We start from the raw sequence: 57,671 nt of genomic DNA, 5'->3' as shown, positions 1-57,671 counted from the left end.
TCAGCTGCGAACTTCTTCTCGAAGAGTTCGTAAGCCAAGCGAGCGTTAGCAACAGCAGCCTTGCCTTCAAGAGCCTTAGCTTCTTCAGAACCATTAGCTTCGAGGAGCTTGTCAACAGCGGTATCAACGCGGGAGACGAAGAAGGAAGCTACGGAGCCGATGTGCTTCAAGTCGTGGCCGTTAGCTGCAGCCTGAGCGATACCTTCGATGAAGGCGTCGATAACCTGCTCGTAGCGCTCGAGGGAGAAGATCAAGGTTACGTTCACGGAAATACCCTTAGCAAGGGTAGCGGTGATAGCTGGAAGACCTTCCAAAGTTGCTGGAATCTTGATCATAACGTTTGGACGATCAACCTTTGCCCAAAGCTCTTCAGCCTGCTTCTCAGTGTTAGCAGTATCGTGAGCCAAACGTGGGTCAACTTCGATGGAAACGCGACCGTCAACGAAATCGGTCTTTTCAGCAATCTCGCGGAAGATATCAGTTGCGTTACGAACATCGGTGGTGGTCAACTCGCGGATAGCGGTTTCAACGTCAACCTTGCCGAGTTCCTTAAGCTGTGCGTCGTATGGACCAACCTGGCTCAAAGCCTTCTGGAAGATAGATGGGTTGGTAGTAACACCAACAACATTCTTGTTAGCAATCAAATCCTGCAAAGAACCAGACTCAATGCGGGTACGGGACAAATCGTCCAACCAAATAGAAACGCCGGAATCGCTAGTGCGCTGCGTTGCTTCAGTCATGTTATCTCCTTAACACTGTGCTCCACCAGTTGGAACACGTTGGTAGTGTTGGCGTTTTTACAGGAAACAGCGGTTGATGCTAAACCAGCTGTAGCTTAACATCAACACGCCTTTGCTGTTTCCAGTGAAGTTGCTAAATTAGCACTTCGAGTTTTGTGATGAATCAATTTTATTTTGATACATCAAGTTTTTATTTTGCTTAATTTCTATCTTAAGCGCGAGCTTCTTCGATAGAAGCCTTAGCAGCTTCTACTACATGCTCAGCAGTAATACCCAAGTCGATCATGTTCTGACCGCCGTCACCCTGCAAGCCGTACTGTTCGATAGAAACAGCCTTGCCGCAATCGCCAAGATACTTATACCAAGGCAATGCCAAGCCAGCTTCGATGGAAACGCGAGCCTTGACGGACTTTGGCAAGATTGCTTCCTTGTACTCTTCGTCTTGCTCTTCGAACCACTCGAGAGATGGCATAGAAAGAACGCGAGCCTTAATGCCTTCAGCTGCCAAAGTCTTGGCGCCAGCAACAGCCCACTGAACTTCAGAGCCAGTAGCCATGATGATTACGTCTGGAGTGCCTTCGCAGTCAACCAACACATAACCGCCGTGCTTTACGCCTTCGCGAGCCTTCTCAGCAGTTTCTGCGAGGGTCGGCACGCCCTGACGGGTCAAAATCATAGCGGTTGGGTAGTTGTTCTTCTTCTCGAAGAAGTAGCGGTAAGCTTCAGCAGTCTCATACTCATCTGCAGGGCGTACAACCTCAAGCTGAGGAATAGCGCGGAATGCAGCCAAGTGTTCGATTGGCTGGTGAGTTGGACCATCTTCGCCCAAGGCTACGGAGTCGTGAGTCCAAACGTAGAGGTTTGGAATCTCCATCAAAGCAGCCAAGCGAACTGCCGGGCGCTCGTAGTCAGAGAACTGGAAGAATGTGCCGTTGAATGGGCGAGTGTCAGAACCAAGCAAAATGCCGTTTGTAATAGCACCCATTGCGAACTCGCGCACACCAAAGTGAAGCTGGCGACCGTACTCGGAAACGTTTGGCCAAGTGCGGGTTGCGTCTTCGGATGGACCGAAGGAGTCAGCGCCCTTAATGTTGGTGTTATTGGAGCCGCCCAAATCAGCGGAACCGCCCCAAAGTTCTGGCATAACAGCAGCGATTGCGTTAAGAACTGCGCCAGAAGCCTTACGGGTAGCGACCTTGGAACCGACTTCGAAGCCAGCGACCAAGTCGTCAATAGCCTTGTCGAATTCTTCAGGAAGCTTGCCAGACTTAAGACGCTCGTAAAGAGCAGCCTTATCTGGGTTTGCAGCAGCCCACTTTGCAAGAGCTTCATCCCAAGCCTTGTGAGCAGCCAAGCCGCGCTCTGCAACCTTGCGAGCATGAGCCAAAGCTTCTTCGTCGATTGGGAACGAAACTTCTGGATCGAAACCGCAAAGTTCCTTCAAGCCCTTAACAGCTTCTTCACCAAGCTTAGAGCCGTGGGAAGCTTCATTGTTGGTCTTGCCTGGGGTTGGCCAAGCAATCAAAGTGTTAACCTTAATGAAGTGAGGCTTATCGGTAACTTCCTGAGCCTTTTCAATAGCTGCAGCCAAAGCCTGAACGTCTTCCTTGTAGGAGCCGTCTGGCTGAATGAAGCTAACTTCATCGGTGTACCAACCGTATGCACGGTAACGAGCAAGAATATCCTCGGAGAAGGTGAGCTTAGTATCGCCTTCAATCTGAATGTGGTTTGCATCGAAGATTACGGTCAAATTGCCAAGCTTCTGGTTTCCAGCCAAGGAAGCAGCTTCAGAAGAAACGCCTTCCTCAACATCGCCTTCGCCGCAGATAACCCAAACCTTGTGATCGAATGGGGAAGTGCCAGCTGGAGCTTCTGGATCAAGAAGACCACGCTCAAAACGCTGGCCATAAGCGAAACCAACAGCAGAAGCAAGACCCTGTCCAAGAGGACCAGTGGTCATTTCAATGCCTGGAGTCAAGCCATATTCTGGGTGACCTGGAGTACGCGTGTCCGCGCCGCCACGGAAATACTTGAGATCATCAAGAGTCAAGCCGTATCCAGAGAAGAACAGCTGCACATATTGCGTAAGCGAAGCGTGACCGCCAGAAAGAATAAAACGATCGCGACCGGCCCACTTTGGGTCAGCTGGATCGTGCTTAATGAAGTGCTGGTACAAGGTGTACGCAATCGGTGCCAATGAAACAGGGGAGCCAGGATGTCCGTGTCCTGCTCGCTCAACAGCATCAGCCGAGAGAACCTTCGCCATCTTTACGGCGCGCTCGTCTAATGCAGACCAGTTGAATTCGGTCATGTGATCTACTTTCCTTCCAATAATTCGGGTTTTTTGCGCACAGCTTACGCTGGCCATCACCCTCACATTGCCATTTAATCCTATCTTTTATATCAGACGAATTTCTAACAAAGTGTGTCAAAACTTAACAAAAGTTTATATTTATAGTTAGTTGTTAAGATAACAAAAAATAGTTAATCACATATTATTCTGGAATATATAATAGTTGACAGTAAAAGTTACATTACCTAAATAAAAGGAGGATCAATGCAGTCACGTCGCATGATGATACTCCGTGCGGTTGTTGAAGATTATATTCGTTCACACGAGCCAGTTGGGTCAGCGTCTTTGGCTAAAAATCACAAATTAGGTGTTAGCTCTGCAACAATTCGCAACGATATGTCAATACTAGAAGAAGAAGGTTATTTAATTCAGCCACATACATCTGCTGGTCGAATTCCTACGGAAAAAGGATACAGATATTTCGTTGATGGATTGGCAGCGCTAATACCACTTTCTAATGCACAAAGAAGAGGAATACGCAGTTTTTTAAGTGGATCTGTAAGTTTGCAAGACACACTTCAACGTTCAGCTCGTCTTCTTGCAAGTATAACTGGGCAGGTTGCTCTTGTTGCGTCACCTGCATTATCTAGATCAAAAGTAAAGAGAATTGAGATTGTTCAAGTATCGTCATCAACTCTTCTTGTTGTAGTAATTACAGACGCTGGAGGGGTAGCGCAACATATGATCCAGGCTTCTAATGTGAATTCAGATGATTTGTTGCATTTAACAAATATGATTAATGAAGATTGCATTGGATTGTCGCTTTTGAATGCATCTAAAAAAGTGTGTGCATTGTCGGAACGTAAAGATTTAGTTTCTTCGTTACAAATAATTAAACAATTGTCTAATGCTATTGAAGATATGTACGATGGCGATCGAGCACACGAATTATACATGGCTGGAACCTCCCAGCTTGCTCATAGACAAAATATTGGTGATTTTGCTGCTCTTTTTGATGCTTTAGAAGAGCAAGCTGTTATTATGCGTTTGATGACTTCGCTAAGTGAGGAGGCAAGTGATTGTGCAAGTGGAGTCAGTGTTGCAATAGGTTCGGAAACTCACACGCCTGGTCTTTTGAATGCTTCTGTTGTGACGAGTGCTTACGGATATAATTCCGATCCTGATTCCGCATTCATTGGTTCAATCGGACCTACGCATATGGATTATGCTGCAACAATGACTGCGGTTAAAGCAGTGGCTAAGTATCTTAATGCGTTTATATCCGAAAATTCATAAAAATATAACTGGCTGTGCCTTATGCAAGAATTATTCTATTAAGGTAAAAGGGGAGTTAAGTGACTGACTATTACAAGATTTTAGGTGTTGATTCTAACGCTAGCGATGATGAGATTCGTAAAGCATATAGAAAATTAAGTCGAAAGTACCATCCAGATATCGCAGGTCCTGAGTTTGAAGACAAATTCAAGGAAGTTAATGCTGCATACGACGTTTTGTCTAATCCAGAAAAACGCAAAATGGTAGATATGGGTGTTGACCCAAACAATCTATCGGCATCGGGTGCTGGCGCTGGCGGATATGCCAATATGAATATGGATATGGGAGATATTTTAAATCAGTTCTTCTCTGGATCATTTGGAACAAGTACGGGTTCTCCTATTCCGCGTGTGAATCGTGGTGAAGATTCACTCACAGAAGTTAAAGTTGATCTTAAAACAGTAGTATTTGGTGGAAATGCTAAGGTTCATGTAGTGACTTTTGGCTTGTGTCAAGATTGTGCCGGAAAAGGCTCTGCAGATAAATCAGACCCTATAACTTGCCCGCAATGCAAGGGCGCTGGTTTTGTACAAAGGGTTACTCGAACAATGTTTGGTCAAATGATGTCATCTGAGCCATGTAGAGAATGCGAAGGTCACGGAACAATCATTAAGAATGTTTGCCCAAATTGTCATGGACATGGTCGAATTCGTACATCAAGAGAAATTGGGATTACTATTCCTGCTGGTATAAAAGACAATTCTCGATTGCGACTTGCTTCGCAAGGAGCAGTAGGAGAATGTGGTGGTCCTGCTGGTGACTTGTATGTTGATGTACATATTCGAGAAGATAAACAGTTTACTAGGAATCTAAACGATTTACATTGTTGGATTGACGTTCCAATGACTTGGGCTGTTTTGGGACATAAAGTTGATATAGATACTTTTGACGGCAAAAAGAGCGTGGAAATCCCTTCTGGTTCTCAAAGTGAAAATACTATTTCTGTACCTAATTTAGGTGTAACGGTTCTAGGCTCTAAAGAACGCGGAAATCTTGTTGTTCATATTCTTGTTAATATTCCAACAAAGCTGAGCGATGAAGAGCGTAAACTTATTGAAGAGTTTGAAAAATTGCATGATGGAAAAGATAGTGTTATTGTTCAACGTGCTATCCCAGATTCAACTACAAATCACAAAGGATTCTTTAGCAAGTTAAAGGATGCTTTCTGCTAATTCGCTAATTCTTAGTATTTTCATGACTATTCTCGTTACTGTTCGATTGTTGAGAGTATATGATTTTTGAAGATGCTAGGAATAATGAAGATATTTTTTAAGGGGGTTTACGTATGGTGCTACCTATTTTATTTGCTGGAACACCAGAGGTTTCTGTTGCGCCATTGCGTGCTTTAGCTCAAGATAAAGAGCATTTTGATGTTCGTGCTGTTCTTACGAGACCTGATGCTCCGACAGGCAGAGGTAGGAAAATTGTTCCTAGCGCTGTTAAAAAAGCTGCGATTGAACTTGGAATTCCTGTTTTAGAGGTTAATCCTAGTGATGAACAGGAGTGCATAAGAGCTTTAAAGGCAACTGGCGCTAAACTTGCTGCCGTGGTTGCTTATGGAAAGATTCTTAGACAATCTGTTTTGGACGCTCTTCCTCTAGGATGGTACAACTTGCATTTCTCGCTTCTTCCACAGTGGCGAGGGGCAGCTCCTGTTCAGCGTGCAATTTGGGCTGGAGATGATATTACCGGTGCCACTGTTTTTAAGATTACGCGTGGAATGGATGAAGGACCTATTCTTGCACAAATGACTACCGAGATTGGTGCTCATGAAACAGCTGGCGACTTGCTTATGAGACTAAGCAATGATGGTGCAGATCTTCTTTGCTCTGCTCTTGTTGGGATGGAATCTGGTCAAATTATTCCTGTTGAGCAAGATTCTACACCTTGCCAAATCGCGCAAAAAATCACTGTTGAGGATGCTCATATTCGTTTTGATATTCCAGCATTTGCAATCGATAGGCAGATTCGTGCTTGCACGCCAAATCCTGGAGCTTGGTGTAATCTTCACGCTTATTGCGAAGATTCACAAATCATTAGTTTGCATGTTCTTTCTTGTGCATTGGCAAAAGATGAGGATATTTCAATACATAATCTAAGCGAACTTAAGCCTGGGCAGATTTTTGCAGGTAAGCGAAATGTCTGGGTTGGTTCTTCAAGTGGTGTTCTTGAGCTTTTAGAAGTTAAAGCGCAAGGTAAAAAGGCTATGAAGGCTGCAGATTGGGCAAGAGGAGCGCATTTAAGTCAAGAGTCCTATTTGGATTGAAGCGATAAGTGTAATCTTGAAAAACGCAAAGTAAAATTTGTATAAATTCTAGTTAGTTAAGTTTAGTTTAGTAAATCTAAAACTAGGCTTAGGTCACGCGTATCTATGCTTGCTTTAGCTTGACTTTTTAATAACTGCTTTGCGCAAAATGCGACGCCTAATCCTGCTGTTTTAATCATATCGATATCGTTAGCACCGTCTCCAATAGCAACGCTTTGAGCAATATCAATATTGTTCTTGCGCACCCAATTAATCAATGCTTTTGCTTTATATTGGCGATTTAATATAGGCTCAATAACTTTCCCACTTAGCTTAGAATCTACTACTTCTAGATTGTTTGCTACCCAAAAATCTATGTTTAGATTTGGCAGAAAATCATCTAAAACATTATTGAATCCTCCAGAAACTGCTCCTATTTTCCATCCAAAGGAATGTAATGTGTCTATAAGTTTTTTGGCTCCACTGGTTACGTGGATACTTTCAATAGCTTTTTTAAAACAAGTGCATTCGAGTCCTTTTAACATTGAAACCCTTAGCTTTAAAGATGTGTCAAAGTCAATTTCTCCTTTCATTGCTTTAGAAGTTATATATGCTAAATTTGACCCGACCCCAGCAATATCTCCTAGTAAGTCAATCACTTCTTCTTCAATAAGAGTGGCGTCAACATCTAAAACAAGAAGTCCTGGTTTTTTCAATGAAGGAACATTAATTAATTTTTGGTTTTTTAACTCTAGTATTTTAGTCATGTTATAATCTTTTGAAAGAGATGTTAGGTTATGAATTAATTTTAAGGCTGGTTTAAGAAATTTAAGGATTTGTTTTTCTATGCGTTTTGCATTGTAAAACTTTTCTATAAAACTTATATCAAATGTGAAAGTTTATTGATTTTATTGGAATATTGCGTGTGGAAGTTTGGTTTAATTTAATTAGTTGAGTAGAATAGTTGCAGATTTTATGAGAACAAGATTAAAGAATTTGAAAACAATTGTATTAGACAGAGGGGTGAGAAGAATATGGCAGGTATGAATTTAAGGGATGTAGCTCTTGAAGTTGCTAGAATATTAGAAGATGTTGGTAAACATGCATATCAGGATCAGCTTAATCCTAGAGATATGGCAAGTATGATGGTTCTAGGTGATCCTAATCAATCCGATTCAGCTTTTGGAGATAAGCTAGTACGTTTTATTGAAAATCGTCTTACTTATATAAATACTTTCCAAGGATTCTGGAGAAATAGACCAGATGATTGCAAAACAGGTGATCGTTTTTGGTGTGTAGGCAATATTGACGGTGCTATTAACTTTAACCGCGATATGGCTGAATGGACTTTAACTATTTCGCTTTTCGAGTTTAATGATCAAGGCTCTGCTAGACCTGTTCTTGGTGTTGTTCATGCCCCAGCTTTAGGGCTTACATATTTGGCTGCTAAGGGTCAGGGTGCTATTCGTATTCGTAAAACTCCTAATGGGGAGAAGCGAGAGAAAATCACGCCTTCTACAACATCAACATTGCATGGCTCTGTTGTTTGCTATGGAATGTCTTATATTCCAGGTGAATCTAAAAGAGCTTTAGACGTTGTTTCTTCGCTTGAGGAAGAATGCCCAGCAGATATTAAGCGTATTGGTCCTGCTTCGCTTGACTTGTGCAAAGTAGCAGATGGTACTTACGACGCATATTTTGAGCCACATCTTCATAGGTGGGATATTCCAGGTGTTTCAGCTGGCGCCGTTGTTGTTAAAGAAGCACAGGGGCATGTTCGACAATGGAATGGTGACTCAATTCATTGGAGACGTGAAAATGACGTTATTGCTTCAAATGGTTTAATAAACAAAGAGCTTCAAAACTATTTGCGATAAATTAGAGTTAAAATCTTAGCAATTGTTTGCATGATTTTTAATATTAAAGCTTTAATTTTGAGAAAAACATTTATGCAATCGTTATCATTAAATAGACAATTATATAAGCGTGTCGCTTTAGCAATATTGTAGAATGAACATGATATCCCATTGTCCGACATTCAGAGGGGAGTGTTAACGATGATTGACACTGCACAAGCATTTGGCGTAGATATTGGTGGCTCTGGTATTAAGGCTGCACCAGTTAATTTGGAAAAAGGCGAGTTTGCAGAACCGCGATATAAGATTCTCACTCCAGCGGTTTCCACACCTCAAGCTGTTGCAGATATTGTTCGTCAGCAACTTGAGCATTTTGATGTTCCTGCAGATGTTCCTGTTGGAATCGCTTTTCCAGCTCCTATTAAGCCTGGAAAGAAGCTTGAGTTTATGGCGAATCTCGATCAATCTTGGATTGGTGTGGATGTTACAGAAGTGTTCAGCGAAGCTTGCGGTCGTCCTGTTACTGTAGTGAATGATGCTGATGCTGCTGGTCTTGCTGAGCAACACTTTGGTGCTGCAAAAGATAAAGATGGCTTGGTTATTGCTACTACGCTAGGCACTGGAATTGGCACAGCATTGATTTATAACGGTACTCTTATTCCTAATACAGAGCTCGGTCATATTCAGCTTGAAAAGGGTAAGGGAGATGCGGAAAAGTATGCTGCTTCTTCTGTTCGCGAAAAGTTAGACATGGGTTATAAAAAGTGGGCTAAGCGTCTTACTAAGTATTATGGTTTGATGGAAAAGTACTTTAACCCAGACCTGTTTGTTGTTGGCGGCGGTGTTAGCCGTGTTAGCGAGAAGTTCTTGCCTCATATCGACATTAAGACACCTATTGTAGTTGCGTCTTTGCATAATGAAGCTGGCATTATCGGTGCGGCATATTATGCAATGCAGCAAAGAAACAATTAAGGATTTTTGATATTTTATTTGCGCTGGATGCTTTTGCGTTCAGCGCATTTTTGTATTGCATATTTTTGTATTTTTATATATTTGGTTTATACAATGCGCTAGTGTAGTCGAGTGCGATTTTCTTCTAGAGTTGATGTGAGTGAGCCAAATCCAATTATTCTGGCTCAACGTGTTGCTATATCTAAAGGTATTAAACTTACAAAACTTAACGATTCAAACCCAACAGTACATGGTCTTTCTCCAGAGTGCTTAAATGCAAAATATACTGCGGATCCTAGAGGACCTGTCGAAGTTAGGCGCATTCTTGCTAACTTTATAAATCATAGAGATAATCGCGTAGATCAAAATATTGTAAATAAGAAGGGTAGTTCAGCTAAGGTTCTTAATCCAGATAATCTATACGTATTATCATCAACTTCTCAAGCATACGCATGGTTAATGATGCTAATGTGTGATTGCGGTGATTCTGTTTTAGCTCCGACTCCTGGATATCCTCTTATAGAATCGATTGCAAGACTCCAAGGCGTAAAATCTATACCTTATCCGCTTGTTTATGATGGTTCTTGGACTATTGATATTCCTAGGGTTAAAGAACTTTTAGAGAATACGGATAATCATATTCGTGCACTTGTTTTAATAAATCCAAATAATCCAACAGGATCTTATATAAAACCTCAAGAAAGAAACGCATTATTGCAACTATGCAATAAAAATAATGTGGCAATTATAGCTGATGAAGTTTTTTATGATTATTGTCTAGAACCTTTTGATGGAAACAGCAGGTTAGCAGGTGAAGAATCTACGCTAGTTTTTGCTTTAGATGGATTCTCAAAGATGCTTGCAGCTCCGCATGCAAAAGTTGGATGGATTGAGGTTTCGGGACCTAGTCAAGACGTGCAGGATGCTATGAAACGCCTTGATGTTATTGCTGATGATTTTCTTCCAATTGGTGCAACTGTATCAGAAAGAATTCCGGAATTATTGCAATGTGCTAAAGAACAAACCGATCTTGTTCAAAACAGAGTTAGGTCTAATCTTAAAACACTTAGAAAAATGCTTGCAAACTACCCAAATTGTTGCGTTAGTGCATTGCGTGCTGAAGGCGGATGGAATATTCTTATCCGTGTTCCATCGTGTTTAGATGATGATGATTTAGCTCTAAGACTTATGCAAGATTATCATCTTGTATCTCAGCCTGGCTATTACTTCGATATGCCAAATAATGGATATTTGGCATTATCTTTGTTGCCAGAAGAAAAACAATTTGTGTATGGTGTTAAAGCGTTGCTAGATACTGTTCATACAATGCTGGAAGAATTAAATTAATGAAAACAAATTAGATTAATGTGAACCAGCATCTCACAGTATGCCACATTTGAGGATTAAAACGTAGTATTGAGTCTTCTCTGCCTGGTACGAACCAGCTTAGAAAAGCTATTGCTATGGAGAAAAATAGAAGACCAAAAATAACGAATCGCAGTAAATAGCATAATGTTTTAGTTTTCCAAGTGTCACATACTGTAATATCAGCATATTTTTGTAGCAAAGAATTAATACCTATTATTGCGCTTAAAGCGAAAAGCCATGCAAAATCCGCAATATATCGCCATCCTATCCCAGCTTTTAAGCTGTCAAAAACAATAACGATTATGCCAGAAATTACAGATATTATAGCTAATCTTGTAGCGATTTTACTCATGTTTCTAGTCATTGTGAAAACGCATATAATTCCTAGTAATGCGAGTGGAGATAATGTAAACATTCCACCAATCATTGGCTCTGCATATTGCCATTTTTCAAAAGCAATAGGTTGAATTGCTATCCAAGGGAAAGTTGATATAAAACGTATTGGCAAAGCTATATAACTTAAAATGGATGGAATGATGTTCTGCGAAGGGAGACGCATTGTAGTCATATCTGTAATCGTAATCTGATATTCATTGCCAAAATTAAAAGGGGACCCAAATCTTAAAGCATTATATAATCCGATTGGTATTGCAACTATTATAAATGGAATAATTATGCAAAGAATTAGCTTTAATAAGTTTTTAAGATTTTCTATAGATTTTTTGTCACTGATAATAATATTTTTAATATATGAGTAAAAATGAGTATAAAATAGCGGAATTGCGAATAGAAAAGCGATTATAAAAGTTGGTCTACAACCAAGATTAAAAGCAATAAACAACGATCCTGCTGCAATATGCTTAAACGATATTATTGATGATGGTTTTAATTGTTCCACTATTTTGTGTGATTTTATAGTTTCCTCATCTTTAATAGATCCGAGATAAAACCATAATCCTAGTGAAGTGAAGAATAATGATGCAGCCATTGGAACTGAATAAAAGGATGTTCTAAACCACAAGTAAACGGTGTTTGAAGTAATAAAGAATAAGGTTAAACAAATTGATACACAAGCAAGAGTTGCCTGATGATTAACACGTTTAATTAGACGAATAACCAATAGTGAGCCAAAAATTAAAAATCCAATTAAGCATATGAAAGTGGCTATTGTTGTAGGGAGCATGGCTCCACCAGGAATCCACAAATTGGATATAATCTTATACGGGATAAAGAATAAAACAACTGGTATTACACCAAAATACGAATACCAATGACCCTTATAATACGCATGATCCCAATAAATATTGTGTACACAATCAGAAAGAAGATTATTTCTTGCAATTGGGTCATACGGATTAGATAATTTTTGCATTTGCGGCGGAACAGGTAAATCAAGATGAGTCTTACCTTTAAGTAGAGCGTCTGCTGTACGTGCGTATTGATCAAAATCGTAAGTGTAGTTTCCAGCAACATCAAAATGCATTGGAATACCGTTAAAAACATTCCAAAATATTGCAAAAATAGCAATCAAAAGGAAAGGTGTCCAAAATAAAGTAAGTAAAAGTCTTTGATTAATACTCTTTGTATTAAGTCTGATTTTCCAAAGCTTAGACCACGGATTCCATAATGCAATAAAAATTGAAATTATTATAAGAAGAAAAACGCGACCCCAATTCCAGCTAAAAGGTGCTCTAACATTTGCTTTAGCATCCTCAACGTCTACAACATCTCCTTTAGGATGTTGTATCCATAATCTAAGAGTGCTTTTAACTCCAATTGCTTGATCTGGAACTGGAAGCATAGCAAAACTAATGGCTCTAGGGTTGGTACTTAAAGGCTTTCCAGCGATTTTATTAACATCAATTCGTACATGCACATCCGTTTTAACAGGGCTTTTGCCAATTTTTTTCGGCGTAATTAGTGAAGGCTTAAGCTGAATATATGGTGAAGATCCGTCGGAATTAACTTCTAAATAAGATTCCGAAGGATCGGTAATTAAAAGTCCTCCAGAAGAAAGTCTTTCAATACCTGGACCAGTTGCATTGTGTGCAAACATGCTATCTGTGCTGCCAGTAACACTATTCCAAAATGGAATATTTCCAACAGTGCATTCAAACAATGCTATTAACAACAAGATTGCTAAAGGCTCGCGAAGAACATGGAAAATGTGTTTTAGCGTAAAATTAGCAAATCTAGCTGTTGTTTTCATAGCAATCCTAAAATCCTATTCTTCCGCAACCAAATCAAGATAGTCATCACTCCACAAATCTTCGTCACCGTCTGGCATAAGAAGAACTCGTTCAGGGTTTAACGCAAGAACTGCTCCTTCATCGTGAGTAACCAATACAATAGCGCCTTCGTATTTTGCAATGGCTTTAAGAATTTCATCTCTAGAAGCTGGATCTAAATTGTTAGTAGGCTCATCGAGCAAAAGCACGTTTGCTTTTGAAGTTACAAGAGTTGCCAAGGCTAGACGAGTTTTTTCGCCTCCCGAAAGCACTTTAGCTGGCTTCATTGCGTCATCTCCAGAAAATAGGAAGCTTCCTAGCATAGATCTTGCTTGAGTGTCATTTAAATCTGGAGCAACATGCTGAAGATTTTCTAATACTGTCGCATCTAAATCCAAAGTGTCGTGTTCCTGAGCAAAATAGCCAATCTTGCAGCCATGCCCATAGTTTACGCTGCCAGTATCTGCACTTTCTTCTCCAGCTAGAATACGTAAAGTGGTTGTTTTACCAGCACCGTTATATCCGAGAATAACAACTCTTGAACCTTTATCTATAGCCAAATTTATGCCAGCAAATACAATATTGGATCCATAAGCTTTTGAAATATCTTCAGCCATAATAGGTGTTCGTCCGCAAGGAGCAGGTTCTGGAAAACGAATATCTGCTACTTTCTCGCGACTTTGTGCTTCGCTTGTTTCACTTAACAGACGTTCAGCCCTACGCATCATGTTTTGAGCTGCTACTGCTTTTGTTGCTTTTGCATGTAAACGAATACCTTGTTTCATAAGGCGTTCAGCTTTTTTTTCAGCTACTTCTCGTTCTCTGCGCCTGCGTTCTTCGTCTACAACGCGTTGATGTAAGTATGCTTTCCAACCCATTGAATACATGTCTATTTGAGCCAATTGTGCATCTAAATGCCAGACTTTATTTACAACCTCATCTAGCAATTCTGTTGAATGGGATATTACTAAGAATCCACCAGAGAATTTTTTCAAATAGTTTCTCAGCCAAATTATAGAATCTGCATCTAAATGGTTGGTAGGCTCATCTAAGATCAGCGTGTCTGCATCGGAGAAAAGTATTCGTGCAAGTTCAATTCGTCTACGTTGACCGCCAGATAGAGTTCCAAGAGCTTGCTTCATAATTTCTTGTGGAAGCCCAAGGCTGTTTGCCATCGATATTGCTTCCGATTGAACAGCGTATCCACCAGCTTTTTCAAAGTCTTCAATGGCCTTATCGTAGCGATTCATGGCTTTCGTCATAATATCTGGATCTGGATTCGTCATCTCTTTTTCTGCTTTTCGTATACGAGATACGATTGATGAAATGTCGCGAGCGCTCATAATCCTATCTAACGCGCTTTGTTCTGGGTCTGCTGCATGAGTATCTTGTGGTAGATACCCCAATCCACCGCTTACTCGTACAGTTCCGTCAGCAGGGAGCATTTCTCCTGTTATTACTCGTGTAAGAGTTGTTTTTCCAGCTCCATTCCTTCCAACTAAGCCGATTTTGTCGCCTTTTGTTACATGAAAGTCGGTAGGGTTTAATAGCGTACGCGCACCAATTTGTATAGTTAATCCTTGTGCGTCAATAGCCATTTGCACCCACTCCTTAAAATAATGCTTTAATCTGAATATCTTCAAAATGTGTTAGCCAAACTCACGATTATACAGTTAGGCTTGCATAGTTTTTGCTAAAGGATTTTATCTTTTATTTTTCTATGTATTTCGACAACACGCAGAAAATTATCTACTTCGAACAAGTGTTCTATAATTAATTGTATTGTATAATTAGTGCTCAATCAATAGTGAGTTTGGTGCAAAGTCTTGATTCTTAAAATAGCTCTTAGGGAGGCAGAATGCAAAGCAAATCAGATTATTCGCAAAACATGCAATTACCTTTATCCCAAGATGCAATTTTAGATAACAAAAACCATGAATGCACTAAAAAAGCTGACATCTTGCAATCTATGCTCGACTCTGCTCAGCCTGTAAAAGATAATGATAATTTAGTATATGATTTGTCTTCTGTTCCTTCAGATTTAAAGATAACCATACAAGGAGCTAGAGAGCACAATTTAAAAAATGTTAGTTTACAATTGCCTAGAAATCGTATGATTGTTTTTACTGGATTGTCAGGATCTGGTAAATCTTCTCTTGCTTTCGATACTCTTTTTGCAGAAGGTCAAAGGCGTTATGTGGAATCCTTAAGCGCGTATGCCAGGCAATTCCTTGGAAGAATGGATAAACCAGATGTAGATTTTATTGAGGGATTAAGCCCAGCTGTATCTATTGACCAAAAAACTACTAATCGTAACCCTCGTTCTACTGTTGGAACAATCACAGAAGTTTATGATTATTTAAGGCTTCTTTTTGCTAGAGTTGGAATTCCTCATTGCCCTAAATGTGGTGAGCTTGTCAGTGCTCAAACACCACAACAAATGGCTAATTCTATACTTTCTTTACCAGAAAGAACAAGATTGCAGATATTAGCACCTGTTGTTAATGGCAGAAAAGGCGAATTCAAAGATACAATTACTCTTCTTAGATCAGATGGTTATTCGAGAGCACTTATAGATGGCCAGATGAAAGAACTTTCTGAAGATATTACTTTAGAAAAACAGAAGAAACATACAATCGAAGTTGTAATAGATAGATTAATTATAAAAGATGGCATACGTACTCGTTTGACTGATTCTATAGAAACGGCTCTGAAACTTTCTAAAGGAGTTGTTATAGCTGATTTTGTAGATGAATCTGTTGATTCTAAAAACAGGCGCCGAAGTTTTTCTGAGCACAGAGCTTGTCCTAACAATCACCAGCTTAATTTATCAGAAATAGAGCCTAGAACATTCTCATTCAACGCTCCTTATGGAGCGTGCCCTGATTGCTCAGGAATAGGATATAACTTAGAAATTGACCCTAATCTTGTTGTGCCGAATGTAGAAAAATCACTTAACGAAGGCGCGATAGAACCTTGGGCACTAAATAAAGCTGCAGGAGAATACTATAGGCATGTACTACAAGGGCTAAGCGTTGAACTTGGCTTTAGTATGGATACACCATGGTGTGAATTGTCGAAAGATACGCAAAATTCAATACTTTATGGGCATGATTTTGAAGTAAAAGTATCTTATAAAAATCGATGGGGAAGACAGAGGGAATATTCAACAGGATTCGAAGGCGTAGTGCGCACTCTTATGCGCAAGCATGATGAAACAGACTCAGATCAAATGCGCCAATACTACGAGTCGTACATGCGAGAAGTTCCATGCTTAACATGTAACAGTAAACGATTGCGTCCAGAAGTCTTAGCAGTAACAATAAACTCATACTCAATTGCAGACGTATGTGATATGCCAATAGAAAAAAGTCTTGAATGGATTAATTCTTTAAAACTAGAAGGATCAAGCAAGATAATTGCTAAAGAAATTGTAAAAGAAATCAAGGCAAGATTAGGATTCTTAAATGATGTTGGCTTAAATTATTTAACTCTTTCTAGAGCCGCAAAAACACTTTCAGGTGGAGAGGCACAAAGAATAAGACTGGCGACTCAAATTGGATCTGGACTAGTTGGAGTCATGTACGTTCTTGACGAGCCTTCAATAGGATTACATCAAAGAGACAATGAGAAACTCATATCAACATTGCACAATCTTCGCGACTTAGGTAACACACTTATAGTTGTTGAACATGATGAAGATACAATTCGACAATCCGACTGGTTAGTAGATATTGGACCCGAAGCTGGAGAAAACGGTGGAGAAGTAGTATATTGCGGACCAGCAAATCACATAAAAGATGCAAAACGTTCAATAACAGGAGACTATATTGCAAAAAGAAAATGCATAGAAATTCCTAAAAATCGTCGAAAAATAAATAAAAATCGTTTACTAACTATTGTTGGAGCAAAAGAACACAACCTTAAAAATATAGATGTACAAATACCTTTAGGCGTATTTACTTGCATAACAGGAGTATCTGGATCTGGAAAATCTAGTCTTATAAACTCGATACTCTACCCAGTTTTAGCAGATAAACTAAACGGCGCTCGCATTGTTCCAGGGCTTCATAAACGAGTTGATGGTATTGAAAATTGTGACAAGGTTGTTCACGTAGACCAAAATCCTATCGGTAGAACGCCAAGATCAAATCCTGCGACTTACACTGGTGTCTGGGACAAAATACGTACACTCTTTGCTCAAACACCAGAGGCAAAAGTTAGAGGTTATGGTCCTGGAAGATTCTCGTTTAATGTAAAAGGCGGAAGATGCGAAGCTTGCAGCGGAGACGGAACGCTGAAAATTGAAATGAATTTTTTGCCAGATGTATACGTACAATGTGAAGAATGTCATGGGAAAAGGTACAACAGAGATACTCTAGACGTAACGTATAACGGTAAAACCGTTTCAGACGTGCTGAATATGCCAATTTCTGAAGCTGCTGTATTCTTTAAAGCATATCCATCCATTTCAAGATATTTGGATACTCTTGTACAAGTTGGTCTTGGATATATTAAACTCGGACAAAGTGCTCCAACATTATCTGGTGGAGAATCACAAAGAGTAAAGCTTGCTACAGAGTTGCAAAAACGTTCAACTGGCAAAACTGTTTATATTCTTGATGAGCCTACAACTGGATTGCACTTTGAAGATGTTCGTAAACTTTTAAGCGTTCTTCAATCTTTGGTAGATAAAGGCAATACTGTAATAGTTATTGAACACAATCTTGATGTTGTAAAATGCTCGGATTGGATTATTGATTTAGGACCAGAGGGAGGAGACAAAGGCGGCGAAATAGTAATCACTGGCACTCCAGAAGAAGTTGCAAAATCGAAAGAAAGTTGGACGGGCAAATTCTTAAAGCCTATGCTCAAATCTTAAAGGAATATAGTTAAATAGTATTTCTATGAAAGGAGGTGAACAGAATGGAAATTGTGAATAATAACATAGATATCAAAGAAGATGTTATAAGCAGTCAAGGCAAATGGAAGAAAACTCACCTATATAATTGTGATATAAGTACTACTGACATTTTGAACAATTCAGTTAAAAATAATTTTGGAGCATCACTTTTAGGCGACACGAGAGACTTATTTAGACCAAAAACTTCCGATATTCCAAATCAACCGGGAGTATACAAGTGGAGAGATGAGAAGGGGAAAGTAATATACGTTGGAAAAGCAAAAAGTTTAAGAAATAGGTTGTCTAATTATTTTCAACCGTTAAATCAGCTTCATCCTAGAACTCAGTCGATGGTTTTAACAGCTCGAAGCTTAGAATGGACCGTCGTAAACACTGAGCTTGAAGCTTTAACACTAGAATACACGTGGATTAAGGAGTTTAATCCACGTTTTAATGTTGTCTTTAAAGATGATAAAACATATCCATATCTTGCCGTATCTGTGAATGATGATTTTCCAAGAGTCTGGATCACAAGAAATAGGAATTCTAAATCAACTATATACTTCGGTCCATATGCGAAAGTGTGGCAGCTAAGGCACAGCCTAGATTCTTTACTTAAGACTTTTCCTGTAAGAACGTGTAGACAATCCGTTTTTGTCAAAGCTCATAAAACTGGTAGACCTTGTCTTCTTGCAGCTATTGGAAAATGCTCTGCACCTTGCATTGCAAAAGTGGATCGTAAAACTCACAGACATAATGTTGAACAATTAGTAGGTGTACTAACTGGTTCTATAGGTGATTCTTACATTAACGATTTAACAAGAGAAATGAAAGAATCCAGCGATAATCTTGATTTTGAGAATGCTGCAAAAATAAGAGATAAAATAAACATTTTTAAAACCGTTATGCAACAAAATTCTGTTGTTTTTGACGAGAACGTTGAAGCAGATGTTTTTGGTTTTAGTGGAGATTCTCTAGAGGCATGCGTTCACGCATTCTTTGTTCGCGAAGGCTTATTGCGAGGAGAGAAAAATTGGCAGGTTGAAAGAAGCGAGGACATTAGCGATGCAGATATAATAGCGAATTTGCTTATGCGAGTTTATTCAGAATATGAATCAAATAATAATTTGCAATATGAAGACTCTTTGAAAATAGAGCAATCAAGAAATGCATTGCAGATTGACTTGGAGAATACCAAGAGTAAATATATTGACTCAGCGTATCGTGCAAAAACCACAAAAGAGCGTAAAAAAAGGCAGGAATCAACAGGAAGGGGAGATTTACTAGACCCAATTACCCCAATCCCTAGAGAAATAATCATTCCTTTTGAAATATCACAGAATCAATGTGAAAATTTGGAAAATTGGTTAAGCAAATTGCGTGGATCTAAAGTTAGCATTAAGGTTCCTGAACGTGGCGATAAACGAAATCTTATGAATCAAGCAAATGATAATGCTAAACAATCATTAATGAGACTGAAGTCCAGCAGAATCAGCAGTTTAGATGCAAGAAGTAGCGCCATGAACGAGGTTGCCGATGCTCTTGGAATGAGCGAATCTCCTTTGCGTATTGAATGTTATGATATTTCCAATACGGTAAATGGAGAATATCAGGTTGCATCAATGGTTGTATTTGAAGATGGTATTGCTAAACCTAGCGAGTACAGAAGATTCTCCATAAAAGGGTCTGATGGCAACGGAAAACTTGATGATTTGAGCGCATTGTATGAAACTATTTCTAGGCGTTTTAAGCACACAAGTAGTGGCGATGTAGATGATGATTACGGAGAAAATCTTGAAAAATCAAAATATAAAAAATTCGCTTATACGCCTAATCTTATAGTTGTTGACGGGGGTAGAGAACAAGCCAGAGCAGCACAAAAAGCTATGATAGATTGTGGAATAAAAAACATAGTCGTATGCGGTTTGGCTAAAAAGCTTGAAGAAGTTTGGCTTCCTAATAATGAATACCCAATTATTCTTAAACGAAGCTCCCAAGGATTATATTTGCTACAGAGAGCTAGAGATGAATCGCATCGTTTTGCTATAACTTATCATAGGCAGAAACGAAGAAGAGCCATGTTAAATTCGTCACTAGACTCGATTCCTGGTATTGGAGAGTTTTACAAAAAACGTCTTCTTTCCGTATTTGGTAGTGTTAAGAAATTAAAAGATGCGAGTGTTGACGATTTACAAAAGGTTTCTGGAATCGGTCAAGCTAAAGCTAAATCTATTTACGAATCATTGCATAAGTAACACTGATATTCAATAGAAATATCTTATAAATTAGTTAAATAATTTTCGGCATGTTGATTCGTCATGATAAGACACTAGCCTTGTAAGTATGTCTCAGGAAATTGAAATAGGATTGGGCAAAAAAGCCCGAGTTGCTTACTCACTTGACGATATTGCTATACTACCTTCTCGTCGTTCTCGCGACCCGCAGGCTGTTTCTACGTCCTGGCAAGTCGATGCTTATAGTTTTGACGTACCAGTGATTGCTGCGCCAATGGATTCTGTTACTAGCCCAGATACGGCTATTGCAATGGGTCAGATGGGCGCCTTGGGTGTACTTGATTTGGAAGGTTTATGGACTCGTTACGAGGATCCAGAACCACTTCTAAAGGAAATTTCGGAGCTTCCAAACGAAATTGCTACGAAGCGTATACAAGAAATTTATTCTGAACCAATTAAGCCTGAACTTATTGTTAAACGTTTGCGCACTATTCGTGATTCTGGAGTTACTGTTGCAGGTGCTCTTTCCCCTCAGCGCACTCAGGAATTCTACTCTACTGTGTTAGAAGCTGGAGTAGATCTTTTTGTTATCCGTGGAACAGCTGTTAGTGCAGAACATGTTTCTAAAGATCATGAACCACTTAATCTAAAGAAATTTATTTATGATCTTGATGTTCCAGTTATTGTTGGAGGCTGTGCTGATTACACTTCGGCTTTGCATTTAATGAGAACTGGTGCAGCTGGAATTCTCGTAGGTTTCGGTGGAGGTGCAGTTTCTGCAACTATGAATACTCTTGGTGTTCAAGCTCCTATGGCAACTGCAATCTCAGATGTTGCCGAAGCTCGTCGTGATTATATGGATGAATCTGGCGGAAGGTATGTTCAAATTATTGCAGATGGCGGAATGGGAACATCTGGCAACTTTATTAAGGCTTTGGCTATGGGGGCAGATGCAGTCATGCTTGGAACTCCTTTAGCACGAGCAACCGAGGCTCCAGGACGTGGAATGCATTGGGGAGCAGAAGCTCGCCATCCATCTTTGCCACGCGGAATGCGTACGAATGTTGGAACTGTTGCTCCGCTGGAGAATATCTTGTTTGGTCCAAGTCATATGGCAGACGGAAAAACAAATTATGTTGGTGCGTTAAGGCGCACAATGGCATCCACTGGGTATGTTGATGTTAAGAGTTTCCAGCGTTGTAGTGTTGTATTTAACCCATTCCATCAGGATGTTCGGTAATTTTTAATACTATTTGTTTACTTCCTTGTGAGCTTAAAACTAAAAATTTAAGTGCACAAGGAAGTAAAAACTATAATGTGCATAACTTAACACTAAATAATCCTTGATTTTTCAACAAAAATCGAGGATTTAATTTTATTTATGCACACTTAGAAATAATACTTTGAATTTTTGAAATAAGTTGTATGCTTTATTTAAACCTTTGCTAGACATTGGTTTTAAATTAAAAATACAAAAAATAAAATAAGGAATTTAAAAATAGAAAATGGGATAAGTAACAAATTTTAACGGGAAAGAGCAGGAAAATGAATAATACTCTTGGTACCATAGTCAGCGATAACTATGACGAAAATGATGCATTCTGGGAAGTTGTAAAAAACGACTTTGCTGCAAATGATGATCATCCTACGTTCAAGTGGAATGATCGCAAGCCATTGCCAGTATACGAAGGTTCATTCCCAGTGGGTTCTTCGCATTTTATGGCAACATATCATGTATCATCATGCTTTAATAATTCGGCAGATGAGGAATTGTACTTAGACCTCGCTTTAATAGCGTGCAAAGTAGCATGTATTGCTAGTGACATTTCTAGAGGAAGACCGATATCGTCACAAATGCGTAAGGTTCTTAGCGAAGAATGTATTTTTAAGCTTGAAAACATGTGGTATCTAATATCTCAATGTTTCTCAGACAAACACGATGAATATACAAGTTGGCAACTACGTTGCAAACCGACTATGCCAAGAATGATAAATGGAATGCTAATTAGTCCAACTCGTTTTGAGGCAGTTGTTTTATTTTCTATTGGAAGCTTAAATTATTGTGCGTCTTTGGCATTTAAATCTCAAAACGGGAGTTGGATATGTACATTAGTTGACTTGGGATGATTGGTAGGAAATATACTAGCCTTTAAATTCCATTGTCAATTAAATAATAGTTAAATACAAAAATATGACTCTTCTGGTTTAGGTAATCATTATTAATTTGCTTCTAATTATCTAACCAGAAGAGTTTATTTGTAAAAACCACCAATTTTAGGTTGACATTTTTGTACGACTTTCGTTTGTGTCGTGTTAGATATACCGTACAATTAAGACTATGCTGCGAGAATTTGCTGTAGAGGTCATTCACCCAACAAATGACGGTGACACAATTTATTCACTGCTTGCCAATAGGGCAATGCGAGATCCACAAGGCGTAATAGCCCAATGGCAAGACGATGATACTCGTCAATGGCATGATGTTACTGCATCTGAAATGCTATTAAAAGTTCGTGCAACAGCTAAGGGGTTGATTGCTCTTGGCGTTGAACGAGGAAGCAAAGTTGTTATTTATTCCCCAACCTGTTATGAGTGGGGCGTTGCGGATTTTGCTTGCGCTTGCATTGGTGCTGTAACCATTCCGATTTACGAAACAGATTCAGCAATTCAAGCTGCTGAAATTATTTCTGAAGTAAAACCTGTGATAGCTTTTGCAGGTGATGATGAACATGCACAGTGCTTAGAGCGAGTTCGCCAAGACAATAAGCGTATGTCTTTAAAGACTATTTTTAACTTTAAAGCTGCTGGAATAGACGCAGTGATTGATTTCGGAAAATCAATCAGCGACGACGAGCTTAATAAAAGCATATGTCAAGTAAAAGCTGATGATTTAGCGACTATTGTATACACCTCTGGTTCAACTGGAAAACCAAAGGGTGCAATGCTTTCTAATAGGAATTTTACGCATATTGTGTATGCAGCTTATGACGTTTTAAATGATATGCTTTATAAGCCAAGTAGACTATTGCTATTCCTTCCGTTAGCTCATTGCTTTGCCAGATACATACAGTATGTGGCAATAGGTTCTCACGGTGTTATTGGATATGTGCCAAGTGCAAAGCATTTATTAGCAGATTTGCGTAGTTTTAAACCTACATATTTGCTTGGAGTCCCAAGAGTGTTTGAAAAGGTTTATAATGCTGCGTCTCAAAAAGCTGGAGCAGGTATACGCGGTAGGATTTTTGCAAAGGCTGTACAACATTTTATTGAGTGGTCTAAAGATGAAGTTGAAGGTAGAACACACTCAATTTATGCAAAACTTCAGCATGACTTTTATATGAAAACTGTTGGATCTTCCATACGATCTGCTTTGGGACCTAATTTATCATGGCTAGCTTGCGGCGGAGCTCCAATAAACGCTGAGCTTGCTCATTTCTTTAACGGGTTGGATGGAATAACCTTTATTCAAGGTTATGGAATGACCGAAACAGCAGCTCCTTGTGTTGTTAATTTTGAGCATGCTAATCAAGTTGGTTCTGTGGGTCGCCCTGGTCCTGGAATTACTATCCGTATTGCAGATGATGGAGAAGTCCTTGTAAAAGGTCCTAACGTTTTTATCGGATATTATGATAAGCCAGATCTTACTTCGGATGTTATTGACGAAGATGGATGGCTCCATTCTGGAGATTTAGGCGAGATCGACGATGAAGGATTCTTGTCTATTACTGGTAGAAAGAAAGATATTATTATCACTGCTGGTGGAAAAAATATAAGTCCAGCGCCTTTGGAAAGTATTATCTCTAAGTGTCCTCTCGTATCTCACGCAGTAGTTGTAGGAGACGGTAAGCCATTTGTTTCCGCTTTGATTGAGGTTGAGCCAGATATGGTTCGTTCTTGGCTTAAGAGTCAAGGAATGGATGAAAATCTTTCTATGAGTGCTGTTGCGGAAAACGATGCTATTCGTTCTGTTGTACAACAGTTTATTGATCAGGCAAATAGCACTGTTTCTAGGGCTGAGTCTATTCGTAAATTTATTATTTTGGATGAAGAATTTTCACAAGAAACTGGCACTTTGACTCCAAGCATGAAAGTTGTGCGTCCTAAGGTTTTGAAGAGGTATTGTGATCTTATAGAGAATCAGCTTTATGCTCCAAAACCAAACAGTAGACCATTACCTGCTACAGTTAAGATTTTAGATAAGACAACTGAGACTGTTAAGCAAGCGCAAGAAACTGTTAAACAGGCTCAAGAAGCGGTTACTCCTAGAGTTAAGCAAGCAATCGATCAGGCTGCTACTCATCTGAAACGTTTTGGTGAGGATTTGCCTACACAGGTTAATGTAAAAGATCAGCATACTGAATATGCTGAGAAGAATAATAATTCTAACGACAAAGAATAGTTATTCGAAACTAAATTAGCTATAAAACTTTAAATAGGCTGATTAAAATTGCAATTTTAATTACACTAAGTCTTGTATAATTGCATTGCATTTTTAATTAGCCTTTTAGAATTTTTAAGGAAGTACTGTGACTATTAGACAGATTCGCATTGTTCCAGATCCTGTTCTTCGAACACCATGTGATCCAATTCGTGAGATTACTCCAGCAGTTAGAAATCTCGTAGAAGATTTATTAGAGACTGTAAACGATCCAGGAAGAGCAGGTCTTAGTGCAAATCAAATAGGTATTAGCCTTAGAGCGTTTTCATACAATATTGAAGGTCATATTGGCTATATTCTCAATCCTGTTATTGAAGAATTGAGTGGTGAACAATATGGGGATGAAGGTTGCTTGTCCGTTCCAAGATTATGGTATAAGACTCGCAGGGCAGATTATGCTAGGGCTAAAGGCATTGATTTAGACGGTAAAACTATTGTTCTAGAGGGCAAGGGTTTAATGGCTCGTATGATTCAGCATGAGTGTGATCATTTAGATGGACACGTTTATTTGGATCGTTTAGAGAAAGATGTTAGAAAACAAGCTTTGCGCCAACTTCGTAATGGATTATCTAAATAATATCTAAATGAGAACTAGCAACAACTATAGTATTAGTTTGTATTATTTATTTAGTATTAAGCGTCTGATATGATTATCTTTTGCGTGTCCATTGAGCATGAATGTTGTCGCGTTATATGATTGCTCGTTTTTTATTGTCTACTCGGATACGCGAATACGCGCCATGTACGCGTCCGTTCGTGTCGGTCGGCTTGGATTTAGACATATGTTATCCAAGTTGCATGCGAACAGGCATGGCCAGGCAAGAACCGACAAGAAAGGTATATAGATATGGCACAGATTACCATGAGTGAAATGCTGAAGGCAGGTTTGCACTTCGGACATCAGACTCGTCGCTGGAATCCAAAGATGAAGCAATTTATTCTAACCCAGCGCAATGGTATTCATATCATCAATTTGTTCAAGTCGCTCGACATGATCGACAAGGCTTATGACTTCATTAAGCAGACTGTTGCTCACAACGGTACTGTTTTGTTCGTGGGTACCAAGAAGCAGGCTCAAGAAGCTGTGCAAAATCAGGCTACTCGTGTGAACATGCCTTACGTGAGCGAGCGTTGGCTCGGCGGTATGCTGACGAACTTCCAGACTGTTTCCACTCGCGTAAAGCGTCTCAAGGAACTTGAGGAAATGGACTTCACTGATGTTCGTGGAGCTGGTTTGACTAAGAAGGAGCTTTTGCTTCTTGAACGCGAAAAGGACAAGCTTTCCAAGCAGCTCGGCGGTATTCGCAACATGAACCGTACTCCTTCGGCAATGTTTGTTGTTGATATTAACAAGGAAGCTTTGGCCGTTGAAGAAGCTCACAAGCTTGGTATTCCAGTTGTGGCAATCGTTGACACCAACACTGATCCAGACTCTGTTGAGTATCCTATTCCAGCAAATGATGATGCAATTCGTGGTGTCGAGCTTCTTACTAGCTTGATGGCTGACGCTGTTGCAGAAGGTTTGCTTGAACGTGCTGGAAAGGGCGCAAAGTCCGAAGGTTCTGACGCTCAGCCAATGGCAGCATGGGAAAAGGAACTACTCACTAAGGAAACTGAACAGTCTGAAGACGAAGCCAAGGCTGAATAAGTCTGTTGGCGGTTAATGAGGAGAACAAAATGGCAGCAATTACTGCAGCGTTGATTAAGCAGGTGCGCGAAGAAACTGGCGCTGGCATGATGGACGTTAAGAAGGCTCTTACCGAAGCCGAAGGCGATGTAGCTCGCGCTAAGGAAATTATCCGTGCTAAGGGCATTCAGGCCGCTGGCAAGCGTGAAGGTCGCAAGGCTCAGGAAGGAACCGTTGCTTCTAAGGTTGTTAAAACTGCAGAAGGTGAAACTGGCTATGCAGTTGAATTGAATTCCGAAACCGACTTTGTTGCTAAGACTCCAAAGTTCGTTGAATTCTCTGAAACCGTGTTAAGCAATGCTATTGAAGCTGACGCTTCTAGTGCAGAAGAGCTTCTTGCAGCTAAGGCTGGAGATGCTACGGTTAAGGAAGAAGTAGAAGAAGCAGCAGCTTTGTTTGGTGAGCACGTTAAGGTTGGGCAGATTGCCAAGATTAGCGGTCCTCACGTTGAGGTTTATGCTCACAAGAAGTCCGTTGAATTACCTCCAAGCATTGTTTCTATGATTGCTACCGACGAAGCGGGCGCTAAGGTTGCTCACGAAGCTGCTTTGCAGATTTCCGCTATGGGCGCTCAGTGGCTTCGCCGCGAAGATGTTCCAGCAGATGTGTTGGAGTCTGAGCGTCGCGTTGCTACAGAGAAGTCTTTAGCTGAAGGCAAGCCAGAGAAGATTGTTCCAAAGATTGTTGAAGGTCGTTTGAATGCCTTCTTCAAGGAAACCGTTCTTCTTGAACAAGCTTATGTTAAGGATCCTTCCAAGACTATTGGCGACTTGTTCAAGGAAGTTGGCGGCTCTGCTTTGGCTTTCGCTCGCGTTGAGGTTGGCAAAGGCTCTGCTGAATAATTTTTAAGCGAAAGCTTATTAAAAATTCATAAAACAAGAATGGGTTTGCGTGATAAGTCATGCAAACCCATTCTTTTAATTTATACATTATAAAATCGTGTTTTGCTGTGTCGTCATTGAAAGATATCATGGCAAAGATATGCTTGCGTTCGCCGTTATGACTGGAGGAAAGTTTTATGACTATCGCACAAGCGGGGGAAAGCAAGTCTCGTAGAGTTTTATTGAAGCTCTCGGGAGAAGCATTTGGCGGTGGAGCCGTTGGTATTGATACTCATGTTATTCGTAGAATTGCTGGAGAAATTGTAAAAGCAGTGCATGAAGGCGTGCAAGTTGCAATTGTTGTTGGCGGTGGAAACTTCTTCCGCGGAGCAGAACTTCAGCAGGCTGGAATTGATCGTAGCCGTGGTGACTATATGGGTATGCTCGGTACTGTTATGAATTGCTTGGCTTTGCAAGATTTTCTTGAACAAGCAGGGCAGGCAACGCGTGTGCAAACTGCTATAACAATGGGTCAAGTTGCAGAACCTTATATTCCACTTAAGGCAATTCGACACCTTGAAAAGGGTCGTGTAGTTATTTTTGGCGCTGGTGCTGGAATGCCATATTTTTCAACCGACACTGTATCAATTCAGCGATCTTTGGAAATACATTGCGATGAGGTTTTGATGGGCAAGAATGGTGTAGATGGCGTTTATAGCGCTGATCCACGGAAAGATAAGAACGCGAAGAAATTTGTAACGTTAAATTATCAACGTGCTCTTGTCGATGGTCTTGCTGTTATGGATGCTTCTGCACTATCTATGGCTAGAGATAACAAGCAGAAGATTCGCGTATTCGGATTAGAGGGTGAAGGAAACGTCACTAGAGCACTGGTTGGTGAGGAAATCGGAACTTTAGTTTCGGATGCTGAACCTACATTTGCTTAAATATGCGAATATTCATAATTTGAATATTTAAAATTTAATAAACATGAATAGATAGTTAAATAATAAATTTTAAAATTGGCACATACCGATAAAGGAGAATACATGCCAGCGATTATCGATCAGGCTCTTGAACAGATGAACAAGTCTGTGGAAGCTACTAAAGAGAACTTCATGGGTATTAGAACTGGACGTGCTAATCCTGCTCTTCTTAATGGCATTATGGTTGACTATTATGGTGCTCCAACATCTATTAAGGCTGTTGCTTCTATTGGTGTTCCAGAGCCTCGCACTCTTTCTGTAACTCCTTTTGATGCTTCGCAAGCTAATGCTGTAGAAAAGGCTATTCGCGATTCAGATTTAGGAGTAAGCCCTAATAGAGATGGAAATGTAATTCGTGTTACAATGCCAGAACTTACAGAAGACCGTCGTAAAGAATACGTAAAACTTGCTAAAACAAAAGCTGAAGAAGGTAAGGTTGCTGTTCGAAATATTCGCCGTAAAACCAAGGAGAATATTGATAAGTCTGTAAAAGATGGTGAAATCGGCGAAGATGAAGGAGAGCGCTTACAAAAAGAGCTTGATAAAGTTACGAAGCAAGTAACTGATTCCTTAGACGCTTTGCTTGATGGCAAGCAGAAGGAAATAATGGAGGTCTGATTCTTCAGAAACTTTTAGGTTGAATGGGTGTCGTATGAATCAAGAAAATCTTGGAGAATTGTCTAACAAAGCTGATTTGTTAACTAATAACAATTTAGTCGGTAATAATAAGTCGGCAAAATCTGATTCTTCACATGAAAAGACCATTAACGGCACCCATGATACTTTAGACGATATAAATCGTCGTACTGGCAGAAATATGCCTCAGGCTATAGCGACTGCGATTTTATTGGTTGCTGTGATTGTTGCTTGTCTTGTAATTAGCATCGATACTTTTGTTATTCTTTTAACCATTTTTATGGTTCTCGCGTTGTGGGAGTTGCATGTAGATTTTGCTACGGCAGGTTTCAGGATTCCATTTCTGTTATTGTCTGTTTGTTCTGTAATCACTATTCTTTCTGCTTTTTATGCAAGATGGCATACTGTTGCTATGGCTAGTGGCATAACAGCATCATTGCTTTTAACTGTTGTTTTTGCTACATTGAATAGCACTGTTTCGCAAAGGACTTTACGCGCTGTAGAAAAAAAGCTCCAGCATCCTACATCATCTAAAAGTGCAAAGGCAAATACTTTCACTAATACGGCAGTCTCATTGTTTGTTGTATTGTATATTCCTTTGCTTGCCTCATGCATTGTTTTGTCTTTAACAAATACTAAGTATGCTATAGCGCATGCGATGCTGCTTGTGTTTCTACCAGCTTTAAGTGACACTGGTGGTTTGTTTGCTGGTGCGTGGCTTGGTAAGCATAAGCTCTCTCCTCGTATTTCTCCTAAGAAATCAATAGAGGGTCTTTTAGGGTCAATGCTTTTTGCTTTGATAGGTGCTTACGCTATCATATCTGGCTTCTATGGATCTTCTTGGATAAAATTCTGGTGGATGCCAGCAATAATGGGTGTTGCATCAGGCATGGTTGGTACCTTTGGTGATTTATGTGCTTCAATGCTTAAAAGGGATATTGGTATTAAGGATATGGGGCATTTGCTTAAAGGTCACGGTGGCGTTTTAGATAGAGTGGATTCTATTCTGCTTTGTGCGCCTGTTCTTATGGCATTGATTAAGGTTGTAGCGTTCTAATTTATAGGTAATATTTTAGATATTAATCGTTTGTTTTGTCATAAAAACATTACAAGTAACCGTCATGGTTTTCTACTAACATGAGGATTTATGACGATTTGTTCTATTCCTAGTCCTAGTATTTCTCAGATTACATTAGGACCTATAACGTTAAGATTTTATGCTTTATCAATTCTTGCTGGTGCACTTGTTGCAATGTGGATTACCACTCGTAGATGGAAACGAGAAGGCGGAGATTTTAATCAGATATTAGATGTTGCACTGGTTAGTCTTCCGTCAGGAATAGTTGGAGCACGTCTTTATCATGTTATTACCACTCCCGAAAAGTTCTTTGGACCTAAGGGAGATTTGTTGGAGATATTTAGAATTTGGAATGGTGGCTTAGGAATCTGGGGAGGAGTAATCCTAGGATCTATTGCTGCAAGCGCACTGTGTACCTATAAAAAATATCCAATAAGCTTGCTTGCAGATGCAGCTGCACCTAGCTTGCTTATTGCACAAGGTATAGGGCGGTTAGGTAATTGGTTTAACCAAGAACTTTATGGTGCTCCAACTACTTTGCCATGGGGCCTAAAACTTAATTATTCTGCTGCAAATGCTATAGGACACAGTGAAAGTTGCTACGATGGTCTCACATGCCCAGAGGGTACTCTGTTTCACCCTACTTTCTTATATGAAATGATTTGGAATTTTGCAGGCGCAGCCTTGCTTATTTCTTTCGGCAAAGTTCTTAAGAGAAAACTTAAATCTGGATCTGAGTTTGTTCTTTACGTAATGTGGTATACGGCAGGAAGAATGTGGATTGAGTCTTTAAGGATTGATTTTTCACATACTTTTCTTGGAGTAAGAATTAACGTATGGGTTTCTATAGTTATATTTATTATTTCAATTATTGTTTTTATGATTTTGCAAAATACCCACAAGTCACGAACAGATCTTGTGAATCGTCTTATTGATATAACTGCAGATGAACGTGAGCGTGAATCTCAATCTAATTCAAATATTAAAACAAAAAGATTATCCTAAAATATTCTTAAATAATATAGATATTTTGTTTTTCTAGTCGCTTGCTTTTCTTAGAATGGAACACATGAATATACAAATAGCACCTAGCATTCTTTCTGCAGATTTTTGCAATCTTGAAAGAGATCTTATAGCAATTTCAAATGCTGATCTTGTTCACGTTGATGTTATGGATCATCATTTTGTACCGAATCTAACTTTAGGGGAGCCGATTGTAAAACGCATTTGCGAAGTTACTAGTCTTCCTGTAGATGTTCATTTGATGATTGAGGATCCTGATCGTTGGGCTCCAGAGTACGCAAAACTTGGTGCTGATTCTGTGAGCTTCCATATGGGTGCCACTCATGCGCCTGTTCGTCTTGCTCGTCAGCTGCGAGACATGGGTTGCAAAGCTTGTTTTGCAGTCCGCCCAGCTGAGCCAGTTGAACCTATTTTCGATATTCTTGATGAATTCGATATGATTCTTATTATGACTGTTGAGCCTGGTTTTGGTGGACAAAAGTTCTTGAGCAATCAAATGGGTAAGGTTCGTCGTTTACGTGATGAAATTACTCGTCGTGGATTGGATACTCATATTCAGGTTGATGGTGGAGTAAGCCCTTCTACAGCTGCTATAGTCGCAGAAGCTGGTGCTGATGTGCTGGTTGCAGGATCTGCTGTTTATGGAGCTGAAAATCCATCAGCTGCTATTGATTCTATTCGTAATATTGCGCAAGAGGCTTGGCGAGCATAAAACTTTTATTGGGGCATTTTTAGAATAATGCCCCAATATTTTATATATGCAAAATAGAATACAATTGGTAAGTCTTTTAAATTATTTTTAAGGAAATAGGTATGGTTAAGTTCATTTCTAATCAGGAGTACAGTCCTGAAGCACTTGATCGAGTTTTTACTGTACCTAATGTGATTAGTTTTCTGCGTATATGTTCTATACCATATCTTGCCATTTTAATTGCGCAAAATAAAATGGGAGTTGCTCTAATCGTTCTTGCTATATCTGCTTTTTCAGATTGCGTTGATGGTTATATTGCCAGAACTTTTAATCAGGTTAGCAAGTTAGGGCAGATTTTAGATCCTGTTGCAGATAGGCTTTTAATAGCATGCAGCATTTTAGCTTTAGCGTTTGCCAAGATTATACCTTGGTGGGCGTTGGCTCTTGTTGTTTTGCGAGACATAGTAATGGCTATTTTGATTGTTATTCTTGCACAATATGATTATGGACCTTTACCAGTGAATTTCATGGGTAAAACTGGAACAGCATTATTGATGATTGCTATCGTATTATTTATGATTGTTTATGCTGTTGCTACTGAACCAATGCTTATTTTGTATGCTGCAGCGATAGCTTGTGCAATTTGGGGAATAACACTTTACTGGTTTGCTGGAGTATTGTATTGCATTCAAGCCTATAAGCTATTAATAAAAAAGTTTAAATAAGGATTATAAGTAGTATAAACTGGTTTGAATAACGGACATATTATGGTGCAAAAGACTTCTAATCTAAATCATGATGTGAATAACACTGATAATAGTGTTATTCCAGAGTCTTTTCCTGCTCCAACCGTTATCTTATTTTCAAAACGCAGAGCAGTTTTTTCCAAATCTGTATTTGCTCTTGGTCCTCATCATGTGACTAATTCAAGTTATAACTTTTCTAACCATAATGAAAAAAGACGTCGTATTGAAGACTATTCATTACGCTTAATTGACGATTTAAGCAATAGACCAGTGGATCCTCTTTTTATGGATTCCCGTCTTAATAAGCAGAATGTTAGTAAGATTAATCTCTGGATTACTAGAATAATTGTCTTTATTATTTGTGTTGCTCTTGGTACTGTGGGAAGCCAATTTGTGCGAAAATTGCATACGGATTCTCGTAAAGCCATACGTTTATCGTTAGCTAACGAGCTTACTTCTCACGCAAGCCGTTTTGACAATCTTGTTAAAGATGTAACTAGATTGCGGGCTAGTGTAGATCGTGAGTCAAAAAGAATTAATACTCCTTATGAAAATCAAGTTGATAAATCTGACAATATGACGAATGGTACACATGGCGTTGTAGGGTCTGGAATTGTTTTAACTATTGCTAATCCTATTTCTACAAACAATGACGTCTCTAGCGGCAACATTCCTAGAGAAATGGCTAAAGGAGAAAGAATTAGGGTTGTTACAGATAGAGATATTCAGATTTTTGTTTCCATTCTTTGGGATGCAGGCGCAGAAGCAATATCAATAAATGGTCATAGAATTGGCGCTCAAACGTCCATCCGTACTGCTGGGTCAACTATTCTTATAGGTGTTAATCAGACTCAAAGCCCTTATATGATTGAGGCTATTGGAGACAGTTCTAGTCTTATTGAAAAGTTAAATTCTCAAAAGCGTTCTCCGTGGTTTGTTTCTCTTAGCGACGCAGGTATTAATCCGCAAATTTCTAAGTCAAATACGCTTAAACTTTCTGCTGCGGGAACTGGTGAAATTAATTTTGCAAAAGAATTATTGAGTAGGAGATAGGAAAATAGGTTATGACAGCTGTTCTTGGATTGATTTTAGGTGCGCTTATTGGGATTGTTGTACATCCTGATATTCCAGTAGTTATTCAACCTTATCTGCCGATTATGGTTCTTGCAGCCTTGGACGCTCTGCTTGGAGCTGCTAGAGCTTATTTTGAGCGTAGTTTCTCTGATAAGGTGTTTGTTATTTCATTCTTTTCGAATGTTATTGCTGCTACTCTTTTAGTTTTACTCGGAAACCAACTTGGAGTTGGAGCACAATTGCAAACTGCTGTTATTGTTGTATTAGGAATACGAATCTTCTCTAACGTTTCTGCAATACGTCGTTTTATATTTAGAGGCTGATATGCGTCACCCATTTTCTAATACATCAAAAAATAACATAAAAAACGACAATTTAGACGATACTTTTGATAAAAATGTTGACAAAAATATTGATAAAAATATTGACAATATCGTCAGAAAATTGCATCTTCAGCATGCTAAAGATCGCGAAAGTGATCGTACACAAACAGGTTCTTTCCCGATTGTTAAACGAAAAAATAAGCCTTCATTGCAAGGTCATATTACGCGTACTCGTATTTTAACTGGCTTACTTGTTATGCTTCTTTGTGCATTGCTTGGATTTGCTTATATGATTCAAGTTAATAGAAGTACACTTGTATATCAGACGATGAGTGAGGATGAGCTTACTCGTTTAATTACAGAGACTAATTCGCAAATACAAAATCTAGAGCAGCGAAAGTTTGAGTTAACTAGCCAGCTTAATTCTTTAAAAGCATCTGTTAACAAACAGGAGGAAGCTGCTAGGATTGCTAAGCAGAATTCTCAGACGAGTGGTTTAATATCTGGTCGTCTTCCAGCTGTTGGTAAGGGAGTAATTATTCACATTACTGCTGGAGAAAAAGAGCGTGTGGATGCTGCTACAATGTTTCAACTGCTTGAAGAGCTTCGTAATGCTGGAGTGGAGGTTATGTCTGTTAACGACATACGTATAGTAACTTCTAGCTATATTTCTGACACTAAGCATGGGTTATTGTGTGATGCAATTGAGATTAATCCTCCATATGTTGTTAAGGCTATTGGCGAGCCTCAGAACTTGCAAAACGCCGTAAATATTGCTGGGGGAGTTGGGTCTAGATTAAAAGTCAAATTCGGTGCTTCCGTATATGTTTCAACGCCTGAAGAGGTTGAAATTCGCTCGACACGCGAACCAAAACAGTATCAATATGCAAAACCGGTCGAATAAGAAGGTAAAATAGCAATTATGACTGAACCGATTCCTACTGCTGGCGAAACAACCATTATTGGTATGCCAGCTATTACCATTCCAATAAACTCTAATGCAGATCGTCCTCTTAGGCAGGATGATTTAGATACTATAGCAAAGCTGCTTCCTGGTACCGCTTTACTTATTTCTACACGTGGAGCAGTTTCTGGATCGCGTTATTTACTAGATGAGGACGTCGTTTCTGTTGGGCGAGATTCTAGAGCCGATATTATGCTAGACGATTCTACTGTCTCTAGAGCTCATGCTGTTTTTCGTAGAAATGGTACTGTTTTTAGCATTGCTGACGCTGGAAGTCTAAATGGAACGTATGTTAATCGTAACCGTGTTGATGAAGCTATTCTTCATAATGGTGACGAAATTATGATTGGCAAGTTCCGATTAATGTTCTTTACGTGTGACGCTGTTACTAAACGATAATGACTTTTGAAAACTCTCCTGAAGATAGTGCGTTGGTTGATTCTTTAAAATATGATCATCAGCCAACGCAGGGGGAACTGTTTTCGTTTTCGGATGATGAAGAGTATTCCACAGGATACCGTGGAAGTGTTGCTATGAATATCGCTGGTATTACATATAGACAACTTGATTATTGGGCTCGTAAACACATAATTGAGCCTTCTATTAATCCGTCTCATGGTTCTGGGTCTCGTCGTTTATATTCATTTAAAGACATTGCAATTATGGCGGTTTCTAAGCGACTTTTAGACGCTGGAGTAAATCTTACTAATGTGACTACTGCTATAGTGTTTTTAAATTGTTTTAGTGTAAAGCATCTCGAAAATATGACCATAATTTGCGATGGTCAATCTGTTGTGGAATGCGATAGTAATCAGGAAAATATGCGAGATATGCTTGAATGTGGCACAGCTGTTTTTGCTATAGCTGTTGGTCGTATTGTTAAACAGGTTAAAGCTGATTTAGACTCTGCATTATCTAAGTAAATTTCTAATGTATTTGTATATTTTATCCCTAAAATATATCTAATCTGACATAACGTACATTATCGGATAAATACTCATATATTTTTTAGCACGAAAAACAAATAATATTTCAAAATTATTCAAAATACTCGTTAATGGCATTATTCAAATCAGAAACACTGTCGATAATACGATATGCTCCGTGAGTTTTAAGCTCACCAGGCTCGGCATAACCCCAAGAGCAACCCAAACAATCAATATTGCATGCTAAAGCGCCATCAACGTCCGTCCAACGGTCGCCAACCATTAAAGCACGGTCTCGTAAAGGATCGAATTCAATATTTTCAAAAACATAGCGAATAACTTGATCTTTATTAATCCTAGACATATCTTTGCTAGCACCATAAATACCATCAATCAAGTTTGTCAATCCAAAATGATCACAAATTGGTTTAACTTGATATTCAGGCTTGCAAGATGCAGTAGCAAGATAATAACCAGACTTTCGTAGCAACTTAAGTTGCTCAGGAATGCCATCATAAACTTTGTTCAAAAAATTCCCAGTAATCATATCACCATTTGGATTATCAGGATCTATAAAAGTTGCAACTTCGGAATAATATTTCCTATACAATTTAACGCCTTCAGATTGCAATTCTTTAGGCATATGATTCCTCTGAAAAGATTCAAGTATAGACGGTCCAACAAAACGCAACATTTCAGTATCATCAGGTATTTGCATACCAAGATCAGACATCGCTTTTTTAGCGCAGGCAATAATACCAGCATGCGATTGTGTTAAAGTACCATCTAAATCAAGAAGAACAACTTTCATGACAGCTTATTTCCCTTAGAAGTGTTTTGTTTGTAAAAATAATTCTCACTCGTAATCAGGAATCCAACCCTCATGATGCATCTTTAAACGCTTATCAAGTAAAGCTTTAAGCTCTTCTTCACTTCTACGCTCTAAAAGCATATCCCAATGCGTGCGAGCTGGCTTATTAAAATCATCATCTGGCCTGTCTGCATCGCCTTCCTTATGTGCTAATGCACCACAACGGCATTCCCACTCTTCAGGGATCTCGGCACCTTGAGCAAATGGAAGAATCGTTCTGTGACCCTTAGGGCACACATATGCAACATCGTTACGAGCAGCGAAATCAACATTATCGTCGGATTCCAATGATTTAGCTCCAATGCTCATTCCACGTAAACTGCGCTCTGCCATAATATATTATTCTCCTTTTTGTTTTCATTATAAAGCTAGCGAATTGCACGGACGATACACAAAGGTATACCATGATATATCAATAACATATCAAACATCACAATAAGCAACTACCCCGCGATTAATAAGTTTAGCTGCTTCATAAGCATTGTGAGCTAAAGAATCATCTACGTTAGGCAATATTTTCAAATATTCGCTAGCAACAGCAAGTTGATTAAGTAAGTCAATAAGTCTTTTTGCAAATCTGACAAAATCACCACCAGTTATGTCAGTATTTTGCAATATGTTGAGTAAATCAGCACCTTGAGCCCAATCATAAATCATATCAATTGCACCAAAATCAAGAGGTCTTAAAGCATCAAGATGATTATTCAAGCACATATCACTTATACGAATAAATAATTCTTTCATCTTTAAAACTGTATTGAATACAGGCGCATTTAATCCTCCAGGATACCTACGCGGCTCTCCCCCAGCAGGACCCCTAGATTCATACACTAATGCAGATAAACAAGACAATAATTGAATAGGAGTTAGATTATTAAAAATTCCTTCACAAATTGATTGAGCAAAAACAACATCAAGCTCGTTGTAAAGTCTACGAAGCAACTGACCCTTGTCTGTTAACACTAAAGCATCGTTCGTATTTTTTAAATAATCTAATCTACAAAGTACTTCACAAATACTATCAAAACATCTTGCAACTGAGCCAGTACGAGAATTATAGCGATCCTTAACCTGATTTAGTTCACGCATTTCTCGAGCCCAATAATAACCCCAGTGTAAATGTTCTTGAATATCTGGGCATCCTGCACAAGGATGGTTACGCTCCTCGTTGCGTAAGGTATCGATAGTTTTATCTAATTCTTTAAAAGCTTTAGCACGTTCAACTTCACTAGCAAATATTGTGTGCTTAAGTTTTCTGCGCTGATCATGTTGAGCATCTTTAAGACGCATTCTAAGAGTCATAAACTCAGAAAAATCACCTTGAGTGCAATGAAATGCTTGTTCGTAGCCGTTAATAGCTTCTTTAAGATCCTCAATACGACTTAAAAGCCTTTGAGCAGAAGCATTGGCTTCCCATTGAGCAAAAGAACTGCTTAGAGTTATGCGAGCAGTTTTAACATCACTATTATTTAGAAGATTAACAGCCATGTTGAATGTAGGAACAAAGCTAGAATGAAGAGGATACACACGTTTACTAGACAAGGATGCAGCCTTAGAAGGATCAAAATCAGGATTGTCAATTAACACTGCATGACCAATATCATCTATGCCACGTCTGCCAGCGCGACCAGTAAGTTGTGTGAACTCACCAGGAGTTAGCGGAACATGACCTGTACCATCAAATTTAACAAGTTTTTCAACAACAACACTTCTCGCAGGCATATTTAAACCTAAAGCAAGAGTTTCTGTAGCAAAAATAACCTTAATAAGACCGCGTTCAAAAAGCGCTTCTACAATATGGCGAAAAATAGCAATCATACCAGCGTGATGAGCTGCAAAACCTTGTTCAAGAGCATACCTAAAACGCTCAAATCTAAGTGCCTTTAAATCGCTTTTGCTTAGCTTATTTTCCGCAATCATAGAATCAACTATTCTGCGGATTTCATACATTTCTTCATCGCTAGTAAGAGATAATCCAGCGTTTAAACATTGTTGAACAGCCTGATCGCATCCTGAACGAGAAAAAATAAAATATATTCCTGGTAGCATATCAAGATAATCAAGCTCATCTATAACAGCCCACCTTTTAGGGGTGTGTCTAACAGCAACTTCTCCCCTATTACTTTTAGATGAATTATCATATCTGTTAGAAAACTTATTCTTAGAAAACTTGCCTTTGCTAAAACGTTTATTTACATTACGATAAGATGCTTTACGTCGTAAAGAGGCATTCTCCCATTGAGTGATTTTTCTTGTTAAAGCAAGATTTACATGATTGGTGCTATTACCATTTTTATCAACATCATATAAGTTAAGTAATTCAGGCTCTGTGCGTCCATCCTTTTGGATAATAACATGTCTTTCAAGTGGAACAGGACGATGCTCATCTACAACCAAATGTGTTTCTCCGCGCACAGAAGAAATCCATGCACTAAAATCTTCCACATTAGAAACAGTTGCAGAAAGACCAATAATCTTAACGCTCTGAGGAAGATGAATAATAACTTCTTCCCACACAGCACCCCTGAACTTATCTGCAAGATAATGAACCTCATCTAAAACAACAAATCCAAGAGATTTAAGAGTAATTGAACGTTCATAAAGCATATTGCGTAAAACTTCTGTAGTCATAACAACAATATCAGCCTCTGGATTAACCGAAGTATCTCCAGTTAAAAGTCCAACTCTATCTATTCCATAAACTTCACAAAAATCATGATATTTTTGATTACTTAAAGCCTTAATAGGAGTTGTGTAAAATGTTTTAACTCCACGATTTACGCCTAGAAAAACAGCAAAATCAGCAACAACAGTTTTACCTGCTCCAGTAGGAGCTGCCACAAGAACATTATCTCCATTTTCCAGTGCATCAATTGCTTCTGCTTGAAAATCATCTAAATCAAAACTTAAAGATTGTTCAAATTTTGCAGCCATAGTTCGAGAGTGCTCAATAGTTTGCTTAAACAAATTAAACCGTTCAGCTGGAGATAAAGGAATTTCAGAATCATTCTTGTAATCGTTTGAATCAACAAGAATATCATTTTTCTTTTTCTTGCGATATGACGTCTTAGACATAAAAAAGTTTAGTTCTTTCTTCTTAAATCAAAATAATTTTAAGTTCGCAATTCACTAAGATTCTTTTGACTCTTTAAAATTAGGATTATCAATATCTTCTTGACGCAACGACTTTGTATTCCAATTTTGCCAAATGGACTTATGGGTTTCTCTTATACGATTATGACGATCATTAACCTTAATTCGAGTATGCTCGTATCTACGTGCCGCATCCTTTATAGGACGAGTGAATAGCGGGCTTGTATCATTATCTAAAGAATCATTATTGTCTTGAAGTCTTTCAAAGCAAGAAGAAACTTTTTCAAGAAAACTTGAAGAATTTTCAAAAATCCTAAAAGCATTTCTAATAGCGAAAACAGTCCCGCATGCAATCATACAAAGCATGAAAAGCGTAATAATAACCCAAATCCACCACGGCATTTTAATTCTCCACAATAGGAGAATCGCTATGATCAACACTCAATTCACGTTGAGCACGAGCAATAATCATAGTACGCAAAGTTTCTGGAGAAACAGCTTTAATATGACGAGCATGCGCAATACAGAAAGCAACAAACCAAGAATCTGAGCAAACAGTCAAATGAACTTTAACTCCACTCCCACAAGGCTCAACCGTAGCACCTGAAAGACTCTTTAAGAAGTTTAAATCAGGTTCATCAGTGATAAAGCATGTTTGCGTACCATTGTCAAAACTCCACTTACGAAGTTCGCTAATAGGAACATCTGGAATTTCTACAGGGCAAACAGGCGTAATTACCTCTGCATGCTCAATGCGAGCAACGCGAAGAACTTGCCAAATTCTAGGCAAACCATTTGCCTTATTGATAGAAGTATCCTTCGCAACTAGACTACGTTTATCTTCTGGAGCCTGATTTTCAACATCAGTCCAAACTGCAACGTAATAAACGCCTTCATCAACAAAAATCTTAGAAGGTGCAACAACTTTCCTACGAGTTCTGCCTGCTCCGTCTGTATACTCCATGTCAATTAGAGCACCAGCATTAATAGCGCTACGAACTATAGAACAGTTTCTAGGCTCTACTTCATAACCAGTAAGGCTCAGCCAAGGAGTTTCACCTGGACGCACATGCCTACGCAAACGCATATACAAAGCCTTAGCCTGGTCTCTCTGTTCAACAGGAAGAAGCGGAGAATGAGCAAGATAATTAACTGATGCGGTCAACATGCTCATATACTGTTGAGAAACACCAGCCAAACGCTCAAGCCCTAATGAATTTGTTGCAGAAACAATTCCTTCAGCTTCTAGCAAAGACCAATCAATATCGAAGAACTGACTACCAGCCATCTCTCCATCATCAGATACAGTCGTAAGAGTATTGATATCTTTGTGCAAAATAGCAACAAATCTACGAAGTTCGTCTTCACTCTTTGGCTTTCCTATAAATCTAACAGCAAGCTCATCCAATGGGAACTCTTCACCAAGATGTGCAGAAAGGAAGAGCATTAATCGAAGTCTGCGATCAACCTCACTGCCAGTTTGGAAAGATGCTTTCTTTTGGCGTGATTTGTCTGGCTCAGAGTCAGACAAATCCTGATTATCGTCAGAGCTATTTTGCGATAAATCGTCTTGCTCAACATAATCTTCATCGCAAGACACAAATTCCGTTGCAGCATTAAGTCTACGATGGAATGCATCTACTGCTTCTTGTGGACTTACAACACAAGAACCTGGATGTTCAAGAACGAACATCGCTAAATCATCTGAATCAGTATAAGCAACATTCAAATGCTCGCCATCAACATCAACTGTTGCGGCGAATCTACGTGAATCAATAACCTTAACTAATGCATCTGGAATTGTCTGAGTGCCTAAACCTGGAGCGATAGAATCAAGACCTAGTCCAGGTATAGGAGTTTGAGGAACTCTTGGAGCTGTGCGAGACGCAGAAGAATGCTGTTGCTCAACTTTACGAGATTCAGAAGAAGAAATGGACATAGACCTAGCCAAATAATTGGCAGCAGCCAAAACAGGAAGTTCTTCTTGCTCGAAACGTATACGAACTCTTGGCTCATCGCCAAGCTGCAATCTATAAGATGCAAAATCTTGCCCTTCGGATTTGGAAGAATATTCTGGCTGTCGTGACTCAATTGCAATTCCCATAGCCGCAAGTTTTGCACGATCCCTTTGGAACTGCTTGGCAAAAGCTGCCTTAGCAGCCTGATCAGCAAGCTCTCCATATGAATCAGCATAAGCTTTAACTCGTTGTGCAATCTGACGCGAAGTCAGCCATTGTGGAAATGCGGAAGACAACACCGCTAGCACATCTAGCTCATGTTTGCCCCACTTATCGGAAAAACGACGTCTTCCGTTACTTCCTTCTGCCATTGGTCCTCACGTATCGTTTCTTTTGTAGTTTCCTTCCATGCATAGAGAATCTGCGATTAATGTAAGACGCTAAATCCTCCACACACACTTTATCTATTTTAATGGTGTTTTGCTATACGTGTGGACATTTTTAAAAAAACTCATGATTTTTCTTATTTTATTATTTTCAAGGGTAAGAGAACCCTTGAAAACAAGCCATTTCACGCGCGACACGCCATAAATATTTTTTAATTCTCAAATTTCACACGCTATTTACACCCATTCATCTGGTTCAATACCCTGAGGCCCAACAAATTCCCCATTTGGAACGTAGCTTGGCTCTCCAGTATCTTCTAAAACAGCATCGGAGAACATAGAAACCTGATTACCAAATGTCCAATCACCACGAATAGTAACTGACTTTGCAGCAGCTAAAGCAGGCACCGAATAAGGGAATCTTTCGTTGAAATCATTGATATTTCGATAATAACGAGGATCGAGATCAATATCTGGGAATATGTAGTTGCCATCCTCCATCTCATAAGAATCAGTAAGATGGAATCTGTCTGAACGCATTATAAACAAATCATTAGTTGTCTTGACAGGCAAGAATCTCATTCTATCTACTTCTACACAAATAGCATCATTAAAAAGCGAAATTGCAGCACCCATCGCAGTTTCCAGCTGAATAACTTTCTCGCTTTTTTCATTTGTAGGATCAATAGTTTTTCTATTGCAAATCACAGGAAGAGGAAGAACTCCATTGTATTCTTCCAACTTTTTTTGTAATGCGTCAACGCGAACCCAAATATTATTTGTATTAAAATAGGGATGTTTCTTAATACTTTGAGCACTTCTTCGATCTTCTGGATGAACTTGAGTCATTTCTCGAAGCATCATTCTTCCAGTTTCGAGATCTCTAACAATATGACCACCTTTACGATCGGCTTGAGTACGCTTAGCAACCTCAATCATTATTGAAGCACCCGTGTTTTCAAAGTGCTGAGCAAGAGTACGAGAAGGTCTAGCGCCTAAATTATCTGAATTTGAAATAAATAAATATTCAATACCATTTTTCTTCAAAACGTTTAACAATCCTGATTCCCAAATTGTAGAGAAAATATCTCCATGACCTGGAGGACACCACTCTAACTCAGGATCTTCTGGATAAGAAACTGGCTCACAGGTTTCCTCTAGCAATTTCGGTTCTTGATGCTGAATAATTTCAACAGGAATGTTTTCTTGAGAAAATTTACGATTACGCTTCAGCACTTGTAATGTATCTTTAGATGTGCGGAAAGAGTTCATAAAAATAAGAGGTAAATCAACACCTAAGCGTTGGCGTGCTGTAAGAACCTGACCGATTATTATATCTATAAATCGCATTTGTCGAGCTTTGTGCCTACGGACAGGCAACAAAGATTTTGCGCACGACAATCCCATAGACGTTCCCAAACCACCATTAAGCTTAATAAACGCTGTTTTTGCAAAAGCGTTTACAGCTTTATCATGATCAATAGTCTCATAAATTTCGTGAAAATTTGGAACACTCTTAATAGGCTCTACAGTGTTTTCGCGAATAAATTCACCAGACTTATCATTAATCCACGAGTCATAAAGATGCGCAAATTGATTAATCGCAATCTCACTCATACCTTGTTCGCGCATCTTTGCAGCGGACAATTCAAAAGTGTCGCCCATTTAAGACAGCCTCCTTGTATGCATTATGTTTAATAGTTTATCTATTCAATCTATATGTTGCAAACAAGGTGAATGGATTTTATTACTAAAAATCAAAAAAATAGCACAACAGGCGGAATCAAACCCATTGCGCTATTATTCATAATTAATCTAAAAATTAGAATTAATCATGCTTTTTATTATTTTTATCTTGGTTAGTATTTTGACTATCATCTAAATTCTCGTCACCAGTTTCTAGATGATGCTCATCGTAGCCTTGCAAGTAACGAGTACGACGCCAATGGTGAATAGAAGCGTTTGTACCGCGGTGATGCACGTGGTACTTTCTAGGAGTTCCACCGTACGGAAGCTCTTTAACTTCCTTAGCAACAGCAATCTGATTCACGTTAGAAGGATCCATAATTGCGATTGGCGCAACAGGTTCTGGTTCAGTCGGAGCTGCAGTTCTGCTACTGAGCTTTGATGGGAGCCATTCAGCAAACCAAGAAAGCGCCCAGCAAATCAAGAAGTACACAACTGCAGCAACAGTCAAAGTTTGCAAAATGTTAAAGTACATTGATCCAAGTCGTCTAGATTCTTGGAGCAAATCAGTGTACATAATGATGGAACCTAATGCAGTGTCTTTTAACACAACAACAAGCTGAGTTACTGCTGCTGGGAGCATTGCGATGATAGCTTGTGGCATTTCGATTTGTGTTAAAGACTGATATTGAGATAGTCCAAGTGCCAAAGACGCTTCACGCTGACCGTTAGGAAGATTTCCAACGCCAGATCGAACTAGCTCTGCAACAACGGAACCGTTGTACAAGATCAAAGACAACACAACGGCCCAGTAAGACGCGCCACTTATTCCAGCAAACGCAAATCCTCGCCAAAGGAAGATCATAAGCAAAAGCACTGGCACAGCGCGGCAAAACTCAACTACAACGGCAGAAATGCTGCGAAGAAACAGGTTAGGCAATAGTCTTAAAAGACCAAATAAAAGTCCAAAAACTATCGATCCCACAACGGCAAGAAGTGAAGCTTTAAGAGTCATCCACAATCCTGGAAGATAAAAATCAGTCCACGCTTCCGATTCCACAGCTGGATTCCACAAATCCCACGAAAGCTGATTTTCGCCTTCGGGAGGATTGCTAAGTCTTAAAAGCAAAGCAATAACAATAAGTGCAAACACAACGCACGCAACAATATTTGCAATGCGAATCTTTTTTAAAGCCTTAGGCCCAGGCGCATCAAATAACAGAGATTTTTCTTGTTTTTTTGCCATTTTCATCACCTTCTAACCGCAAGCTTATTAGACAAATAAGTTGTGAAAATACCGATTGGAATAATCAACACAATGTATCCGCACGCAAAAATCAAAAAGATTGGAACAATCAAATCTGCATGCCTTTCAATCATCTCACTCATAAGAGTAGATGTTTCAGTTGCAACAGATGCAGCTGCAGCAACAGTGGAATTTTTAAGCAACGCAATAAAAGTGTTTCCAAGAGGTGCTACAGATCCGCAAAATGTTTGAGGCAAAATCACATTAAAAGCCGATTGGAAGAAGTTAAGTCCAAGCGCTCTACATGCTTCTGCCTGACCCAAAGGTACGGTATTTAAACCAGATCTTAAGGATTCGCAAACAAAAGCTGCAGTGTAGAAACTCAAGCCAGCAATTGCAAGCCAGAAGAAGTTTACGCTAAAAACAGTTGAAAAACCGAGCTTTAGCTGAGCATACACGCCAAGAACCATAAATACCATGATTATTGTTAGAGGCATATTCTTAAAGAACTCAACGTATGCGCTTGCAATAATTCGAAGCGAATGAATTGGACAAATCCTCATCATAACTAGAATCACACCAAGAATCGTTGAAAAAAGCACGCTCCACAATGTGATTTCAATATTCACCAAGAATGCTCCTGGAATATTGTATGAAGTAAATAATTGCACAAAGTCTTGCATTTTACTCCTCCCCCTCATTTGGTACTGGCGGATTATACTTTGCGTTTGGCTTAAAACCAGTTCCGCGCATGTTATCGTCTAAAGCTCTTTTCCATGAACCATTTTTAATCATGTCTTTAAGAGCATTATTAATGCGCTTAGCTAGCTTCGTGTTTCCTTTTTTAATGCCAATGCCATAGTGCTCTTCAGTAAATGGCTTACTAACAAGCTTTAGTCTGCCTCTAGATGCTGTAGCAAGACCAGCGAGAATAATATCGTCTGTTGTAACAGCGTCTACGATTCCAGAGAATAATGCTGTTGCACATTCTGCATAGCCAGGCTGTTGCATAAGTTGAACTTTTGAAGAGTACTTCTCTTTAATAACTATTGCAGACGTAGAACCAGTTACTGAGCATAAACGCTTTCCGTCTAAATCGTCTGGACCGCTTACTTTATGCTCGTCTTTGCGAACTAATAAATCTTGACCTGCAATAAAGTATGGTCCAGCAAAAGAAACAGTGTTTTTTCTAGCATCTGTTATGGAATATGTTGCAACAATCATATCTACATCGCCATTTTGAAGCATTGCTTCACGCTGTTTTGAAGGCGATTCCTTCCAAACAATCCTATCTTCGGAGTAACCCAACTTTTTGGCAACGTACTTTGCAACGTCTACATCAAAACCAACGTAAGTTCCAGACTTTTTAAAGCCAAGACCAGGCTGATCAAACTTAATGCCAATGCGTATTACATCGTTGCGACTATTTTGACTGCAAGCGCTAAGTGGTAGAACGCAGCACAATGCGCAAATCATAGATAAAATTGCGCGATATGTATGTCTTAATCCCAGTTTGTAACGCTTACACTTAAGCGCAATATTGTGTAAATATTTCATAACTACCTCTTAAAGATTTAAAAAATCGCTATTAATGATTTAAAAACGAGTCAAATTAATGAGTCAAAATCTTTGAAAGGAAGTCTTTTGCTCTGTCTGTCTTTGGATTTTCAAAGAACTCTTCTGGTGTATTTTGCTCAAGAATTCTGCCATCTGCCATAAACACGATTTTGTCTGCAGCTTTACGTGCAAAGCCCATCTCGTGAGTAACGCAAATCATGGTCATTCCTTCTTTTGCAAGCTCAACCATAACATCAAGAACTTCGTTAACCATTTCTGGATCAAGCGCAGATGTAGGCTCATCAAAAAGCATAACCTTTGGATGCATTGCAAGCGCGCGAGCAATTGCCACTCGCTGCTGCTGACCTCCAGAAAGCTGAGAAGGCATTTTGTTAGCTTGATTATCAACACCAACTCTAGCAAGAAGATCCATTGCCAAACTTTCTGCTTCTTGCTGCTCCATATGACGAACCTTAATAGGAGCAAGCGTAACGTTTTCTAGAATCGTCTTGTTTGCAAAAAGATTAAAAGACTGGAACACCATTCCTACTTCTGCACGCAATGCGGCAAGTTCTTTTCCCTCTTGAGGAAGAGGCTTACCATCAATGCGAATGTCTCCAGAGTCAATAGTTTCAAGACGATTAATCGTCCTGCACATTGTTGACTTGCCAGAACCAGAAGGTCCAATAATAACAAGCACTTCGCCTTTATTAACAGTCAAGTTAATATCTTTTAAAACGTGAAGCTTACCGTAGTGTTTTTCAACATGGCTAAGTTCCACCAACGGCTGTGCTACTTTTTTTGTGTTGTTTAATTTAGTATCCATAAAAAGGATTCTAATGTTCTTTTGTTACATGCGTTTATCGTAATAGTTACTTTTAAACGCTTATAAAGTTACGGAAAACAATAAAAATGATACCAAAATGTTAATTTTAGTTTAAAAATGCCGTTAAGTTCGGATTTCCTAATACAATCACACAACTTAACGGCATTTATTAGCAATATTTAAATTGTAAATTATTGCATTCTATTATATTTACGATTACTCGTCTTCTTCTGGATCGTAATCGACGCCAGTTTCAGCACGCTGTTCGTCAGAAATTGGAGCAGGAGCGCCAGTTAGAGGGTCGCGTCCGCCGCCAGCCTTAGGGAAGGCGATTACGTCGCGAATCGAGCTTGCGCCCGCAAGAATTGCAGCAGTACGATCCCAGCCCAAAGCAATACCAGCGTGAGGTGGAGCACCGTACTTAAAGGCTTCAAGCAAGAAGCCGAACTTTTCTTCTGCTTCCGCTTTGTCGATTCCAAGAACATCAAGCACGCGATCTTGAATATCGTCGCGGTGAATACGAACGGAGCCACCGCCCATCTCGTTACCGTTGCACACGATATCGTAAGAATCGCTCATTGCATGCTCTGGATCTTTATCGAACTTATCAATCCAATCAGCAGATGGCATTGTAAATGGATGGTGCATAGAAGTCCACTTAGAATGGCCAACTGCAACATCATCATCGTCTGGATCATCTGTGCGCTTAAACAATGGGAAATCAACAACCCAAGTAAACGCAAACTCATCTGGGTGAAGCAATCCTGCGCGGCTAGCAAGCTCTACACGAACTGCACCAAGCAAAAGCTGAGAAGATTCACGGCTTCCTGCTGCAAAGAATACAGCATCGCCATCTTGCGCACCAACAGCTTCCTTAAGTCCTGCACGCTCTTCTTCGCTAAGATTCTTAGCAACAGGGCCTTTTAGCTCACCATCTTCACCAAAGACTACATAAGCCAAGCCCTTAGCTCCACGCTGCTTAGCCCAATCCTGCCATGCGTCAAACTGACGACGAGGTGTATCTGCACCGCCCTTAAAGAGCACAGCGCCAACATAAGGAGCTTGGAACACGCGGAATGGAGTGTTCTTAAAGAAGTCAGTCAACTCAATAAGTGGGTTTCCAAAACGCAAATCAGGCTTGTCGGAACCGTACTTATCCATAGCTTCCTGCCAAGTGATTCGAGGCAAAGGAAGAGTAATCTCGTGACCAGCTTCCTTCCAAATAGCAGCAATAACGCGCTCTGCCATAGCCATAACATCTTCTTGGCTTGCAAAGCTCATTTCCATATCAAGCTGAGTGAACTCAGGCTGACGATCAGCACGGAAATCTTCATCACGATAGCAGCGAGCAAGCTGATAGTAGCGCTCAACACCAGAAACCATAAGCAACTGCTTTAAAAGCTGAGGAGACTGTGGAAGAGCGTACCAAGAGCCTGGAACCAAACGTGCTGGAACAACAAAGTCGCGAGCGCCTTCTGGAGTGGACTTAATAAACGTTGGTGTTTCTACTTCTGTAAAGTCCATATCTTCCAAAGCGTGACGAGCTGCCTTAGCCATATCAGAGCGAAGCTTTAGATTACGCTGCATTGATGGGCGGCGCAAATCAAGATAACGATACTTCAAACGAACATCTTCGCTAGGAAGCTTGTTTTCAGACTCGTTTTCCAATGCTGTAGAAACCTGGAATGGTAACGCATCGGACTTAGCGAGAATTGTCATTTTATTCGCAACGATTTCGATTTTTCCTGTTGCTAAATGGTCATTTTCATTGCCATCTGGACGCAGGCGAACTTCGCCAGTAACCTGAACAACAAATTCACTACGCAATGGTCGCGCAGTTTCCTCATCGTAAATAACAACCTGCACTAAACCTGTGTTGTCACGAACATCTACGAAAGCTACGCCACCGTGATCACGGCGACGATCAACCCAACCAGCAATGGTTACGTTCTGTCCGACCAAGGTCTCAGTCACTTCAACGGCATGGTGTGTGCGATACGCCGTCTGGCTCATAAGTCCACTTCCTTGTTTAAATAATTTTGTTAATTTTTGTTTTGACTTTAATAGTTTACCGCATGAATCGCGCGTTCAAATATTGCAAAATATATTCTTAAAATATAAAGCAAATTATTGAGCGCAAGAAACAGTCTGCCGGGCATAAACAGTATCTGGTTGCCAAGACGTGGCGTCTGCAGAAACTTGTTCCCCAGTAATAATATTCTTCACTTCATCATGGTTAGATTCAGAATCTGCACTATCAGCTGGGAACCACACATAAGGAATACCTAACTTATCTGCATATTTTATCTGCTTACCAAGTTTTGCTGCACTTGGAGAGACATCGGCAGCAATTCCTCTAGCACGAAGCTTTCGAGCAATCTCGTTACAAGCAGACCTATCTTCCTCATCCCAAACTGCCACCAATACTGCAGCAGGAGAAACACGGGAAACAGTGGCACCAGCTGTGTGAAGCATATAAGAAAGTAAACGCGAAAGTCCTATAGAAAGACCTACGCCTGGATACTTTTTATTACCTTGAGAAACAAGATTATCGTAGCGTCCGCCAGAGCAGATTGATCCAAGGGATTCAGCACCATCCAAGAATGTTTCATACACAGAGCCAGTGTAATAATCCAATCCTCGCGCAATCTTCAAATCTGCCACAACAGCACCTGGACGAATTTTTGCTGCATCGTCCACAATCATTGCAAGAGTTTCAACACCTTGTGAAGCTAAAGTGTACGATTCGTTATCTTCACTGCGAGAAATATCATGCTTATCGCATAATTCATCGAAACGAGACTTCAACTCATCTCCTGTTTCAGCAGTAAGTTCAGCCAATTCTAAGCATGCAGCAGCTTGGGAGTCCGTAGCTCCGCACTCTTTTACCAAAAGCTTAGCAACTTCTTCAGCGCCAATTTTGTCGAGTTTGTCTATTTCTCGAAGAACTCCCTCAATATCGCTTAAACCAATACCTCGATAAAAACCTTCAGAAAGCTTACGATTATTGGCGTGAACAGTGGCTTTAGGTAATCCAAATTCGCGCAAACGTTCAAGTGCTTCTACCATAACAAGAGGAAGCTCTACTTCGTAGTGAGACGGCAAATCACCATTCCCCACAACATCAATATCTGCTTGAACAAATTCACGGAAGCGTCCTTCTTGCGGACGTTCGCCGCGCCAAACTTTTTGCATCTGCCAGCGTTTAAAAGGAAAAGCTAAATCGCCAGTGTGTTCAACAACATAACGACTAAGAGGAACTGTTAAATCAAAATGCAAACCTATTCGATTTTCAACAGGAGTGTCGCTTTCATGCCCCACCTCTTGCAATCTAGACAAAAGATATATTTCTTTGCTAGTTTCGCCTTTTTTTAACAGACTTGAACCCTGCTCAACAGCACGAGTTTCAATGCCTATAAAACCATTTAATTCAAATACTTCCCGCAATGTGTCCATAACACGCTGTTCAACAGCGCGCTCACTAGGAAGCCACTCTGGAAAACCAGATATTGATGAGCCTTGTACCATGTCCACTATAATAGGTTATGTTGCGGAAAAATCATGGCTTACCGTCATACTTATTCGTAACACTGTTACCGTGCATTTGCTGTAAGGAGTCGACCCGTGACCGAACAGACTAAACCTGAAGAAACTACTAAACAAACTACCCCAAAGCCGCATGCGCCGTCGCCTGCAAACTTTGCTAACAAGGCTCGCGTTGTTGCTGCGGTTCCAACTATCTCGTATAGCGACGAAGATGTTAAAACCGCTAAAACCTTTGGGCGAGTTGATGAAAATGGAAACGTTTATGTTCGTGAAGGAGCTGACGAACGCGAAGTAGGTCAGTATTCTACTGGTACTCCAGAGGATGCTTTGACTTTCTACGTACATCGTTATCTTGACTTAAAGATCAAGCTTGATCTCTTCGAAAAAAGACTTGAATCGTCTAATGTGAGACCTAAGGAAATTGATGAGACTTTAGCTACTTTAGAGGCGGATCTTAAGGAACCATCGGTAGTTGGAGACATCGCTGCTTTGAATGCTCGACACGCCGAATTGCAAGCTAAGGCTGCGTCTAAAAAAGAAGAACTTGCAAAAGCTCGCAAAGATGAATTAGATAAAGCTCTTAAAGAACGTACTGCTATTGTTGAACAGGCAGAAACGTTAGTTGCTCAAATAGGTGATTCTACAAATTGGCGCTCGCTTTCAGATAAGCTTCGTTCCCTGTTTGACAAGTGGCAGCAACATCAGCGCACTACGATTCATCTCAATAAGGCGGATGCTGACGCTTTGTGGCAGCGATTTTCTAAAGCTCGTTCTGCTTTCACTCAAGCACGCAACGCTTGGGTTAAGGAGCGTGATACTGAAAGAAATACTGCTAAAGAAATTAAGGAAGCCATTATTGCTGAAGCTGAAAGCTTGAAGGAATCAACTAAATGGCGTGAGACTTCTATGAAGTTTAATGCTTTGATGGATCGCTGGAAGAAGGCTGGAAATGCTGGTCGTCAGCACGACGATGAGTTATGGGCTAAGTTCCGTGAAGCTGCAGACACATTCTATCATGCTCGTCAAGAAGATAGAGAAAAGATGAATGCTGGTGAAAAAGAAAATCTTTCCAAGAAGGAAGCTTTGCTTGTTAAGGCAGAAGCTCTTCTTCCTGTTAAAGATGAAGAAGCAGCAAAAGCAGCTCGCAAAGCATTATCTGAGATTCAAGAAGAATGGGACAAGATTGGTTTTGTTCCACGCGAAGATATGCGCAGAATTGAATCCCGCTTAAATGATGTGGATAAGAAGATTAAGGCTGTTGAAGATGCTGCTTGGAAAGATGCTGACCCAGAGGCAGACGCTCGTAAGTCTAGTTTTGCTACGCAATTGAAGGCTCAGCTCGAGGAGCTTGATTCTAAAATTGCAAGTGAAAAAGATGCAAAGCGTAAGGCTAAGCTTCAGGCTGAAAAAGCTACAAAAGAACAATGGTTGAATGCTATTAAGTAATTAATCATTAATCATTTAAATATGGGGTTACTTAAAAATTAAGTAACCCCATATTTAATAGTTTTATTTAACAGTTTCCATTAAAGCTTTAGCAAGTTGAATAAAGGTGTTAGCTAATTGTGAATTAGCTAGGCTTCCATCCTTTTTAAGAACCGCAGGTCTGCCAGACTCTCCAATTTCTCTAATACTCGTATCTAATGGAATTTGTGCTAAAAGAGGCACATTCTTACCAAGAGCTTTACAAAGCTGGTCACTAACGCGTTTTCCGCCACCTGAACCAAAGATTTCCAAGCGCGCTCCATTATTTTCAAACCAACTCATATTTTCTACAACTCCACGCACATTAACTGGAATTTGCAACGCCATAAGACCTGCTCTAACGGCAACATCTGAAGCACTAGGCTGAGGAGTTGTAACAACCACAAGCTCCACATTAGGCAATGATTGAGTAACAGCCAGAGCCATATCTCCAGTTCCAGGCGCCAAATCTAAAAGAAGCACATCTGGGTCTGCCCACCAAACGTCGCAAAGAAACTGTTCAAGAGAACGTTGCAAGCGAGGACCACGCCACAAAATCGCACGATCTGTTCCAGCAAACATTCCAATAGAAATCAGTTTAACTCCCCAAGCTTCCACTGGCATAAGCATGCCATTCAAATTAGTAGGCTGACTTGTAACACCAAACATACGCGGTAGAGAAAATCCATAAACGTCTGCATCTATTGCTGCTGTTTTGTATCCAAGAGCCGCGAAAGTGGCTGCTAAATTGGCAGTTATGGAAGACTTTCCAACTCCCCCTTTTCCAGATGCTATAGCAAAAATTCTTGTTTTAACGCCATTTTTATTAAAAGGATTTTCTTTACGTTCCTCTTTCAAATCCGAAACAAGTTTTGCAAGCTTATCCTTACTCATAGCGCTTATATTTACGTGAGGAACAAGATTTGCATTAGGATATTTTTTTACAGCTGATTGAATTCTCTGTGTAATTACTTGTGCTAGAGGACAATCTGGAACAGTAAGTTCTATGCTTATAGTCACATCATAAGTTGGATAAGAATTATCAAAATCGCATACACTAGTGACATTTTGTTTTCCACTTACGTGTATGCCAGTTACCATATTTAGTTCAGTAACTGAACGACCTAATTCTGGATCAATAACACTTCCTAATAGATCGTAAATGCGAGTTTCGAGTTCAATAGTGCTGCTCATTTTTAACTTTTACGATTCGTTCTTAAAATCAAGTTCGTATTTGCTATCTAGAGCAGATTCAATACTGCCAGTATTAAGCAAAATCTTAAATTGATTCTCATCTAGCATAGGTATACCAAGTTCTTCTGCTTTAGTGGCTTTAGAACCAGCATTTTCTCCTACAATAACGCAATACGTCTTTTTGCTAACAGAAGAGGCTGCTTTTCCTCCCCTAGAAGAAATAGCTTCTTTAGCTGAATCTCTGGTAAAGCCTTCTAATGATCCTGTAACAACAACCGTTTTGCCACTAAGAGTCTGTTCGATACTGTCCGCATTAGAAGAGTCAGAAGATCCAACTACTCCGGCTTCATTCCATTTACGTAAAACTTCACTACGCCAATCTTGAGGATTCTTCGATTTTTCAAACCAATCGTATACAGCTTGAGCAATTTCTGGACCAACTCCATCAATTTGTGTTAAATCTTCAACAGATGCTTTAGAAATATTCTCAATTGAACCAAATCTTGCCGCTATTAGTCTTGCTGTAGGCGGACCAAGTCTACGAATAGACAAAGCCACTAGCACACGCCAAAGTGTTGCAGACTTACCCTTTTGAACTATTTCTTCTAACATTGCTCTTGTTGTTTCGCTTGGACGAGTGTATTCAGGAACACTCACTGTTTGAAGAACATTATTTTTACGAATTTTCTTTTCAACTAACCTTATTACATAAGCGTCAGAAGGAACTTCAAATATTGGGTAATCTGGATTTAAAGATTCCTTAAGCTCATCACTGTTGGAATCATCATTGGATTTTCTTCTTGTAGCTTCTAAAGGTCTAGTCCAGAATGCAGAAACCTGTCTCCACAATCCAGATCCGCCTATTTTTTTAGTTCTTTTCTTTAATTTTCCGTCTTTTCCTAATTCTTTCCATTCTTCAACAAGAGGTATTTCTTTCCAAACTTTAATATTTCGCAAATCGGCTGCAGTAATGTTAAAAATATCCGCTTCGCTTCTTATAACAGGCTCTTGAGATTTTGGAAGATCAAACACAGATTCTGGAATAGTTGGTTGCAAAGAAGATCCGCGCTGAATTACTATTTTGTCAATATCAGGATGATAGACCTCTGCAGTTGTAGGTCTAGAATCTTCTGGATTTGTTAAAGCTAGTGCAGAAGATTCTCCAAGATTTTCAATGTCGAATGCGTGCCTCGATGCAAGATTAATTATTCTCTCTGTTAATTGTGCTGGGCAGTTTTCTACATTTGGACAACGAATATCCTTGTCTCCCTCTTTAGCAGGTGCAAGCTTAGATCCGCATGATGGGCAATACTCTGGCATAACAAATTTGCGTAATTTGCTTTCATTTCCATCCCTATACTTTAGTACTGGACCAACTAATTCTGGTATAACATCGCCAGCTTTACGAACAACAACAGTATCGCCTATAAGCACACCTTTATGCTCAACTTCGTAAGGATTATGCAATGTTGTGCGCGATATTGTAGATCCTGCAACAGTTACTGGGTCCAAAACAGCAACAGGAGTGACTCTACCTGTTCTTCCTACTTGAACAACAATGTCTTTAAGAACAGTATTTACTTCTTCTGGAGGATACTTGTACGCAATTGCCCATCTTGGTGCTCTAGATGTAGACCCTAGTTCTCTTTGCAAAGCACGATCGTCTACTTTAACTACAATTCCATCTAAGGCATGAATAATAGAGTTTCTGTGTTCTCCATAGTATTCAATCATATCTTCTATTTGTTCAAAAGACGTAACTTTGCGAGTATAAGGAGATACGGGTATCCCCCATTTTTTATACAGCTCGTATGCGTCCGACTGATTAAACGATGTTTGCTTATGTGATTTATGCTCAGAATCATTTTTTACTGAATCTTTCCACTTTAAATCACCTAATCCATGCGCTATAAAGCTTAATCTTCTTGTTGCAGTGATTCTAGGATCCTTTTGTCTTAAAGACCCTGCAGCAGCGTTTCTTGGATTAGCAAAAGCAGGCTTTCCTAAATCTTCTTGCTCAATATTCAGCTTTCTAAAATCCGCCCATTTCATAAAAACTTCACCACGAATTTCCACAAATTCTGGAATATCGTCTGAATTTTCGCATTTAAGCTGAGTCGGTATTTCTTCGATTGTTCTTACATTCAGAGATATGTCTTCTCCAGTAACGCCATCTCCTCGAGTTAGCCCTTGTTCCAAAGTTCCATTTCTGTATATGAGATTTAACGCAAGTCCATCAATTTTTACTTCGCATGTCATTGGCAATGGCTTATTTTGGGGCCATTTTAAATCGCGAATAATGCTATCGTACCAAGATTTTAGCTCTTCTAATGAGAATACATCGTCTAAACTCATCATTCTTGATGGATGTTTAACTGACGCAAAATCGTTCGAAAAAGTTCCACCAACTCTATGTGTTGGTGATTGAGGCGTATCTAATATTGGGAATGTAGATTCTAGTGAGCTTAAAACTCGCATTCTTGTGTCATAAGCAGCGTCAGAACTACTTGGTGAATCATCAACATAATAAGCTATCTGATCTGATTGAGCCCAAGCAGCTAATTTTGCCCATAATCTAGCAGCTTGCTCGCTTGTTAAAAGTGAAGGTTCTAGCTTAGATAATGCAATAGCGTCTACATCTGTTGGCTCTAATTTAGAAATCCAATCATTAAAATCTGTAGTTGAACTAAACTCGTGTGATGTGTTAGATGTATTGTTCTCGCCTGGCTCATGAACATTTTGGTTTTGATTATCGACTTTGCTGATGCTTGAAGATAATGAATCGTTGTTAACACTTGATTTATCAGTATTTAGCGAATCATCAAAATCGTCGAAAAGAGATAATTGTTCTCCAACTGCGTGTGACGACTTATCGCTATTAGACGCAATCATAAGCTTTCCCTTCAAAACCTTTTAACTATCCTATCTACCAGACAGGAGTCAATAACTGATTATAATTACTATTTAATAAGAGTTGTTTATGAGTTAAGCGAGCGCAAAAACTGCATTTGAACAACGTTATCTGATGAATTGTTGCTGAACAGCATTCTTGCTCTTGCAACGGAAAGCGTTCGTGCAATAACAAACATTCCCTCGTTTACTGTTATTTTTGCGGCTTCATCTATAATCTCATAAGCTTCAACATCTGGCCATTTTGGAACATTGTTTATTTTTAAAACTTCTTCTACTTGAGACATATCATTAGGAGCTGGAATGCACTGTGACTGCATACGGCTCAGTAATTCATCAAGCTCTATTTCAATAGACTCAATTTTTCCAGAAGATAAATTGTCTGCCATTTTATATGCTGCTACAGCAAGAGGGAAATTATCTTGCATCCACTCTGCGTAAGCAAGTCTGTAATATATAAAAGCAGCGTCTTCTCTATCAAAGCACACTGGTAATGCGTTTAGACACACTGCTTCTACGGAAGTCCAATCTTCTTTCTCTGTAAGCTGTGAAGCTAACTTGAGATGAGAAATAACATATGTTGGAGCGTATGAAACCATTGTGTTTAAGTGTTTTAGTGCATCCTCATGCCTGTTGAGTTGAGTTAGTAAGTCTGCTAACTCCATATGCGCGTAAAAAAGACCATCTGGTATAAGTATCATACGTTCATTTTGGGTTGCAAATATTCGATTGTAGACAACTCGCTCTGCGTAGGAATTAAAGTATCTTGGTACAACATCGTTGAAGGAAAACATGGAATCGAAATGTTTTACTGCATTTTCGTATTCTTCGATGGCATTTTCCAAGTCTCCACTCATAAATTGCTCATGAGCATGAAGTCTCATATTATAAATATCTTTTGAAACTTTAAAAGATATTTCGGGTATTTCTTTTTCGTCTATTAAAGCGCTTGTTATAAGATTTGCTTTCTCATTTAATTCTGGATCGTCAATACTTTCCACAATATCCATTGCCATACGAGCTTTTTCTGCATTAGATATCATTACTTCTGACGATATGTGATGAAAATCCGCAACAGCCTGTTGTAATAAATCTTCTCTTTGAATTGAAAGACCTTTAGAGTTGGTAGTACCTAATGTTTTTTGAGATTTGATGTCAAAAATTACATCTGAAAACTCAGGTTCCTCCTGTGCTCCATGAGGAGAAAAACAACTATCTCTCAGATCAAAGCTTGGTTCAATCGGGTTTAATGCGCCTTCTTCATCTATTTTCATATTTGCGTTAAATTTTTTGTATGCGCCAAGAGGATTATTCAACCCATTTGCACGAATATGTTTTATAAAAGATTCACGATTGAATGTGACTGTCAATAAAGACTTTACAGTTGG

46 protein-coding genes (2 of these 46 cut by a window edge) are annotated in these 57,671 nt (G+C 39.4%); 26 read left to right on the top strand and 20 right to left on the bottom strand.

What is annotated here, in order from left to right:
• A protein-coding gene (gene tal / locus HXT55_RS03910) for a transaldolase (RefSeq protein WP_016828836.1) crosses the window boundary here: on the bottom strand, nt 1-740 show its 5' portion. 364 nt of this gene lie to the left of the window's left edge; the window shows 740 of its 1,104 coding nt (coding positions 1-740); it begins with the start codon at nt 738-740; its stop codon lies beyond the left edge, outside the window.
• A gap of 211 nt (nt 741-951) precedes the next feature.
• The gene (tkt, locus tag HXT55_RS03905) at nt 952-3,051 is read right to left on the bottom strand and encodes a transketolase (protein WP_421792524.1); all 2,100 of its coding nucleotides are present in this window, start codon (nt 3,049-3,051) and stop codon (nt 952-954) included.
• Nucleotides 3,052-3,312: 261 nt separating this feature from the next.
• Between tkt and hrcA the strand changes: the two genes are divergently transcribed.
• The 3 genes from hrcA (at nt 3,313) to fmt (ending at nt 6,634) form a co-directional block, all read left to right on the top strand.
• The gene (hrcA, locus tag HXT55_RS03900; protein WP_020759703.1) at nt 3,313-4,329 is read left to right on the top strand and encodes a heat-inducible transcriptional repressor HrcA; all 1,017 of its coding nucleotides are present in this window, start codon (nt 3,313-3,315) and stop codon (nt 4,327-4,329) included.
• A gap of 59 nt (nt 4,330-4,388) precedes the next feature.
• Nucleotides 4,389-5,540, top strand: a complete 1,152-nt coding sequence (locus HXT55_RS03895) for a DnaJ C-terminal domain-containing protein (protein WP_004120597.1) — start codon at nt 4,389-4,391, stop codon at nt 5,538-5,540.
• 113 nt (nt 5,541-5,653) lie between these two features.
• Nucleotides 5,654-6,634: a methionyl-tRNA formyltransferase gene (gene fmt, locus HXT55_RS03890; protein WP_285067353.1), complete on the top strand. Its 981-nt coding sequence runs from the start codon at nt 5,654-5,656 to the stop codon at nt 6,632-6,634.
• Nucleotides 6,635-6,696: 62 nt separating this feature from the next.
• Here fmt and serB read toward each other — a convergent pair whose 3' ends face one another.
• The gene (gene serB, locus HXT55_RS03885) at nt 6,697-7,380 is read right to left on the bottom strand and encodes a phosphoserine phosphatase SerB (protein WP_421792521.1); all 684 of its coding nucleotides are present in this window, start codon (nt 7,378-7,380) and stop codon (nt 6,697-6,699) included.
• A 267-nt stretch (nt 7,381-7,647) separates the two neighbouring features.
• Between serB and HXT55_RS03880 the strand changes: the two genes are divergently transcribed.
• From HXT55_RS03880 to HXT55_RS03870, 3 genes are all read left to right on the top strand, one after another.
• A complete protein-coding gene (locus HXT55_RS03880) occupies nt 7,648-8,490 on the top strand; it encodes an inositol monophosphatase family protein (protein WP_421792519.1) in 843 nt (280 codons plus the stop codon).
• A 180-nt stretch (nt 8,491-8,670) separates the two neighbouring features.
• Nucleotides 8,671-9,441, top strand: a complete 771-nt coding sequence (gene ppgK / locus HXT55_RS03875) for a polyphosphate--glucose phosphotransferase (RefSeq protein ID WP_004111678.1) — start codon at nt 8,671-8,673, stop codon at nt 9,439-9,441.
• Between the two features lie 111 nt (nt 9,442-9,552).
• The gene (locus HXT55_RS03870; protein ID WP_285067352.1) at nt 9,553-10,767 is read left to right on the top strand and encodes a pyridoxal phosphate-dependent aminotransferase; all 1,215 of its coding nucleotides are present in this window, start codon (nt 9,553-9,555) and stop codon (nt 10,765-10,767) included.
• 10 nt (nt 10,768-10,777) lie between these two features.
• On the opposite strand, the gene HXT55_RS03865 is transcribed toward HXT55_RS03870, so the two are convergent.
• Nucleotides 10,778-12,997: a beta-carotene 15,15'-monooxygenase gene (locus HXT55_RS03865; protein WP_101888667.1), complete on the bottom strand. Its 2,220-nt coding sequence runs from the start codon at nt 12,995-12,997 to the stop codon at nt 10,778-10,780.
• Between the two features lie 15 nt (nt 12,998-13,012).
• Nucleotides 13,013-14,614: an ABC-F family ATP-binding cassette domain-containing protein gene (locus tag HXT55_RS03860; protein WP_421792516.1), complete on the bottom strand. Its 1,602-nt coding sequence runs from the start codon at nt 14,612-14,614 to the stop codon at nt 13,013-13,015.
• A 260-nt stretch (nt 14,615-14,874) separates the two neighbouring features.
• On the opposite strand from HXT55_RS03860, the gene uvrA reads away from it, so the two are divergent.
• From uvrA to HXT55_RS03765, 19 genes are all read left to right on the top strand, one after another.
• Nucleotides 14,875-17,898, top strand: coding sequence for an excinuclease ABC subunit UvrA (gene uvrA, locus HXT55_RS03855; protein ID WP_421792514.1), 3,024 nt, complete (start codon nt 14,875-14,877; stop codon nt 17,896-17,898).
• A 44-nt stretch (nt 17,899-17,942) separates the two neighbouring features.
• Nucleotides 17,943-20,174: an excinuclease ABC subunit UvrC gene (gene uvrC / locus HXT55_RS03850; RefSeq protein WP_421792512.1), complete on the top strand. Its 2,232-nt coding sequence runs from the start codon at nt 17,943-17,945 to the stop codon at nt 20,172-20,174.
• An 88-nt stretch (nt 20,175-20,262) separates the two neighbouring features.
• Nucleotides 20,263-21,393, top strand: a complete 1,131-nt coding sequence (locus HXT55_RS03845) for a GuaB3 family IMP dehydrogenase-related protein (RefSeq protein ID WP_004115105.1) — start codon at nt 20,263-20,265, stop codon at nt 21,391-21,393.
• Nucleotides 21,394-21,698: 305 nt separating this feature from the next.
• On the top strand, nt 21,699-22,280 hold the full coding sequence (locus tag HXT55_RS03840; protein ID WP_004117869.1) for a hypothetical protein: 582 nt from the start codon (nt 21,699-21,701) through the stop codon (nt 22,278-22,280).
• Nucleotides 22,281-22,491: 211 nt separating this feature from the next.
• A complete protein-coding gene (locus HXT55_RS03835; RefSeq protein WP_285067347.1) occupies nt 22,492-24,552 on the top strand; it encodes an AMP-dependent synthetase/ligase in 2,061 nt (686 codons plus the stop codon).
• 127 nt (nt 24,553-24,679) lie between these two features.
• Nucleotides 24,680-25,168: a peptide deformylase gene (def, locus tag HXT55_RS03830; RefSeq protein WP_004115099.1), complete on the top strand. Its 489-nt coding sequence runs from the start codon at nt 24,680-24,682 to the stop codon at nt 25,166-25,168.
• 270 nt (nt 25,169-25,438) lie between these two features.
• Nucleotides 25,439-26,239 (top strand): 30S ribosomal protein S2, encoded by an 801-nt coding sequence (gene rpsB / locus HXT55_RS03825; RefSeq protein WP_421792508.1) that lies wholly within the window; start codon nt 25,439-25,441, stop codon nt 26,237-26,239.
• A gap of 29 nt (nt 26,240-26,268) precedes the next feature.
• Nucleotides 26,269-27,120, top strand: coding sequence for a translation elongation factor Ts (gene tsf, locus HXT55_RS03820; protein ID WP_116437777.1), 852 nt, complete (start codon nt 26,269-26,271; stop codon nt 27,118-27,120).
• Nucleotides 27,121-27,296: 176 nt separating this feature from the next.
• Entirely contained in the window at nt 27,297-28,046 is a 750-nt protein-coding gene (gene pyrH / locus HXT55_RS03815; protein WP_004111656.1) for a UMP kinase, read from the top strand.
• A gap of 102 nt (nt 28,047-28,148) precedes the next feature.
• Entirely contained in the window at nt 28,149-28,703 is a 555-nt protein-coding gene (gene frr, locus HXT55_RS03810) for a ribosome recycling factor (protein WP_415682260.1), read from the top strand.
• A gap of 34 nt (nt 28,704-28,737) precedes the next feature.
• Nucleotides 28,738-29,778, top strand: a complete 1,041-nt coding sequence (locus HXT55_RS03805; RefSeq protein ID WP_004115096.1) for a phosphatidate cytidylyltransferase — start codon at nt 28,738-28,740, stop codon at nt 29,776-29,778.
• 90 nt (nt 29,779-29,868) lie between these two features.
• Nucleotides 29,869-30,804 (top strand): prolipoprotein diacylglyceryl transferase, encoded by a 936-nt coding sequence (lgt, locus tag HXT55_RS03800; protein ID WP_004115095.1) that lies wholly within the window; start codon nt 29,869-29,871, stop codon nt 30,802-30,804.
• Nucleotides 30,805-30,868: 64 nt separating this feature from the next.
• On the top strand, nt 30,869-31,534 hold the full coding sequence (gene rpe, locus HXT55_RS03795) for a ribulose-phosphate 3-epimerase (protein WP_004111648.1): 666 nt from the start codon (nt 30,869-30,871) through the stop codon (nt 31,532-31,534).
• 101 nt (nt 31,535-31,635) lie between these two features.
• Nucleotides 31,636-32,238 carry a CDP-alcohol phosphatidyltransferase family protein gene (locus tag HXT55_RS03790; RefSeq protein ID WP_004115092.1) on the top strand — a complete coding sequence of 201 codons (603 nt, stop codon included), beginning with the start codon at nt 31,636-31,638 and terminating at the stop codon, nt 32,236-32,238.
• 42 nt (nt 32,239-32,280) lie between these two features.
• Nucleotides 32,281-33,312, top strand: coding sequence for a DUF881 domain-containing protein (locus tag HXT55_RS03785; RefSeq protein ID WP_004111644.1), 1,032 nt, complete (start codon nt 32,281-32,283; stop codon nt 33,310-33,312).
• An 11-nt stretch (nt 33,313-33,323) separates the two neighbouring features.
• Entirely contained in the window at nt 33,324-33,656 is a 333-nt protein-coding gene (locus HXT55_RS03780) for a small basic family protein (protein ID WP_004111642.1), read from the top strand.
• A gap of 1 nt (nt 33,657) precedes the next feature.
• Nucleotides 33,658-34,560: a DUF881 domain-containing protein gene (locus tag HXT55_RS03775; RefSeq protein ID WP_101892087.1), complete on the top strand. Its 903-nt coding sequence runs from the start codon at nt 33,658-33,660 to the stop codon at nt 34,558-34,560.
• Nucleotides 34,561-34,578: 18 nt separating this feature from the next.
• The gene (locus HXT55_RS03770; RefSeq protein ID WP_004111634.1) at nt 34,579-35,019 is read left to right on the top strand and encodes an FHA domain-containing protein; all 441 of its coding nucleotides are present in this window, start codon (nt 34,579-34,581) and stop codon (nt 35,017-35,019) included.
• Nucleotides 35,019-35,543, top strand: coding sequence for a MerR family transcriptional regulator (locus HXT55_RS03765; protein WP_421792505.1), 525 nt, complete (start codon nt 35,019-35,021; stop codon nt 35,541-35,543). Before HXT55_RS03770 ends, HXT55_RS03765 begins: the two co-directional genes overlap by 1 nt.
• A 115-nt stretch (nt 35,544-35,658) precedes the next feature.
• Here HXT55_RS03765 and HXT55_RS03760 read toward each other — a convergent pair whose 3' ends face one another.
• The 12 genes from HXT55_RS03760 to hisS all read right to left on the bottom strand — a co-directional run bounded on the left by HXT55_RS03760 (nt 35,659) and on the right by hisS (nt 50,697).
• Entirely contained in the window at nt 35,659-36,357 is a 699-nt protein-coding gene (locus tag HXT55_RS03760; RefSeq protein WP_004111632.1) for an HAD hydrolase-like protein, read from the bottom strand.
• Between the two features lie 45 nt (nt 36,358-36,402).
• The gene (locus HXT55_RS03755) at nt 36,403-36,750 is read right to left on the bottom strand and encodes an RNA polymerase-binding protein RbpA (RefSeq protein ID WP_004111625.1); all 348 of its coding nucleotides are present in this window, start codon (nt 36,748-36,750) and stop codon (nt 36,403-36,405) included.
• Nucleotides 36,751-36,840: 90 nt separating this feature from the next.
• Nucleotides 36,841-39,492 carry a DEAD/DEAH box helicase gene (locus tag HXT55_RS03750; protein ID WP_421792503.1) on the bottom strand — a complete coding sequence of 884 codons (2,652 nt, stop codon included), beginning with the start codon at nt 39,490-39,492 and terminating at the stop codon, nt 36,841-36,843.
• Between the two features lie 54 nt (nt 39,493-39,546).
• Complete coding sequence (locus HXT55_RS03745) at nt 39,547-39,912, bottom strand: hypothetical protein (protein WP_004111620.1); 366 nt, start codon at nt 39,910-39,912, stop codon at nt 39,547-39,549.
• Nucleotide 39,913: 1 nt separating this feature from the next.
• Nucleotides 39,914-41,839, bottom strand: coding sequence for a helix-turn-helix transcriptional regulator (locus tag HXT55_RS03740; protein ID WP_004115086.1), 1,926 nt, complete (start codon nt 41,837-41,839; stop codon nt 39,914-39,916).
• A gap of 252 nt (nt 41,840-42,091) precedes the next feature.
• Nucleotides 42,092-43,519, bottom strand: a complete 1,428-nt coding sequence (locus HXT55_RS03735; protein ID WP_004115085.1) for a UTP--glucose-1-phosphate uridylyltransferase — start codon at nt 43,517-43,519, stop codon at nt 42,092-42,094.
• A 163-nt stretch (nt 43,520-43,682) separates the two neighbouring features.
• Complete coding sequence (locus tag HXT55_RS03730; RefSeq protein ID WP_004115083.1) at nt 43,683-44,786, bottom strand: amino acid ABC transporter permease; 1,104 nt, start codon at nt 44,784-44,786, stop codon at nt 43,683-43,685.
• A 5-nt stretch (nt 44,787-44,791) separates the two neighbouring features.
• On the bottom strand, nt 44,792-45,469 hold the full coding sequence (locus HXT55_RS03725; RefSeq protein WP_004111612.1) for an ABC transporter permease subunit: 678 nt from the start codon (nt 45,467-45,469) through the stop codon (nt 44,792-44,794).
• A 1-nt stretch (nt 45,470) separates the two neighbouring features.
• Nucleotides 45,471-46,343: a glutamate ABC transporter substrate-binding protein gene (locus HXT55_RS03720; RefSeq protein WP_020759719.1), complete on the bottom strand. Its 873-nt coding sequence runs from the start codon at nt 46,341-46,343 to the stop codon at nt 45,471-45,473.
• 55 nt (nt 46,344-46,398) lie between these two features.
• On the bottom strand, nt 46,399-47,169 hold the full coding sequence (locus HXT55_RS03715) for an amino acid ABC transporter ATP-binding protein (protein WP_004137994.1): 771 nt from the start codon (nt 47,167-47,169) through the stop codon (nt 46,399-46,401).
• A 216-nt stretch (nt 47,170-47,385) separates the two neighbouring features.
• Nucleotides 47,386-49,182 carry an aspartate--tRNA ligase gene (gene aspS, locus HXT55_RS03710; RefSeq protein ID WP_004111605.1) on the bottom strand — a complete coding sequence of 599 codons (1,797 nt, stop codon included), beginning with the start codon at nt 49,180-49,182 and terminating at the stop codon, nt 47,386-47,388.
• Between the two features lie 114 nt (nt 49,183-49,296).
• Nucleotides 49,297-50,697 carry a histidine--tRNA ligase gene (hisS, locus tag HXT55_RS03705; protein ID WP_004117838.1) on the bottom strand — a complete coding sequence of 467 codons (1,401 nt, stop codon included), beginning with the start codon at nt 50,695-50,697 and terminating at the stop codon, nt 49,297-49,299.
• 96 nt (nt 50,698-50,793) lie between these two features.
• On the opposite strand from hisS, the gene HXT55_RS03700 reads away from it, so the two are divergent.
• Nucleotides 50,794-52,161, top strand: a complete 1,368-nt coding sequence (locus HXT55_RS03700; RefSeq protein WP_004111602.1) for a DUF349 domain-containing protein — start codon at nt 50,794-50,796, stop codon at nt 52,159-52,161.
• A gap of 63 nt (nt 52,162-52,224) precedes the next feature.
• Here HXT55_RS03700 and HXT55_RS03695 read toward each other — a convergent pair whose 3' ends face one another.
• The 3 genes from HXT55_RS03695 to HXT55_RS03685 form a co-directional block, all read right to left on the bottom strand.
• Nucleotides 52,225-53,373, bottom strand: a complete 1,149-nt coding sequence (locus HXT55_RS03695; RefSeq protein ID WP_421792500.1) for an Mrp/NBP35 family ATP-binding protein — start codon at nt 53,371-53,373, stop codon at nt 52,225-52,227.
• Nucleotides 53,374-53,382: 9 nt separating this feature from the next.
• Entirely contained in the window at nt 53,383-56,265 is a 2,883-nt protein-coding gene (gene ligA, locus HXT55_RS03690; RefSeq protein WP_285084947.1) for an NAD-dependent DNA ligase LigA, read from the bottom strand.
• A gap of 86 nt (nt 56,266-56,351) precedes the next feature.
• Nucleotides 56,352-57,671, bottom strand: partial view of a tetratricopeptide repeat protein gene (locus tag HXT55_RS03685; protein ID WP_410310705.1) — the 3' end only. Its footprint extends 1,980 nt past the window's final position; the window shows 1,320 of its 3,300 coding nt (coding positions 1,981-3,300); its start codon lies off the right edge, out of view; it ends in the stop codon at nt 56,352-56,354.

Origin of the sequence: Gardnerella sp. KA00718, from assembly GCF_049244285.1 — a bacterium.
Taxonomy (GTDB): domain Bacteria; phylum Actinomycetota; class Actinomycetes; order Actinomycetales; family Bifidobacteriaceae; genus Bifidobacterium; species Bifidobacterium vaginale.
Note: the sequence above shows the minus strand (reverse complement) of the source record. Positions and strands in the feature narration are given on the sequence as shown.

Coding starts and splice junctions, on each gene's coding strand:
- HXT55_RS03785 (WP_004111644.1), top strand. CDS start 32,281: ATGGTGCAAAAGACTTCTAATCTAAATCATGATGTGAATAACACTGAT.
- ppgK (WP_004111678.1), top strand. CDS start 8,671: ATGATTGACACTGCACAAGCATTTGGCGTAGATATTGGTGGCTCTGGT.
- HXT55_RS03880 (WP_421792519.1), top strand. CDS start 7,648: ATGGCAGGTATGAATTTAAGGGATGTAGCTCTTGAAGTTGCTAGAATA.
- tkt (WP_421792524.1), bottom strand. CDS start 3,051: ATGACCGAATTCAACTGGTCTGCATTAGACGAGCGCGCCGTAAAGATG.
- HXT55_RS03765 (WP_421792505.1), top strand. CDS start 35,019: ATGACTTTTGAAAACTCTCCTGAAGATAGTGCGTTGGTTGATTCTTTA.
- uvrA (WP_421792514.1), top strand. CDS start 14,875: ATGCAAAGCAAATCAGATTATTCGCAAAACATGCAATTACCTTTATCC.
- HXT55_RS03865 (WP_101888667.1), bottom strand. CDS start 12,997: ATGAAAACAACAGCTAGATTTGCTAATTTTACGCTAAAACACATTTTC.
- HXT55_RS03730 (WP_004115083.1), bottom strand. CDS start 44,786: ATGGCAAAAAAACAAGAAAAATCTCTGTTATTTGATGCGCCTGGGCCT.
- HXT55_RS03760 (WP_004111632.1), bottom strand. CDS start 36,357: ATGAAAGTTGTTCTTCTTGATTTAGATGGTACTTTAACACAATCGCAT.
- HXT55_RS03835 (WP_285067347.1), top strand. CDS start 22,492: ATGCTGCGAGAATTTGCTGTAGAGGTCATTCACCCAACAAATGACGGT.
- HXT55_RS03725 (WP_004111612.1), bottom strand. CDS start 45,469: ATGCAAGACTTTGTGCAATTATTTACTTCATACAATATTCCAGGAGCA.
- hrcA (WP_020759703.1), top strand. CDS start 3,313: ATGATGATACTCCGTGCGGTTGTTGAAGATTATATTCGTTCACACGAG.
- HXT55_RS03860 (WP_421792516.1), bottom strand. CDS start 14,614: ATGGCTATTGACGCACAAGGATTAACTATACAAATTGGTGCGCGTACG.
- rpsB (WP_421792508.1), top strand. CDS start 25,439: ATGGCACAGATTACCATGAGTGAAATGCTGAAGGCAGGTTTGCACTTC.
- serB (WP_421792521.1), bottom strand. CDS start 7,380: ATGACTAAAATACTAGAGTTAAAAAACCAAAAATTAATTAATGTTCCT.
- frr (WP_415682260.1), top strand. CDS start 28,149: ATGCCAGCGATTATCGATCAGGCTCTTGAACAGATGAACAAGTCTGTG.
- pyrH (WP_004111656.1), top strand. CDS start 27,297: ATGACTATCGCACAAGCGGGGGAAAGCAAGTCTCGTAGAGTTTTATTG.
- HXT55_RS03750 (WP_421792503.1), bottom strand. CDS start 39,492: ATGTCTAAGACGTCATATCGCAAGAAAAAGAAAAATGATATTCTTGTT.
- lgt (WP_004115095.1), top strand. CDS start 29,869: ATGACGATTTGTTCTATTCCTAGTCCTAGTATTTCTCAGATTACATTA.
- HXT55_RS03740 (WP_004115086.1), bottom strand. CDS start 41,839: ATGGCAGAAGGAAGTAACGGAAGACGTCGTTTTTCCGATAAGTGGGGC.
- uvrC (WP_421792512.1), top strand. CDS start 17,943: ATGGAAATTGTGAATAATAACATAGATATCAAAGAAGATGTTATAAGC.
- fmt (WP_285067353.1), top strand. CDS start 5,654: ATGGTGCTACCTATTTTATTTGCTGGAACACCAGAGGTTTCTGTTGCG.
- aspS (WP_004111605.1), bottom strand. CDS start 49,182: ATGAGCCAGACGGCGTATCGCACACACCATGCCGTTGAAGTGACTGAG.
- HXT55_RS03845 (WP_004115105.1), top strand. CDS start 20,263: ATGTCTCAGGAAATTGAAATAGGATTGGGCAAAAAAGCCCGAGTTGCT.
- HXT55_RS03735 (WP_004115085.1), bottom strand. CDS start 43,519: ATGGGCGACACTTTTGAATTGTCCGCTGCAAAGATGCGCGAACAAGGT.
- HXT55_RS03755 (WP_004111625.1), bottom strand. CDS start 36,750: ATGGCAGAGCGCAGTTTACGTGGAATGAGCATTGGAGCTAAATCATTG.
- HXT55_RS03805 (WP_004115096.1), top strand. CDS start 28,738: ATGAATCAAGAAAATCTTGGAGAATTGTCTAACAAAGCTGATTTGTTA.
- rpe (WP_004111648.1), top strand. CDS start 30,869: ATGAATATACAAATAGCACCTAGCATTCTTTCTGCAGATTTTTGCAAT.
- hisS (WP_004117838.1), bottom strand. CDS start 50,697: ATGGTACAAGGCTCATCAATATCTGGTTTTCCAGAGTGGCTTCCTAGT.
- HXT55_RS03745 (WP_004111620.1), bottom strand. CDS start 39,912: ATGCCGTGGTGGATTTGGGTTATTATTACGCTTTTCATGCTTTGTATG.
- HXT55_RS03775 (WP_101892087.1), top strand. CDS start 33,658: ATGCGTCACCCATTTTCTAATACATCAAAAAATAACATAAAAAACGAC.
- HXT55_RS03770 (WP_004111634.1), top strand. CDS start 34,579: ATGACTGAACCGATTCCTACTGCTGGCGAAACAACCATTATTGGTATG.
- HXT55_RS03840 (WP_004117869.1), top strand. CDS start 21,699: ATGAATAATACTCTTGGTACCATAGTCAGCGATAACTATGACGAAAAT.
- HXT55_RS03720 (WP_020759719.1), bottom strand. CDS start 46,343: ATGAAATATTTACACAATATTGCGCTTAAGTGTAAGCGTTACAAACTG.
- HXT55_RS03695 (WP_421792500.1), bottom strand. CDS start 53,373: ATGAGCAGCACTATTGAACTCGAAACTCGCATTTACGATCTATTAGGA.
- ligA (WP_285084947.1), bottom strand. CDS start 56,265: ATGATTGCGTCTAATAGCGATAAGTCGTCACACGCAGTTGGAGAACAA.
- tsf (WP_116437777.1), top strand. CDS start 26,269: ATGGCAGCAATTACTGCAGCGTTGATTAAGCAGGTGCGCGAAGAAACT.
- HXT55_RS03790 (WP_004115092.1), top strand. CDS start 31,636: ATGGTTAAGTTCATTTCTAATCAGGAGTACAGTCCTGAAGCACTTGAT.
- HXT55_RS03715 (WP_004137994.1), bottom strand. CDS start 47,169: ATGGATACTAAATTAAACAACACAAAAAAAGTAGCACAGCCGTTGGTG.
- HXT55_RS03780 (WP_004111642.1), top strand. CDS start 33,324: ATGACAGCTGTTCTTGGATTGATTTTAGGTGCGCTTATTGGGATTGTT.